A 55,754-nucleotide genomic window follows, 5' to 3' on the forward strand; every position below is an offset into this window, starting at 1 on the left:
CTGGTGGCGCCGCTGGACCGCGCCGGCTTCGAGGAGGCCGTCGGCCCGCTGCTGGAGCGCATCCGCGCCAGCGTCACGGCCATGCTGGCCCAGGCCGGTGTCGCCCTGGAGCAGGTGGACACGCTGTTCTTCACCGGCGGCTCCAGCGGCATCCCCGCCCTGCGCCGCTGCGTCGCCGACCTGCTGCCCAACGCCCGCCATGTCGAAGGCAACGCCTTCGGCAGCATCGGCAGCGGCCTGGCCATCGAAGCGCGCAAACGCTACGGCTGACCGCAGGTCGGCCCCCGCGCCCATTCGCGCCGGCCCCGCTTGCCGGCGCCGGGCGGCGGGAGCACCGTGAGGGCCTCGTCACCGGAGACACCCTCATGCGCACACCGCTTCTCCTCACCCTGGCTGCCCTGCTGCTCAGCGGCTGCGGCCTCGGCGAAACCGCCGCCACCGGCGCGGCCCAGGCCAAGGCACAGGCCGACCAGGCCCGCCAGCTGCAACAGCAGGCCGACCAGCTCAAGCAGCAGATCGACCAGGCCAACGCCCAGAACCAGGCCCGCCTGGACGCCGCCGAAGACGCCACCCGCTGAACCCGCGCCGCCCCTGCCGATCCGCCGGGGCGCCGTGCAAATATTCCTCGAACTCTCCAAGCGAGCCCGTGCTCGAAAGTCCCGTAGGCCCACCGCGCCCCATACGAGGACACCTTCATGTACAAGCACATCCTGCCCGCCGCCCTGGCCCTGGCCGCCGTGACCGGTTGCGCCACCAAGCTGGAAAACCCCACCGACTACGTCACCTACCGCAACGAGCCACTGGTGAAGCAGGTGGAAGACGGCATGGACCGCCAGCAGGTGCTCACCCTCGGCGGCCCGCCCTCCAGCGAAGTGCGTCGCGTGGTGCACCCCGGCACCTGCAACAACTACGTGCTCAACAAGGAAGGCCACCAGCAGCCCTACTACGTCAGCTTCGACGCCAACGGCCGGGTCGATGGCAAGGGCTTCATGACCTGCGAACAGCACGAGCGCAACGAGGCCGAGGCCGCCAAGCGCTGATGCCACGCCTCCCGGGGCCCCGCCCCGGGATGGCCCCGTGCCGTATTTGCCGACTGACGCACACCCGCCGCCCCGATTCGGGCGAACCGCGGGCGCTCCCTGCTGTCCAAGCGCTGTTATCAACAGCCGAACATGACGGGGACTGTGCATGCATTCACGCGCGCTCATGCTTGCAGCCGCTCTGGCCTCGGGGGCCGGCTGTGCGACGAAGATCGAGAACCCCACCGACTACCTCACCTTCCGCAACGAGCCCCTGGTGCGCCAGGTCAAGGAAGGCATGAGCAAGGAGCAGGTGCTGGCCATCGGCGGACGCCCGTCCTCCATCGTCCAGCGCAGCATCCACCCCGGCTCGTGCAACAACTACATCCTCAACCGCCAGGGCCACCAGCAGGCCTACCACGTCAGCTTCGGCGCCAATGGCCGCGTGCAGCACAGCGGCTTCATGACCTGCGGCCAGCGCGAGACGGTGGAACGCGACGGGCTGTTCTGAGGCACAGATTTCCTAAACTTTTCCCGCTTCGCCGCACTCACACACCAGGGAGGCCGCTGCGCCTGCGACCCCAGAGTCGCGCCACGGCCCGAGAACCCGTGAAGGAGAACCGTGATGAGTGACGTGCAACTGACCGATGTGAACACCCTGCGCCAGCGCGCCCGCCAGAACGTGCTGGATGGCGCCGTGACCGAGGGCTACAACGCCGACCGCCCCACCGTGCTGCGCCTGCTGAACGAAGCCCTGGCCACCGAGCTGGTCTGCCACCTGCGCTACAAGCGCCACTACTACATGGCCACCGGCCTCAAGGCGAGCATCGCCGCCGCCGAGTTCCTCGAACATGCCCAGCAGGAGCTGCAGCACGCCGACCAGCTGGCCGAGCGCATCGTGCAGCTGGGCGGCGAGCCCGACTTCAACCCCGCCGGGCTGGAAGCGCGCTCCCACGCCCAGTACGTGGCCGGCCGCAATCTGCGCGAGATGGTCACCGAGGACCTGATCGCCGAACGCATCGCCATCGACAGCTACCGCGAGATCGTGCAGTTCCTCGGCGACAAGGACCCGACCACCCGCCGCCTGTTCGAGGAGATCCTCGCCCAGGAGGAGGAACACGCCGACGACATGGCCGATATCCTCGAAGACCTCAAGGAATGATCGCCCGGGGCCATCATGCCCCTTGATCCCGGCGCGCGCTGGCCGCACAGTCTGCCGAGCAGACTGCCGAAGAGGACACGGCCATGCGCGCGCGCATCATCGAACGCCCCGCCTTTCAGGTCATCGGACTGGAACGTCCGGACGCCCCGCCCGAGGACATCGGCCAGCTGTGGGAGCGCTTCCTGCCCCGCAGCGAGGAGATCAGCGGCCGCGATGGCGTGCCCTGCGGGCTCTGCCTGCACCGCCCCAACGGCGAGCTGGGCTACCTGGCCGGCTACCCGGTCAAGCCCGGCACCCCGGTGCCGGACGGCATGACGCTGATCGAGGTCCCCGCCGGTCGCTACGCCGTGTTCACCCACGTCGGCAGCACGCCGGACATCGCCCTCAGCTTCCAGGTGATCCACGACTTCCTGCTCGCCGAGCGCGGGCTGGAGGCCAGCCCCGGCATCTGCTTCGAGGAATACGGCGACGGCTTCCACGGGCCCCACGACCCGAAGTCGGAAACCCTGCTCTGGGTACCGGTGTTCTGACCCCGCCGCCCTCGCCTAGCGCGAGGGCTTGGCCTGGGGCCTGGCCAACAGGCCCTGGCAGGCGTTGCTGCCGCCCTCACTGGGCGCCACCAGCGCCAGCAGCCCGGCCGCCGGAGCCACCACCGCCCCCAGCACCACCATGCCCGCACCCCGCGCCAGCAGCGGCACCGCCTTGACCCCGGCATCGGGCTTCCTGAAGGTGCCGCGCACGTAGAGCGGCGAGCGCAGGGAGAAGATGCGCAAGCCCTTGGACTCGGGGCTCACCGTCAGGTCCAGCCGTTCGCTGGCCAGGTTGGCGCTGCCGTCCACCTGCACCAGGGCGTTCTCGGTGTCCAGCAGGAACAGCCGGGGCGTCACCAGCCCCCGCGTCACCTGCAGGTCGGCGGCGGCGCAGTTGATCTTCACCTCGTCGTCACCGAACAGCTTGCCCACCAGGTAGTTGCCCAGGTTGAGACCGGCGATCTCCATCAGCCCACGACTGACCGCGCCGTCGTTCATCAACAGCTTGAGGTTGCCGTTGGCGCTGCCCAGCAACGCCGCCACGGAGTTGCCGCTGCCGGCCAGGTCGGCGTCGCCGTTCAGCTCGCCGAAGCTGGTGCGCATCGGCTCGAAGGTGGGGAACAGCTGCTTGAGCTTGAAATGCCGCGCACTGAGGCGGGCGCGGCCTTGCAGGGGCACGCGCCCGCCCTCCAGGCGCACGGTGGACTCCAGGGTGCCGCCGGCCATGCCGAAGCGCAGGGGTTCCAGGCTCAGCGTGCCGTCGTCCAGCACCAGGTGGGCCTCGAGGTCGTTGAAGGGCAGCTTGTCGCTGTGGACGATGCGCTTGCCGGTGAAGCGCACATCGGCGTCCATCACCCGCCAGCGCTCGGTGCGGAATTCCTCCACCGGCAGCACCTTGTCCGCCGGCTGCTGGCGGGTGACGCCACGGGCCTTCTTCTCGGCGTTGGAATCGGCGCCGATCAGCGGCGCCAGATCGGCGAAGCGCAGCTGGTTGGAGGTGAGCGCGCCGGAGAGCTTCGGCCGGGGCTGGCCTGCCAGGTAATGCAGGTCGCCGTGGATGTCGCTGTCGCCGATGGCGCCGTTGAAGCCCTGGTAGTGGAACTGCGCCCCACCGGCGTCGCGCAACTGCGCCACCAGGCGGCCATCGGTGGAATAGGCCGGGGTGTCCGGCAGGGTCACGCCGGTGAGCGGGTAGAGATTGCCCAGGCTGTCGCCGGACAGCGCCAGGCGCAGGTCCAACGCCCCCAGGTGGGTCGGATCGGTGAGGGTGCCGGCCACCGCGATACGGGTCGCACCAATGCGCACATCAGCCTGCAGCGGGAACGGCCGCCGGGCATCCTTCAGCGCCAGCAGGCCGCCGACCTTGCCGGTGCCCGTCAGGGTCTGGCCCTTGTAGCGCCCCTTGGCACTCCAGCCGAAGGCGTAGTCCTGAGGCGTGGCGCCTTGCTCCGCCGCCTTGCCGGCGACCTGCTCGCCGACGATGTCGCTGAACGGGATGGGCTGGCCCAACGGGTCCACCTGCAGGGTGAGACGGGTCTGGGTGGGAGCGTCGTCCACCTTCACCTCGCCCTGGTCGAATCCGATGGCGCCGATGTCCAGCGTCCAGGCCGACGGCGCGTCGTCGTCCTGTTTCGGGGTGTCGAAGGTCCAGTTGTTGCGCCCGTCGGCCTGGCGGCTCAGGTCAGCATGGGGCTCGGTGAGGTCGATGCGGGGGATGCTCACGGTCTTCCACAGCAGGGGCAGCGGGGACAGGCTCAGCTCCACCCGCGCCAGGCTGGCGAAGGGGCCTTCACCGGCCCATTCCGGGTTGCCCAGCACCAGGTCCTCGGCCTTCACGTGGGGCCAGGGCACCCAGGCGCGCAGGCCGGGCTCGGTGGGCTCGCGCCGCCAGCTCACGCTCAGGTCCCCGCGAATGGCGAACGGCCGCCCAAGGGTTGCGGACACCCGCTCATTGAGGGGCGCCTTGATGCGGTTCCAGTCGAAGGTGGCGATGAACACCCCCAACCCGACCAGCACGGCCACCAGGCTGCCAACGGTCCAAGCGAGGATTCTGCGTCCGCGCGTCATGCCTATCTCCCGTGTTCGGTATCAGCGAGCCACTACCGGCCTTTTCCATCCGACTGGCAAACGCGCCGGATGACTCCGCAAACGAGCCGCCCCGTCACTCGGATCACGCTCGCAGCGCGCCGCCCAGGCGGCGCAAGGCACTGATTCGACACGGTATTTCCAACCATCAGCGATGTCGATGGCGACTATCGCGGTTGTTCACTTCCTGACCAGCGTGCCGCTGCGGAACATAGGCCCCGTCGCCACAACGGCCCCCCACATCCAGGAGAACCACCATGAAAAGCCAAGCCCTCGCCGTCCTCTTCCTCGCCGGCCTGTTCGCTGTACCGGTCGTCCAATCCGCCGTGTCCTACACCGTTGCCGAAGATGGCTCGGCCCGTACTCAGGGCTTCCGTGTCGCCGAAGACGGTTCGGACCGCACCCAGGGCTTCCGCGTAGCCGAAGACGGCTCGGCCCGCACCCAGGGCTTCCGCGTCGCCGAAGACGGTTCGGCCCGCACCCAGGGCTTCCGCGTTGCCGAAGACGGCTCGGACCGTACCCAGGGCTTCCGCGTCGCTGAAGACGGTTCGGACCGTACCCAAGGCTTCCGCGTTGCCGAAGACGGTTCGGCTCGCACCCAGGGCTTCCGGGTTGCCGAGGACGGCTCGGACCGCACCCAAGGCTTCCGCGTCGCTGAAGGCGGTGCTGATCGCTCCAACCGCGTGGCCTGATGCGGGCCAGCGGTAACGGCAGTCAAAGCCCGGCACAGGCCGGGCTTTTTGTTGGCTGTGCCCAATCAGGTGTTACGGGGCCAAGCTGGTTATCAGGATCAATGCCATCACCTCCATCAATGACCACCATCGCCCACCTTCACTTCTCCCCCGGCGCCCGATCCGTACCCTAGGCAACGTGTCTTTCACACCTTGCAGAGGAGTCCGATTATGAAAGCCCACGCCCTCGCCGCCCTCTTCCTCAGCGTCCTGTCCAGTGCCGCCTTTGCCCTGCCCGCCGAACACCCGCCCGTGCTCGGTGAAGCCCGCGATGGCGCGGCCGAACGGCCGGTGGTGGAGCCGCTGGCCGGCAACCGGGTTCAGCACGCCCCCGACCAGTGGCTGGCCGAAGGCGGCTCGGACCGCCTGCTGCGCGCCCACGGCGTCGCCTGAGATCAGGCCGCCGGCAGCGCGGTTTCCGGCCGGCGGTAGACCCAGATGCGCCGCAGCACGGTGGCGAACTGCCGGGACAGGCGCCCGGTGTTGTATTCCTGCCCGTAGCGCCGGGCGATCTCCCGTACCTCCACCGCGAGCTGGCCGTAGCGGCGGGCCGGGAGGTCGGGGAACAGGTGGTGCTCGATCTGGTGGCTGAGGTTGCCGGTCATGAAGTGCAGCAGCGGGCCGCCCTCCAGGTTGCTGGAGCCCCGCAGCTGACGCAGGTACCACTGGCCACGGGTCTCCCCTTCCAGCACCTCCGGCGGGAACACCGCCGCCCGCTCGGTGAAATGCCCGCAGAAGATCACCGTGAAGGTCCACAGGTTGCGGATCAGGTTCGCCAGCGCATTGCCCGCCAGCACCGCCCAGGCATTGGCCCCCAGCAACAGCGCCAGCAGCGGGAACACCCCGTAGTCCTTGACCAGCTGGCGCAGCACCTTGGCGTTGAAGGTGCGCAGGCGCGGGCGCAGTTCCTCCAGGGTCATGCGGCCCTTGAGGTACTTGTCCAGGCGCAGGTGCTGCACCGCCACGGCGAACTGGAACAGCAGCGCCTGCAGCGTTACCCACAGCGGCTGCCAGCGGAAGAACGGCTTCCAGCGCTGCTCGGGGAACAGCCGCACCAGCCCGTAGCCGACATCGTCGTCGTGCCCCAGCACGTTGGTGTAGGTGTGGTGGATGTGGTTGTGGGTGTGCCGCCAGAAGTCGGCCGGCCCGACGATGTCCCACTCGTAGGTGCGCCCGGCGAATTCCGGGTCGTTCATCCAGTCGTACTGGCCATGCATGACGTTATGGCCCAGCTCCATGTTCTCGATGATCTTGCCCAGCCCCAGCAGCAGGCTGCCCAGCAGCCAGGTGGGCGGGAACCAGCCCAGCATCAGCAGGGCCCGGCCGCTCCAGCAGCAGGCCCGGGCGATGCTGCGCACGCGGCGGATGTAGCGGGCGTCGGTATCGCCCAGGTCGGCCAGGGTGCGCTGGCGCAGGGCGTCCAGTTCTTCGCCGAAGGCACGGGCGGCCTCGGCATCGAGGGGGCGGTCGTGGCGCATGGCAGTCCTCGTCACAGGTCGAGCGTCACGTCGCCCACCGGGGCGCTGACGCAGAGGCGGATGGGTTGGTCGGGCTCGTGCTGGATGGCGCCGCTGCGCAGGTCACGCACCGCACCGCTGAGCAGCCGGCAGGTGCATTGCGCGCAAACGCCCTGGCGGCAGCCGTGGGCCGGCCGCAGGCCCAGGGCCTCGGCCTGTTCCAGCAGGCTGCCGTGGGTGTCGCCCTCGCCGTCGATGCGGGAGCGGGCGAAGCCCAGGCGCACGGTCTGGCTGGCCGAAGACGGCGCCGTGCGCGGCAGGCTGAAGGCTTCCAGTTGCAGGCAACCGGCGCGGGGCGCGGCCTGCCACCACTGGCGCACCGTGTCGACGAAGCCGTGGGGGCCGCAGACCAGCAGGTCCCGAGGTGCCAGCCCGGCCAGGTGCTCCGGCTGGAAGCGCCCGGCCAGTTCACCGGGCGCCGGCGCATCGCCGCTGAGGCCCCAGCGCACGTTGAAGTTCGGGTAGCGGCGGGTCAGGGCCAGCAGCTCATCGACGAAGGCCCGCTGGCCCCGTTCGCGCACGTAGTGCAGCAGCGTCACCGGTGCGGAGAAGCCCCGCGCCAGCGCCTCCCGCAGCAGGCCGAGCAGCGGCGTGATGCCGCTGCCGGCGGCCAGCAGGAGAACATCGCCCTGCCCCTCGGGCCAGCTCAGCTCGCCCTCGGCCTGGCCCAGCTCCAGCACCTGCCCCACCTCCACCCGCTCCAGCAGATGGCCGGACAGGCGCCCACCCGGCTGGCGACGCACCGCCAGCTCGACACGGCCATCGTCGTGCACGGCAGTCAGGCTGTAGCTGCGCGCCAGGCGCACGCCGTCCAGCGCCAGGTGCAGCTGCACGTGCTGGCCGGCCCGCCAGTGGCGGGCGTTGCCGTTGCAGCGCAGGGTCAGCGCCAGCATGTCCTGGGCCACCCAGCGACGCCCCTCGACGCGGGCGAACACCCGGTTCAGGCGCAGCACCGGGTGCAGCCGGGCGAGAAAGAAATCCACCTCCGACTCGCGCAGCCAGGCGCGGCGCACCAGCGCACGCAACGGGGCCAGCCACGCGCCGAGTCGGCGGGCCAGGGAAAAGGGGATGAGGGCCATGGATCTATCCAGTGAACAGTCGTGCACTAGGCTGCCTGAAGGCGGGAATTCCAGTCAACAGTCGTTCACTGAAAAATCCGACACCCGCCCTCCAGCCCCACCGGGCGCCGCGCAACTTGCACCAATGCGGTGACAGCCCCTAGAGTGCGGCCCATTCTTCGGCCTCGACTTCGCTCCATGTCCACGACGCCCCGCTCGGAACAGAAACAGCAGACCCGCCACGCCCTGATGGACGCGGCGCGCCAGCTGATGGACAGCGGACGCGGCTTCGGCAGCCTGAGCCTGCGGGAAGTCGCCCGCACCGCCGGCATCGTGCCCACCGGCTTCTACCGCCACTTCGCCGACATGGACCAGCTCGGCCTGGCCCTGGTGGAGGAAGTGGGCGAGACCTTCCGCGCCACCATCCGCGTGGTGCGCCACAACGAATTCGAGATGGGCGGGATCATCGACGCCTCGGTGCGCATCTTCCTCGACGCCGTCGCCGCCAACCGTGGCCAGTTCCTGTTCCTCGCCCGCGAGCAGTACGGCGGCTCGCAACCGGTGCGCCAGGCCATCGCCGCCCTGCGCGAGCGCATCACCGACGACCTGGCCGCCGACCTCAAGCTGATCAACCGCATGCCGCACCTGGACGACGACGCCCTCGACGTGGTCTCCGACCTCGTGGTGAAGACCGTCTTCGCCACCCTGCCCGAGCTGATCGACCCTCCCGCCCGCGACCTGCCGGCGCACCTCACCCCGGCGGCGAAGATCACCCAGCAGCTGCGCTTCATCATGATCGGCGGCAAGCACTGGCACGGCCTCGGCCGGGCCTGAAGCTGACCGAAGCGTCAGCGCACCATTTCGATCCACGCCACGCACCAATAGCGCGCACCCGAGCGCCCCGTCCTTGCGCACCCACGCGCCACAGGCCCGCGCCCCGGGCGTTTCGCCGTATTGGCAAGCCCCTTGCTCAGGCACCGGCATTGCACACTGCCGGAACTGCCCATGCTGGTCATCCAGGAACGCCTCCCGCCCCGCGAGCAGTGGGACGAAGAACTGCTGCTCACCTACGAAGCGCGAAGCAAGAGCCGCCTGCGCTGCTTCACCGTCGCCGGTGAAGACGTCGGGCTGTTTCTCGAACGGGGCCAGCCGCCCCTGCGCGATGGCGACTGCCTGCTGGCCGGGGATGGCCGCGTCGTGCGCGTCCGTGCCCGACCCGAGGCCCTGCTCCACGTCACCTGCGCCAACGCCTTCGAACTGACCCGCGCCGCCTACCACCTGGGCAACCGCCACGTCGCCCTGCAGATCGGCGACGGCTGGCTGCGCCTGCTGGACGATTACGTGCTCAAGGCCATGCTCGAACAGCTCGGTGCCACGGTGACCGCCGTGGAAGCCGGCTTCCAGCCCGAGCACGGCGCCTACGGCGGCGGCCACCACCACTCCCACCAGCTGGAAGCCGACTTCAACTACGCCCCGCGCCTGCACCAGTTCGGAGTGCGCCCGTGAGCGAAGCCGCCCCGTCCCTGGGCGCCTGGCAACTGCTGCGCCTGGCCAGCCCCCAGCTGCCCATCGGCGGCTACAGCTATTCCCAGGGGCTGGAGATGGCCGTGGACCAGGGCCAGGTGCACGACACCGAAAGCGCCCGGCGCTGGCTGGACGACCAGCTGCGCCTCAACCTCGCCCGCTTCGAAGCGCCCATGCTGCTCGACCTCTGCCAGGCCGCCGCCGACGAGGACTGGGCACGCCTGCTGCAACTGGGCGCCGAGCAGCGCGCCAGCCGCGAGACCCGCGAACTGCACCTGGAATGCCGGCAGATGGGCTACTCCCTGCAACAGCTGCTGGAGGGCCTGCCCGAGCTGGATGCCCCAGCCCGCGACGCCCTGGCCCGCCAGGGCGAACCCACCCTCGGCGTCGCCTGGGCGCTGGCCGCCCGCGCCTGGCGCATCCGCCCCGACGAGGCCCTTGGCGCCTGGCTCTGGGGCTGGCTGGAGAACCAGCTGGCCGTGCTGATGAAGACCCTGCCCCTGGGCCAGCAGGCCGCACAGCGCCTCACCTCGCACCTGCTGCCGAGCCTCCAGGCCGCGAGCCTGGCCGCCCGCACACCCCCTTCCCACCCACGGGGCAGCGCCGCCTTCGGCCTGGCCCTGGCGAGCATGGCGCACGAGCGCCAGTACAGCCGCCTGTTCCGTTCCTAGGAGAGCACCATGAACAGCCAACCCCTGCGCGTCGGCATCGGCGGCCCCGTCGGCTCCGGCAAGACCGCCCTCACCCTCGCCCTCTGCCGTGCCCTGCGCGAGCGCTACAACATCGCCGTGGTGACCAACGACATCTACACCCAGGAAGACGCCCAGTTCCTGGTGCGCAACGAGGCCCTGGAGCCCGAGCGCATCATCGGCGTGGAGACCGGCGGCTGCCCGCACACCGCCATCCGCGAGGACGCCTCCATCAACCTGGAGGCGGTAGACCAGCTCAACCGCCGCTTCCCGGGCCTGGACCTGATCCTGGTGGAATCCGGCGGCGACAACCTCTCCGCCACCTTCAGCCCCGAGCTGTCGGACCTGACCCTCTACGTGATCGACGTCTCCGCCGGCGACAAGCTGCCGCGCAAGGGCGGCCCCGGCATCTGCAAGTCCGACCTGCTGGTGATCAACAAGATCGACCTGGCGCCCATGGTCGGTGCCTCGCTGGAGGTGATGGAGCGCGACGCCCGCAAGATGCGCGGCGAGCGGCCCTTCGTGTTCAGCAACCAGAAGGTCGGCCAGGGCCTGGACGACATCATCGCCTTCATCGAAAAACAGGGCCTGCTCGGCGCAGCCTGAACCCCACAAGGAGCCCCCATGAACCTGCGCAAATCCCTCTTCGCCCTCGCCCTGTTCTGCACCCCGGCACTGGCCTTCGCCCACGCCGGGCATGACCACTCCGGGCTGATGGCCGGCGTCGCCCACCCGGTGACCGGCCTCGACCACCTGCTGGCCATGCTCGCCGTCGGCCTCTGGGCCGCCCAGCAACAGGGCCGTGCCCGCTGGGCCCTGCCGCTGACCTTCGTCGCCACCCTGCTGCTCGGCGGCCTGCTGGGCTTCCAGGGCCTGCAGCTGCCCTTCATGGAGACCGGCATCGCCGCCTCCGTGCTCGCCCTCGGCCTGCTGGTGGCAGTGGCCGTGCGCCCGCCGATGGCCGTCGCCGTGGCCATGACCGCCCTGTTCGCCCTGGCCCACGGTGTTGCCCACGGCCTGGAGCTGCCGGAGCTGGCCAGCCCCTGGGGCTACGCCGCCGGCTTCGTCGCCGCCACCGCCGCCCTGCATGCCATCGGCTACGCCCTGGTGCGCACCCTGCCCCTGGCCGCAGCGCCGCTGGTGCGCATCGCCGGCGGCGCCTCGGCCGTCGCCGGGGCCTGGTTGCTGGCAGGCTGAAGCCGGTTCGATGGCCTGCGCATGACCCGGGCCTCCCCCGCTGGCGAAAAATCGTCCGGCGGGTGGAAGCCCACAGAACGCAGGGCCTGCAGCAATCTGCCCAGAAGATATCCACAGGCTGGCCCACCGTTTATGTGGGCAGTGCCGGCCCCGCGACCGCGCGCGGGGTCCCTGGGACACCTCGCCACTCGCGGCGCTTTCATGTCTTTGTCATAGTCGCCGGGTCTGATTCGGCACGCCCGTCTTCATCGAAATGGAAGCCCCATGAAACGCTTTGCCCGGTTCTGCCTCGTTCCGCTCTGCCTCCTGGCCATCGCCCTGCTGGGCATGGCACTGACCAGCCGCCCGGTGGAGCGGCCGGCAGTGCTCGCCGGGCTGGGTGACCACCCGCTGGTGATCGCCCATCGCGGCGGCCGAGGGTTGTGGCCGGAGAACACCCTGTTCGCCTTCGAGCGCGCGGCCGCGCTGGGGGTGGACATGCTGGAGATGGACCTGCGCCTGACCGCCGACGGCCAGGTGGTGGTGCTGCATGACGCCACCGTGGACCGCACCACCGAGGGCAGCGGCGCGGTGGCCGCCCTCAGCCTCGCCCAGGTGCAAGCGCTGGACGCCGGCTACCGCTGGACCGCCGACGGCGGTGAAAGCCACCCCTACCGGGGCCAGGGCGTGCGCATCCCCACCCTCGACGCGGTGCTGCAGGGCTTCCCGCAGGTGGCCAAGGTCATCGAGATCAAAGTGCCCGACGTGGGGCTGGAAGAACGCCTGTGCAGCGCCCTGCAGCAGGCCGGGCAGCGCGACCGGGTCATCGTCGGCAGCTTCTACGAGCGCAGCCTCACGCACTTCCGCAGCGTCTGCCCCGGTGTGGCCACCTCGGCTGGGCCGACCTCGGTGAAGCTGCTGGTGGTGCTGCAGAGCCTCGGCCTGGAACGCCTGCTGAGCCCCTCCTACGAGGCCCTGCAGATCCCCGAGGAACACGCCGGGATGCAGCTCGCCACGCCGTCGATGATGCGCAGCGCCCGCGAGCGCGGGCTGAGCGTGCAGATGTGGACCATCAACGAACAACCGGTGATGCAGCGCCTGCTGGACATGGGCGCCCAGGCGCTGATCACCGACTACCCCGACCGCGCCCTGCAGCTGCTGGGGCGGTCGACCCGCCTCACTTCGCTGAACGATCGATAGCGAAGCCGGCCCAGGTCTGGCTCACCGGCATCAGCTCCAGGGTGTTGATGTTGATGTGGGCCGGCTGGTTCATCACCCAGAAGATGGTCTCGGCGATGTCCTGCGGCTGGATCGGCTCGGCCCCGGCATAGGTGGCGTCATAGCGCGCCTGGTCGCCGCCGAAGCGCACCAGGGAGAACTCGCTCTCGCACAGGCCCGGCTCGATGTCGGTGACGCGCACGCCGGTGCCCACCAGGTCGTTGCGCAGGTTCAGCGAGAACTGCCGGACGAAGGCCTTGGTGCCGCCGTACACGTGGCTACCCGGATAGGGGTAGGTGCCGGCGATGGAGCCGAGGTTGACGATGCCGGCGCCCCGGCCGTGGGCGATCAGGCGCGGCAGCAGCAGGCGGGTGCTGTAGAGCAGGCCCTTGATGTTGGTGTCCACCATGGTGTCCCAGTCATCCAGGCTGCACTTGGGCGCCGGGTCGGTGCCCAGGGCCAGGCCGGCGTTGTTGATCAGCCCCTGCAGGCGGTCGAACTGGGCGGGCAGGCCGGCGATGGCGGCTTCCATGGCCTGGCGGTCGCGCACGTCCACGGTCAGCGGCAGCACCTCGGTGTGGGCCGAAAGTTCGGCAGCCAGGGCCTTCAGGCGGTCTTCGCGGCGACCGGTGATGACCAGCTTCCAGCCCGCCTGGGCGAAGCGACGGGCACAGGCTTCGCCGAACCCGGAGGTGGCGCCGGTGATGAACAGGGTGGATGTCATGGAATCTCTCCTCGCTGGGGCGGGCTATGTCACGGGGCGCCCACAGTGCCAGAAAGCGGGCGGGTTCTCCTAGCCCGTGGCGGATTTCCAGACGGCCGCCAACGGGCCCTTGCAGGGCGTGGGATAGCGCCATCCGCCCCCAGGTTTTCCACAGGCAGGCCACAGGCTGTTCCACAGATCGTGGGGACAACTCCAGCGGGCCTGGGCGCGCCGGCCCGGCCGTTCGCCTTCATTCGTGAACGCCAGCAACCACGAGGCCTCCAGGGAATCCTGCCGGCGCTGCTGGTGATTTTTCGAGCAGCCTGCCCGGCGCCCCGACGGCAGGGGCTGCCGGCCAGGGCTCCAGAGCTTGCCCACACAGTTATCCACAGGCCACGGGGATAACTGCCAGGGCACTTCAAGGCCCGCGCGCAAGCAACTGTTCTGCTTAAAAAAAGCCTGGCTGTACGAATCCCGAGCAAGCGCCGCGGACGACCGCCGGTCGGGCCTGGCAGCCAGCTGCCCACATGTTTTCAACAGCCCGGTCCACAGATTTTGTGAGCAGCGCGAGGTGCCCGCCTGCGCCTGTAGGGGCGAATTCATTCGCCCAGACGGTGCCGTAGGGTGGGCTTCAGCCCACGTTGACCACCGCTGGTGGGCTGAAGCGGAACGCCGCCCGGCCCACCCTGCATGGCCGCCACGTACGGGGCATCGATGCGGTTCGCTGAGCTCACCGCATCCTACGGACCGGCTCTGTGCGCCTTGGATGGCGCTTTTTCCATCCACCAATGGCGCTCGCCGTGACCCCGCCTGGTGGGCCGGTGGAGCGCCTGGCTCAGGCGCCGGCCAACAGCACCCGCGCGGCCACCAGGTCTTCCAGGGCGTAGCCCACCGACTTGAACAGGGTGATCTCCGTGGCATCGCGTCGGGCGCCGCGTCCGGCGAGCAGGTCGCGCAGTTCGGTGTCGAGGCGGTCGGCGTCGAAGGCGCCGTCGGCCATGGCGAACAGCAGGTCGCCGGCCTCCTCCAGCGCGCCTTCGCGGGTGTCCACCACTACGCGGGCGCGGCCCACGGCGGCGGAGTCGGTCTCTCGCATGCTCGGCAGGAAGGCGCCGACCAGGTCGAGGTGGGTGCCGGGGCGCAGCCATTCGCCCCGCACCAGCGGCTCGCGGGAGGTGGTGACGCAGCTGATGCAGTCCGCCGTGGCCACGGCGCTGGCCAGGTCGCCGACCGCCTGCACCGGGTAGCCCTCGTCGCGCAGTGCGGTGGCCAACGCCGCCGCCTTGCCCGCGTCACGGCCCCAGAGTTCGATGCGGCGGTAGCCGCGCACGCAGGCATGGGCACGCACCATGTGCCGCGCCAGGGTGCCGGTACCCACCACCAGCAGGCGCTCGGCGTCGGCGCGTACCAGGTGATCCGCCGCCAGGGCCGAGGTGCAGGCGGTGCGCCGGGCGGTGAGTTCGGAGGCTTCGAGCAGCGCCAGGGGCTGCCCGGTGACGTCGTCGAACAGGGCGAACACCGCCGCCACGGCGGGCAGGCCCTGGGCGCCGTTGCCGGGGAACACCGTCACCAGCTTCACGCCGACGCCCTGCCCGGTGCGCCACACCGGCATGCACAGCAGCGAGGCGTCCTGCGGCAGGGCGTGGCAGGCGCGCACCGGCGCCTCGGCGGGCTGCGCCAGGCCCTGGCGCAGGGCTTCGATGAGTGCGGGATAGGCCAGGGTCGCCGCGACCTCGGCATTGGTGAAGAAACGGATGCTGGACATGACGCGCTCCTTTGCCGGCACGGCCACCCTGCCGGTGGCCGCGTTCCAGGGGCAGCCGCCCCCGGTGGCCCGGGTGGCGGCGTGGGTGACGGCGGGCTAGTGGCCGCCGAGGTAGGCGTTGCGCACCTCCTGGTTGCCCAGGAGTTCCTCGCCGGTGCCGCTCATGCGGATCTCCCCGGTGACCATCACGTAGGCGCGGTCGGAGAGCTTCAGCGCGTGGTTGGCGTTCTGCTCCACGAGGAAGATGGTCATGCCGCTCTTCGCCAGCTCCCGCAGGGTCTGGAAGATCTGCTTGACCACGATGGGCGCGAGCCCGAGGGACGGCTCGTCCAGCAGCAGCAGCCTGGGGCGGCTCATCAGCGCACGGGCGATGGCGAGCATCTGCTGCTCGCCGCCGGACATGGTCATGGCCCGCTGGTTGCGCCGCTCCTTGAGCCGGGGGAAGAGGTCGAACATGCGCTGCATGTCCTCGTCGGCGTGGGCGGTGCCGATGGGGATGGTGCCCATCAGCAGGTTCTCCTCCACGCTCATGTCGGGGAACACGCGGCGCCCCTCGGGGGACTGGGCGATGCCGTTGGAGGCCACGTAGTGCGGCGACTTGCGGGTGATGTCGACGCCCTGGTAGAGGATCTGCCCGGCGGCTGCGCGGGGCTGGCCGAAGATCGACATCAGCAGGGTGGACTTGCCGGCCCCGTTGGCGCCGATGAGGCTCACCGTCTCCCCTTCGTTGATGTGCAGGCTGACCTGGCGCAGGGCCTGGATGGGCCCGTAGAAGACGTCGACGTCCTTGAATTCGAGCAGGGGGGCACTCATGCGACCTCCTCCTCGTCGGCGCCCAGGTAGGCGGCGATCACCTTCGGGTCGTTGCGGATCGCGTCGGGGCCGCCCTGGGCGATCACCACGCCGTGGTCCAGCACCACGATGTGGTCGGAAATGCTCATCACCATGCCCATGTCGTGCTCGATCAACAGTACGGTCAGTTGGTGTTCGTCGCGCAGCGTGCGGATGATCCGGCTGAGCGCCTCGGTTTCCGCCGGGTTGAGACCGGCGGCGGGTTCGTCCAGGCAGATCAGCTGCGGCCGGGTGCACATGGCGCGGGCGATCTCCAGGCGGCGCTGCTGGCCGTAGGAGAGTTCGCCGGCCAGGCGGTTGGCGCAGTCGGTGAGGTCCACCACCTCCAGCCAGTAGAAGGCGTGGTCCAGGGCCTCCTGCTCGGCGCGGCGGAAGCCCGGGGTGTTGAGCACGCCGGCCAGCAGGTTGCGGTTGACCCACATGTGCTGGGCCACCAGCAGGTTCTCCACCACCGACATTTCCCGGAACAGGCGGATGTTCTGGAAGGTGCGCGCCAGCCCGGCGCGGTTCACCAGGTGGGTGCCGCCGAACATCTTGTAGTAGAGGCGGCTGCCGAAGCGCGCCGGGTTGACGAAGTCGGTGGGCTGGAAGGGCTCGCCGAGCACCTGGATGACGTCGGTGGAGGTGCCCCGGGCGTCCAGCAGGATGCTGCCGCCGGTGGCCTTGTAGAAGCCGGTGAGGCAGTTGAACACCGTGGTCTTGCCGGCGCCGTTGGGGCCGATCAGGGCCGAGATGGAATGGCGCTGGATGTCCAGGCTGACGTCGTTGAGGGCCTTGATGCCGCCGAAGTGCATCATCAGGTTGCGCACGCTGAGGATGGTGTCCTGGCTCATGGCGCGACTCCTTTGCGCGGGGCGAAACCGGCACGGCTGATGCGGATCAGCCCGCGCGGCCGCCACATCATCATCACCACCATGAGGATGCCGAACATCAGCACCCGGTAGTCGGCGAAACTGCGCAGCATCTCCGGGGCGATGGTCAGCACGAACGCGGCGATCACCACGCCGACGGTGGAGCCCATGCCGCCGAGCACCACGATGGCGAGGATCAGCGCCGACTCGAAGAAGGTGAAGGACGAGGGGTTCACGAAGCCCTGGTAGCTGGCGAAGAACACCCCGGCCAGGCCCGCGGTGGAGGCGCCGAGCATGAAGGCGGAGAGCTTCACCAGCACATGGTTGAGGCCCAGGGAGCGGCAGGCGATCTCATCCTCGCGCAGCGCCTCCCAGGCCCGCCCGACGGGCATGCGGGTGAGGCGGTGCTTGATGTAGAGCACCAGCAGCACCACCAGGAACAGCACCACGTAGATGAACAGGAACTTCAGGTTGGGGTTGTAGGCGATGCCGAGGAACTCGTGGATCGGCGTCCCCCCGTCCTTGGCCCGCCGGCCGAACTCCAGGCCGAAGAAGGTCGGCGACGGCACCGACATGCCGTTGGGGCCGCCGGTGAAGCTCAGCCAGTTGTTCAGCACCAGGCGGATGATCTCGCCGAAGCCGAGGGTGACGATGGCCAGGTAGTCGCCGTGCATGCGCAACACCGGGAAGCCGAGGATGGCCCCGGCCAGGGCGGCGGCCAGGGCGGCCAGCGGTAGCACGCTCCAGAAGCCCAGCCCCAGGTGCTCGTAGCCCAGCGCCAGGCCATAGGCACCGATGGCGTAGAAGGCCACGTAGCCGAGGTCGAGCAGGCCGGCGAGGCCGACCACGATGTTCAGCCCCAGGCCCAGCAGCACGTAGATCAGCCCGAGGATGACCACGGTGAGCAGGTACTTGCTGGCGAAGAAGGGGAAGATCACCGCGGCGACGATCACCAGCGGCAGCACCCAGCGCATCGCGCTGCGGTGGTCCGGCGGCAGCACGTGGACGCCGGAGCCGCCGCGTTCGAAGCGCTCCAGCAGGCCGGAACCGCCGGCGCTCTGCAGGTACAGGCTGAGGAGGAAGCGGCCGACCACCACGGCGCCGACCATCCAGGCGACGCGCTCCGGCTGCAGGTTGAAGCTGTAGCCGTCGAGCACCACCCCGACGATGGGGCCGAACACGATCAGCGCCAGCAGGCCGGCGACGATGGCGTCCACCAGGCTCTTCTTGATATCGATCTTGGAGGCAGAAGACATGCTTACACCTTGGCGACGTGCGGGCGGCCGAGCAGGCCCTGGGGACGGAAGATCAGGATCAGCACCAGCAGGGAGAAGCTGAAGACGTCCTTGTAGTCGGTGTTGACCATCCCGGAGAACTGCGCCTCGGCGACCCCGAGGATGATCCCGCCGAGCATCGCGCCGGGCAGCGAGCCGATGCCGCCGAGCACCGCCGCGGTGAAGGCCTTGATGCCGATGATGAAGCCGGCATAGAAGTCGAAGGTGCCGTAGTTCATGGTGATCAGCACGCCGGCCAGCGCGGCCATGGCAGCGCCGATGACGAACACGTAGGAGATCACCCGGTCGGTGTTGATGCCGAGGATCGAGGCCATCTTGCGGTCCTGCTGGGTGGCGCGGCACATGCGCCCGAGCTTGGTGCGCTGGATCACGTAGGTGAGCACGCCCATGCCGATGAAGGCGGCCACCAGGATGAACACCTTGGTGTAGGTGAGCTGCACGAAGCCCTCGCCGACGTGGAACTTCAACGCGCCGTCCAGCAGCGTGGGCACGCCCTGCTGGCGGGCGCCCTGGGCCAGTTGCACGTAGTTCTGCAGGATCAGCGACATGCCGATGGCGGAGATCAGCGGCGCCAGGCGCGTGGAGTTGCGCAGCGGCTTGTAGGCGATGCGCTCGATCACGAAGCCGTAGATGCCGGTCACCGCGATGGTGAACAGCAAGGTGCCGAGGATCAGCAGCGGGAAGGATTCGAGTCCGAAGAAGGCCAGCAGCGCGAGGCCGATGGCCGAGAGGTAGGCGGAGATCATGTACACCTCGCCGTGGGCGAAGTTGATCATGCCGATGATGCCGTAAACCATGGTGTAGCCGATGGCGATGAGCCCGTAGACCGACCCGAGGGTCAGGCCGTTGATCAGCTGTTGCAGGAAGATGCCGTCCATTGATCAGTCTCGTCTTCTGGAGGACGGGCCTTGGGTTCGACCAGCCCCCGCGAGTGAAATCGGACGGGTGCCACTGAATCGCCGTGTTACGTCGGGCAGTCGCCTGCGCGGCACAAGCAGGTGGGATTCGAGCGGGACCCGGAACACACCGGCCGGCCAGGTGCGGGTGGCGCCTGGCGGGCCGGCCGAGCCATTACGCCGGGGATCGGTCGCTCGAAGGCCGGGCGGCGTCGTGGACACCGCCGGGCCGGCGCGCGGCCGTTCCCGGCCGGCGCTTACTGCTGGTGGTACTTCCCTTGGTCATCCCACTCGTAGATCACGTAGTCGGATACCTTCAGGTCGCCCTTGGCATCCCACTCCTTCTTGCCCATCACGGTCTGCACCGGGTGCGACTTCAGCCAGGCGGACGCCTTGGCCGCATCGTTGGCACCGGCTCCGTTGAAGGCCGCGGCCAGGGCCTGCAGGGAGGCGTAGGAGTAGAGGGTGTAGCCTTCCGGCTCGAAGCCGTTGGCGCGGAACTTCTCGATCACGGCGGCGCCGTCGGCGATCTTGCGCGGGTCGGCGCCGAAGGTCATCAGCACGCCCTTGACGTACTGCGGGCCGCCGGCGGTGGTGACCAGCTCGTCGGTGACGATGCCGTCGCCGGAGAGGAACTTGGCGGTCAGGCCCTGCTCGCGCATCTGCCGGACCAGCGGGCCGGCCTCGGGGTGCAGGCCGCCGAAGTAGACCACTTCCGCCCCGCTGGCGCGGATCTTGGTGACCAGGGCGTTGAAGTCCTTCTCGCCACGGGTCAGGCCCTCGTACAGCACCTCCTTCACGCCGCGCTTGGCCAGCTGCGCCTTGGTGGCGTCGGCCAGGCCCTGGCCGTAGGTGTCCTTGTCGTGGACGATCGCCACCTTGGTGGCCTTGAGCACGTCGACGATGTAGTCGCCGGCGACGATGCCCTGCTGGTCATCACGGCCGCACATGCGGAACATGCCGGACAGGCCGCGCTCGGTGACCTGCGGGTTGGTGGAGCCGGGGGTGATGGCGATGATGCCCGCCTCGTCGTAGACCTCCGACGCCGGGATGGTGGAGGAGGAGCAGAAGTGCCCGACCACGCCGATGGCCTTGTCCTGGTCCACCAGGCGGTTGGCCACGGCCACGGCCTGCTTCGGTTCGCAGGCGTCGTCCGCCTTGACCAGCTTGATCTTCTCGCCGTTGACCCCACCGGCGGCATTGATGTCCTCGGCGGCCTGGCTCGCGCCACGCCAGTACTGCTCGCCGAAGGAGGCGTTGGCGCCGGTGTGCGGACCGGCCACGCCGATCACCACGTCGGCGAACGCCAGGGAAGACAGACTCATAACACTGGAAACCGCAACAGCCAGAACACCTTTCTTGAAAGACTTGTGAGGCATGGGAGTTGTGCTCCTGAGGGGGGGTTATGTGTTGGCAGCGGTTACTTCAGCAAGCGCCGTGCCACTCGTTTTTGCGCGTCCTGAAAAAACGTCGTACAGCCCTCCGAACCGTCTGGAACGGCAATGTGCAACCCGCCTCCGAGCAAAGGTGCAACCCGGCAGCACCCCTCATTCCGAGCACTCGCCAGGCAATAGCAACCCATGGCGCCGCAAGCGCAACCCCTGGTAACTGCCACTGTCACCGAAGTGCACACGCCTGGTGCGCGGGCGGCGGGCTCGCGCACCAATACAGGCTAGTGCATGACCGCCCGGGCGGCGGTCCGGATTGCCGACAGTGTGATGGACACGGCGTCGCAGGCCGGGCGAAGGCCCGGCTCGGCGTGCCGCTGTCGCGAAGGGACCGCACCGCGCCCGGCCGGGCGGTCGGGGCGGTGGCCCATCAGATGACCACCCGCAGGCATTGCCCGGCGTGGTAGAGGGAGAAGCCCAGCTCGTACAGGCCGCTGCGCAGGCCCACGGCGGCCACCGGCGTCATCGGCTGGAAGGGCATCGGCAGGGCATCCGGCGAGGCGCCCAGCAGGTAGTCGGCGAAAGCGCGCCCGACCACGGTGCCGGTGGTGACGCCCCGGCCGTTGTAGCCGGTGACCGCCACCAGCCCGGGGGCTGGCTCGAACAGGCGCATCAGGTGGTCCGGGGTGAAGGCGATGCAGCCGGTCCAGGTGTGGGTCCACTCCACCTTGCCCAGGTAGGGGAAGTAGTGGCCCTGGATGCGGTCGGCCCAGGCCTTGAGGAACCACAGCGGCTTCTGCGCGCCATTGCCCAGGCTGCCCAGCAGCAGGCGGCCCTCGGCGTCGCGGCGGATGCTGCTGAGCACCTGGCGGGTGTCCCAGGAGCCCTGCCCGCCCGGCAGGATGCGCGCGGCAGCCTCGCCGGTCAGCGGCGCCGAGGCCACCTGGTAGTAGAAGCCGGGGAAGAAGTGGCGGCGCAGCTCGGTCCACTCCCCTTCGGTGTAGGCGTTGGAGGCGATGACCACCTGGGGTGCCATCACGGTGCCGCGCTCGGTGGCGACGCACCAGAGCGAGCCCTGGCGCTCCAGCCGGTTCACCGCGCTGTGGTGGAACAACTGGCCGCCCTGCCCCACCACGGCCCGCGCCAGCCCACGGGTGTAGCCCATGGGGTTGAGGGTGCCGGCGCGGCGGTCCAGCAGCGCCGCGGCGATGCGGTCGGTGCCGGTGGCATCGCGGCAGGCCTGGCCGGTGAGCAGTTCCACCGGAGCGCCACGCCGCTGCCACTGGGCACAGCGGCTGGCGAGGTCAGCCTGGCCACGGGCGTTGTGGGCCATGTGCAGGGTGCCTTCGCGGCGCAGCTGGCAGTCGATGCCGTAGCGTTCGATCACCTCGAACACCTGGGCCGGGGCGCCGCCGAGGGTGCGGTTGAGGCGCTCGCCGACCGCCTCGCCGAGCCCAGCGACGATGTCGTCCGGCGGAATCCACAGGCCGGCGTTGACCAGCCCGACGTTGCGCCCGGAGCCGCCATGGCCCGCTTCATGGGCCTCCAGCACGCACACCCGGCGCCCCGCCTCCAGCAGGCGCAGGGCGGCATTCAGGCCGGTGATGCCGCCACCGATGACGCAGACGTCGGCCCGGACCTCGCCGGACAGCGCGGCGGCCTCGGGCAACGCCGGTGTCACGGACTCCCAGAGACAGGACGAACGCAGGGACATGCACGACTCCTCAGGGCCGGTGTAGCGACCCGCTCAATCGAAGGTGATGCCCTGGGCCAGCGGCAGTTCGTGGGAATAGTTCACGGTATTGGTCTGCCGGCGCATGTAGGCCTTCCAGGCGTCGGAGCCGGATTCGCGGCCACCGCCGGTTTCCTTCTCGCCGCCGAAGGCGCCGCCGATCTCCGCCCCGCTGGGGCCGATGTTGACGTTGGCGATGCCGCAGTCGCTGCCCACCGCCGACTGGAAGCGTTCCGCCTCGCGCACGTCGGTGGTGAACAGGCAGGACGACAGGCCCTGGGGCACGGCGTTGTTCAGCGCCACCGCCTCGTCGAAGTCGCGGTAGCCGATGACGTAGAGGATCGGCGCGAAGGTCTCGTGGCACACCACCTCGGTCTGCCCCGGCATCTCGACGATGGCCGGCGACACGTAGTAGCCGCCTGGGTAGCGCTCGGCCAGCTGGCGCTCGCCGCCGAACACCGTGCCGCCTTCGGCGCGGGCCTTGTCCAGCGCGGCCTGCATGGCCTCGAAGCTGCCCCGGTCGATCAGCGGGCCGACCAGGTTGCCCTCCAGCGGGTGGCCGATGCGCACGCGGGCATAGGCGACCTTGAGGCGCTCGACGATCTCGGCCTTCACCGACTCGTGGGCGATCAGCCGGCGCAGGGTGGTGCAGCGCTGGCCGGCGGTGCCGACGGCGCTGAAGAGGATGGCCCGCACCGCCAGGTCGAGGTCGGCGCTGGGGGCGAGGATCATCGCGTTGTTGCCGCCCAGTTCGAGGATGCTGCGGCCGAAGCGCGCGGCCACCCGGGGCGCCACCTCGCGGCCCATGCGGGTGCTGCCGGTGGCGCTGACCAGCGCCACGCGGCGGTCGTCCACCAGCGCCTCGCCGGCCTCGCGGGCACCCAGCAGGACCTGGCAGAGGTGCGCCGGGGCCTCGGTGAACTCAGCGGCCACGCGCTCGAACAGCGCCTGGCAGGCCAGGGCGGTGAGTGGGGTCTTCTCCGAGGGCTTCCACACCACGCTGTTGCCGCACACCAGCGCCAGCGCGGCGTTCCACGACCACACCGCCACCGGGAAGTTGAAGGCGCTGATCACCCCGACCACACCCAGCGGGTGCCAGGTCTCGCGCATGTGGTGGCCCGGCCGCTCGGAGGCGATGGTCAGGCCGTAGAGCTGACGCGACAGGCCGACGGCGAAGTCGCAGATGTCGATCATCTCCTGCACCTCGCCCAGGCCTTCCTGGGCGATCTTGCCGGCTTCCCAGGAGACCAGCTCGCCGAGGTCCGCCTTGTGCGCCCGCAGCGCCTCGCCGAAGCGACGCAGCAGCTCGCCCCGGCGCGGTGCCGGCACCTGGCGCCAGGCCTGGAAGGCGGCATCGGCCCGCTCGATGCAGGCCCGCGCCTCGTCACGGCCCTGCAGCCGCACCTGGCCGATGACACTGCCGTCGATGGGGGTGTGCACGGCGTGATCGCCCTGCTGGTAGAGGCCGGGGGCGACGCCGAGGCGATCGAGCAATGCGGCAACCATGGGAACTCCTGGAAAGCACGGGATGAAAGGTCGGCGCCAGTATTAGCCGCTCCGGGGGCTTGCCAACAAACGACCTTTGCTCCACATATCATTCCGTTTGCTCATGAACCCCAGCCGCCCGGACCCGCCCATGCTCAAGCGCCACATGCCCTCCCTCACCGCCCTGCAATGCTTCGAGGCCGTGGCCCGGCACCTGAGCTTCACCCGCGCCTCGGAAGAGCTGGCGCTGACCCAGAGCGCCGTGAGCAAGCAGGTGGCGCAGCTGGAGGACATGCTCCAGCACCTGCTGTTCCGCCGCGTGCGCCGGCGCCTGCAGCTGACCCCGGCGGGTGCGCTGTACCTGGCCGAGGTGCGCAAGATCCTCACCCAGGTGGAGATGTCGACCCACTACATGCTGTCCTACGGCGGCGAGACCGAGGTGCTGCGGGTGGCGACGCCGCCCACCTTCGGCGCGCGCTGGCTGATCCCGCGCCTGAAGGGCTGGCGCCTGCGCCACCCGAACATCCATCTGGACGTGCGCAACGAGCTGGAGCCGGATGCGCTGGTGCAGGGCCGCGCCGACGTGGCGCTGTTCTTCGGCCAGGGCGCGCTGCCCGGCGCCGAGTGCATCCGCCTGTTCAGCGAGGAAGTGGTGCCGGTGTGCGCCCCCTCCACCCTGCCCGAGGCGCCCTTCACCGACCCCACCCAGCTCACCCGCCTGGTGCTGCTGCAGAACGCCACCCGCCCGGAAGCCTGGCACGAGTGGTTCCAGAGCCAGGGCCGGCACACCGAGCACAGCTACCACGGGCCGCGCTTCGACACCTCCTACATGTGCATCCGCGCCGCCCAGGCCGGCTGCGGCGTGGCCCTGCTGCCGCGCTTCCTGGTGGAAGAGGAGCTGGCCGAGGGCAAGCTGGCGATCCCCTGGGACCACGCCATGCCCAGCCGCAACGCCTACTACCTGGCCTACCCCGAGCACACCGCCGAGGTACCCAAGGTGCGCGATTTCGTGCGCTGGATGCGCGAGCAGCTGGAACCGCCCCATCAGGAAAAAACGGAATGAATGCAGCGGTTTTTTTCGTTTGCCGCGCCCCCGCCCGGCTGCTTGGATAACGCCATCGTCCTCGCCGCTGGAAGCCGCCGATGTCCACCGACCGCCTGTTCGACCTGGTTGCCCATGTGATCGGCCCCGACGCCGCCCATTGGGTGCGCACCCACGTGGAAGTGCCCGAGGGCCTGGCCGCCTTCCCCTTCGATGACCGGCAGGTGCACCGCGCCTGGCTGGCCGAGGCGCTCAACCTGTGCCTGTTCCACAAGCTGGTGGAGGCGGTGCCCATCGGCCGCACCTACGTCGAGGAACAGCGCGCCGCCGGGCGCCAGGTGTGCTTCGATCACGGCGCCATCCGCACCGTCGACTGGCCGGACAACGGCGCGCTGCCGCGCGGTCGCCAGGCCTTCAACCGCCTGCTGGAGCCCCTAGGCTTCACCGACGTGCGCACCTACCCGCTGACCCGCCTGAACATGACCGGGCACGCCTACCGGCACCTCGACCTGCCGGAGGACATCGCCCAGTTCTTCGTCTCCGAACTGCACCCGGGACGCTTCAGCGAAGGCTTCCGCGAGGCCGTGAGCCGCGTGGTGGGCCAGAGCCGCGACCCGCTCTCGCCCACGCACCTGGCGGTGCTCGACCAGCTCTGGCGGCAGCGCCAGTGCAGCCCGGCCCAGGCCCGCGAACTGCTCCCGGCGCTCCACGCCGCCTTCGACCGCCAGCACCCGGCCCCGCACGAAGCGGACTACCTGCGCCTGCGGGAGGAAAGCGTGGAGATGGCCTGGATCGCCACCGAGGGCAACATGTTCAACCACCTGACCGACCGCGTCGCCGACCTGGAGGCCCTGGTGGCCGAGCAGAACGCCAAGGGCCGGCCGATGAAGCCGAGCATCGAGGTCTCCGCCTCCGGCCGCGTCCTGCAGACCGCCTACCGCGCCGTGCAGGTCCGGCGCGAGCTGCTGGACGCCAGCGGCCGACCGGTGCAGCGGGAGGTGCCGGGGTCCTTCGTGGAGTTCATCCAGCGCCGGGTGGACGACAGCACCGGCCGCCTGGACCTGGCCTTCGACAGCAGCAATGCCCAGGGCATCTTCAAGATGACGGCGGGGCAGGTCGGGGCCTGATACGGGCTCCCCAACCCGGGAGTTCGCGAGCAGAGTTCGCCCCAGCACACCGGTACGTCGTCGGTCGGGGCGCAGGGTGGATGGCGCTCTTTCCATCCACCATTGGCGTTCGCCGTGTCCCCGTGTGGTGGACAAAAAACACCCATGAAAAAGGCCGCTTCGATGAGCGGCCTTCTTGCCTTGCCTGAGTGATCAGTCGACCAGGGCCAGGTTGCCCTTCATCATCGCCACGTGGCCGGGGAACGAGCAGAAGAACTCGTAGCTTTCACCCGCAGCCAGCTTGGACACGTCGAAGGAGACGCTGGTGCTCTCGCCGCCACCGATCAGCTTGGTGTGGGCGATGATGCGGGCGTCGTCGGCCTTCAGGTAGTCCTTGTCGACACCGGCGGCCATGCCTTCGGTGGCAACCGGCTGGGCGTCAGCGGTCTTGGTCAGCACCCAGTTGTGACCCATCACGTTCTTGGGCAGCTTGCCCACGTGCTTGAGGTTCACGGTGAAGCTCTTGCAGCTCTTGCTGACCTTGATTTCCTTGGTGTTGAAGGTCATCTGGTCGGTGGCCTCGACATCCACGGAGCATTCAGCAGCGAGCAGCGGAGCACTGGCCAGGGCCAGCACGGATGCAACGACGAGCTTGCGAATCATGGGTTTCTCCTTGGCAGGTTTGGGCAAAGCGCCCGACACGGAAGACTGCCTGACTCGAGCGCCAGTTCCCATAACCTGCGGCAACGGGCCGCACGATTGGCAACCGCCTATGAGGGCGATGCAAAGCCTTGTCGTGCAGGCCACGGCGGGCGCCCCTAGGCTGTGCACGTCATCCCAATGGAGCCTTGCCATGAACTTCCTGCAGAGCCTGCTCGCCGCCTACGCTGCCGGCGCCAGCGGCACCTGCGCCGACTGAACCCGGCGCGTCCCTACCGTTCGGAAGCTGCGCCCATGCGCCGCTTCCGGGACGGGTGCGAAGTCGGTAATCTTGCGCGCTTTTTTTCGCCAGGAACCGATCATGACCTTGCGCTCCGTCTGCGTATTCTGCGGCGCCAGCCCCGGCGCCAACCCCATCTACCAACGCGCGGCCAGCGACCTGGGCCGCACCCTCGCCGAGCGCGGCATCACCCTGGTGTACGGCGGCGGCGCCGTGGGCCTGATGGGCACCGTGGCCGATGCAGCCCTGGCTGCTGGCGGCGAGGTGATCGGCATCATCCCGCGCAGCCTGGAAGAGGCGGAGATTGGCCACAAGGGCCTGAGCCGCTTGGAAGTGGTCGACGGCATGCACGCGCGCAAGGCCCGCATGGCCGAACTGGCCGACGCCTTCATCGCCCTGCCCGGCGGCCTGGGCACCCTGGAGGAACTGTTCGAGGTGTGGACCTGGGGCCAGCTCGGCTACCACAGCAAGCCTCTGGGCCTGCTGGAGGTGAACAGCTTCTACGGCAAGCTCACCGAGTTCCTCGACCACCTGGTGGAAGAGCGCTTCGTGCGTGACCAGCACCGCGGCATGCTGCAGGTCGGCGGCACCCCCGACCAGTTGCTCGGCCGCCTGGAAGCCTGGCAGCCCACCGTCGCGCCCAAATGGGTGGACCGCAAGCCGCACTGACCGCTGGACAGCCCGAGGGGCGCTGCAGCACCCTGGCGCCCGGGCCGATCCGGCCCGCGCAGGGAGTGCCCCCATGGCCGATGACCAGGACCGCATCAAGGTCTACTACAACAGCGCCTGCCCGGTGTGCCGGGCGGGCATCGAAGGGCAGAAGGACAAGACCACCGCCTGCCAGGTGCAATGGGCCGACATCCACCAGGACAACGACGCCGTCGCGGAGATCGGCGAATCGCTGGAATACGTGCGCGAGCGCCTGCACGTGGTGGATGAACAGGGCGTGAAGCGCATGGGCGTGGACGCCTTCATCGTGCTCTGGCGCCACTCGCCGAAGGAGCGCTGGAAGGCCCGCCTGTTGTCACTGCCTCTTGTCCATTCGCTGGCGCAGCTGGGCTACAAGGCCTTTGCCCGCCTGCTCTACCACTGGAACCGACGCAAAGGACACTGGTAACCCATGGACCTGGAAACCCTTTCCACCCTCACCGACGCCGACCGCCAGCGCCTGGCAGCCATCTGGGAAGCCGCCGTGCGCGCCACCCATCACTTCCTTGGCGAGGACGACATCGACTTCTTCCGCCCCCTGGTGCGCGACACCTACCTGGACTGCGTACGGCTCACCGCCGCACGGGACGCGGCCGGCCAGTTGCACGGCTTCGTCGGCACCGCCGAGGGCAAGGTGGAGATGCTCTTCGTCGACCCGGCCTGCCACGGCCAGGGCCTGGGGCGCCGCCTGATGCAACACGCCATCGACGTGGACGGCGCCCGCGCGGTGGATGTGAACGAGCAGAACCCGCAGGCCGTGGGCTTCTACCACCACCTGGGCTTCGAGCTGGAGCAGCGCTCCGAGCTGGACGGCTCCGGCCGCCCCTTCCCCATCCTGCACCTGCGTCTGCCCGCCTGAACCGCCGGGCGGCAGGCCCCTGAAAGAACTGGTTACACATTGTTTTTAGCACTATAGTGCCAACTCAATAAAAACAATGACGGAGCCTGCCATGCGTATCGCCCCTCTCTCCCTTCTTGCGCTGTCACTCGTCCTGGCCGCCTGCGGCGAGCAGGACAAGGCACCCACCACCCACGCGGACTTCCAGAAGGACCTGCAGGCCAGGCTGATCAAGGCCAAGCCGGGCACCGTCATCGAGATTCCCGCCGGCACCTACCAGCTCGACCGCAGCCTCAGCCTCAAGGTCAGCGGCGTGACCCTCAAGGGCGCCGGGATGGACAAGACCATCCTCAACTTCAAGGGCCAGAAGGCCGGCGCCGAAGGGCTGCTGGTGGATGCCTCGGACTTCACCATCGAGGACCTGGCCCTGGAGGACACCAAGGGCGATGCGCTCAAGGTGGTGGGCGGCAAGAACATCGTCATCCGCAACGTGCGCACCGAATGGACCAACGGCCCGGCCACCGAGAATGGCGCCTACGGCATCTACCCGGTGCAGACCGAGAACACCCTGATCGAAGGCGCGGTGGCCATCGGCGCCTCCGACGCCGGCATCTACGTCGGCCAGTCGCGCAACGTGGTAGTGCGCAACAGCCGCGCCGAGCGCAACGTCGCCGGCATCGAGATCGAGAACACCATCGGCGCCGACGTCTACGACAACGTCGCCACCGGCAACACCGGCGGCATCCTCGTGTTCAACATGCCCAACCTGCAGCAGCCGGGGCACGGCACCCGGGTCTACCGCAACCAGGTCAAGGACAACGACCACGACAACTTCGGCCACAAGGGCACCCCGGTGGCCAGCGTGCCGGCGGGCTCCGGCGTGGTGATCAACTCCAACGACGACGTGGAGATCTTCGACAACGACATCGGCGGCCACCGCACCGCCAACGTCATCGTCAGCAGCTACTTCAGCACCGGCTACACCAACCTCTCCACCTCGGAGAGCTTCGACCCCTACCCCGAGCGCATCTACATCCACGGCAACCGCTTCGGACCGGGCGGCGACAGCCCCGACAACCTCGAACTCAAGGCCCTCAAGCTGGCCAAGTTCGGCCTCAACGGCCGCCTGCCGGACATCCTCTGGGACGGCTACGTGAACCCCGCCAAGCGGGTGGACGGCAAGCTGCCGGCAGAGCTGGGCATCTGCGTCGACAACGGCGAGGCCACGCTGATCAACGTCGACGGCCCCAACGGCTACAAGAACATCAGCACCGACATGAGCGCACACCGCTGCACGCTGCCGCGCCTGCCGGAAATCGTCCTCGGCACCCCGGCCAAGGCGCCTGGCGCATGAAGGGGCGCGCGCTCCTGCTGGCGCTGCTGCTCCTCGCCGGTTGCGGCCGGGAGCAGGCGCCGCGCTTCCTGCCCGAAGGCGATGCCTACCCGGAGACGCTCAGCCAGTGGGGCATGCTGCACCTGCGCGACGGGCACCTCACGCCCGCCGCCGAGGTGCTGCCCTACGACCTGAACACCCCGCTGTTCACCGACTACGCGCACAAGCTGCGCACCGTCTGGATGCCGGAGGGCCAGCCCGCGCAGTACGGCGAAGACCACTTCGACTACCCGGTGGGCACGGTGCTGACCAAGACCTTCTACTACCCGAAAGACGCCCAGGGCCGCCTGCTGAAGAACACCCGCGACGAACGCGACCCGGCCAAGGGCCTGCCCCTGGACCAGGTGCGGCTGGTGGAGACGCGCATCCTGCTGCGCCAGAAGGACGGCTGGGTGGCCCTGCCCTACGTGTGGGACGAAGCCCAGCGCGAAGCCACCCTGGAATGGGCCGGCGCCAGCCTGGACCTGACCCTGCAGGACTACGCCGGGCAGCCCCTGGCGGTGGACTACCAGGTGCCCGACGCCAACCAGTGCGCCGGCTGCCACGAAGAGCGCCACGGCGAGGGTGTGCGCCCGCTCGGGCCCAAGGTTCGCCACCTGAACCGCGAGCTGGTGTACGCCGACGGCAACGCCAACCAGCTGGAACGCTGGCAGGCTCGGGGCTTTCTCGCCGGTGTACCGGGGCCGGTCGCCGACCTGCCGCGCAACGCGCTGTTCGGCCACCCGCGCTCCGACGAGCCCCTGGAGCGGCAGGCCCGCAGCTACCTGGACGCCAATTGCGGCCACTGCCACAACCCCAAGGGACCGGCGCGCACCTCCGGGCTGTTCCTCGATGCGGCGGCTGCGATGGGCATCAACTACGGCCTGTGCAAGCAGCCGGTGGCGGCGGGCAAGGGCTCCGGCGACCGCCTGGTGGACATCCACCCCGGCCAGCCCGACGCCTCGGTGCTCACCTACCGCGTCGAAAGCACCGACCCCAGTGTGATGATGCCGGAGCTGGGCCGCTCCACTACCCACCGCGAGGGCCTGGACATCCTCCAACGCTGGATCGCCAGCCTGCCGGGCAACTGCCAGAGCTAGGCCCCAGCCGCACCGTCGGTGGACGTGAAGAGTGACGTCCGCCCTGCCGACTGGCTCGTCTCTCCCGGGCTGAAGCCCGGGCTACCTACGCCGCGCCCTGTGAGAGCGGACTCATCCGCGATGGGGGGCGCAGGGTGGACCACGCTTCACCGGTCCACCAGCGGCGTCACCCGCAGCACCGTCGGTGGACGTAGAGAGCGACGTCCGCCCTACCGACTGGCTCGGGCCTCCCGGGCTGAAGCCCGGGCTACCTATGCCGCGCCCCTGTGGGAGCGGATTCATCCGCGATGGGGCGGGCACGGCTGCCTCCGCCTGCGCGCCGGTCATCTTCCCTGTCTAAGCTCACCCGCGGACCCGACCCGAGGGCGGCACGAACCATTTTCGTGCAGGCCGCTCGAAACGGTGCGGTTGCGGCCCCAATGCGGTGCTGCAAGCGCCGTCGACCACCCCAAAACAGGACCCTGGCCGCTGGCATGAGACTTGCGCAGCAGGCTCATCGCCCAGGCTCGCAGGAGGCACGCCGTGTCGATCCACGTCGCTCTGCATCACGTCACCCACTACCGCTACGACCGGGCCATCGCCCTCGGCCCGCAGGTGATCCGCCTGCGCCCGGCGCCCCACAGCCGCACCCGCATCCTCGGCTACAGCCTGAAGGTGCTGCCCGAGCAGCACTTCATCAACTGGCAGCAGGACCCCCAGGGCAACTACCTGGCGCGCCTGGTGTTCCCGGAGAAGACCGGCGAACTCAAGGTCGAGGTGGACCTGGTGGCCGAGATGGCGGTGTTCAACCCCTTCGACTTCTTCCTCGAGCCCTACGCCGAGCTGGCGCCCTTCGACTACACCGCCGACGAGGCCCGCGAACTGGCGCCCTACCTGATCCGCCTGCCGGCCACACCGCTGTTCGCCGACTACCTGGCCGGCGTGGACCGCACGCCCCGGGGCACGGTGGATTTCCTGGTGGAGCTGAACCAGCGCCTGGCCAACGACATCCGCTACCTGATCCGCCTGGAGCCTGGGGTGCAGAGCCCGGAGGAGAGCCTGGAGAAGGGCTCCGGCTCCTGCCGCGACTCCGCCTGGCTGCTGGTGCAGTTGCTGCGCCACCTGGGCCTGGCGGCACGCTTCGTCTCCGGCTACCTGATCCAGCTCACCGCCGACCAGAAGGCCCTCGACGGCCCCAGCGGCACCGAGGTGGACTTCACCGACCTGCACGCCTGGTGCGAGGTGTACCTGCCCGGCGCCGGCTGGATCGGCCTGGACCCCACCTCCGGGCTGTTCGCCGGTGAAGGCCACATCCCGCTCGCCTGCAGCCCCGAGCCCTCCTCCGCCGCGCCCATCAGCGGGATGCTGGAGGAATGCGAGTGCGAGTTCAGCCACAGCATGCGCGTGGAGCGGGTTTGGGAAGCGCCCCGGGTCACCCGCCCCTACAGCGACGCGCAATGGCAGGCCATCCAGGACCTCGGCCGGCGCATCGACCGCGACCTGAAGGCCCGCGACGTGCGCCTGACCATGGGCGGCGAGCCGACCTTCGTCGCCATCGACTACCCCGACGACCCGGAGTGGAACACCGCCGCCCTCGGCCCCAACAAGCGTCGCCTGGCGGCCGAGCTGTTCCACCGCCTGCGCGACCACTACGCACCCCAGGGCCTGGTGCATTTCGGCCAGAGCAAGTGGTACCCCGGCGAGCAATTGCCGCGCTGGTCGCTGAACTGCTTCTGGCGCAAGGACGGCGAGCCGGTCTGGCAGGACCGCGCCCTGCTGGCCGACGAACGCCGCGACTACGGCGCCGACGCCGAGCTGGCGGCGCGCTTCCTGGCCGGCGTGGCGCAGCAGCTGGGCCTGCCGGACTCGGCGCTGTTCCCGGCCTATGAAGACGCCCTCTACTACCTGTGGCGCGAGCGCCGCCTGCCGATCAACGTCACCCCGGACGACCCGCGCCTGGCCGACCCGCTGGAGCGTGAACGCCTGCGCCGGGTGTTCGAGCGCGGCCTGGGCAGCGTGGTCGGGCAGGTGCTGCCGCTGGCGCGCAGCCCGGCCGGCGACGCCTGGCAGACCGGCCCCTGGTTCCTGCGGGACGAACACTGCCGGCTGATCCCCGGCGACTCGCCGCTGGGCTATCGCCTGCCGCTGGACTCGCAACCCTGGGTCAGCGAGGCGGACTACCCCTATGTACAGGCCGCCGACCCCAGCCAGGCCTTCCCCCCGCTGCGCCAAGCCGCCGAGCTGCGCACCCAGCCGCGCCATGGGGCCGCCACGCCGGCACAGCAGCCACCCGGCCCGCACCAGTCCGCCGGCGGCATCACCCGCACCGCGCTCTGCGCCGAGCCCCGCGAGGGCCGGCTGTACCTGTTCATGCCGCCGCTGGGGGAGCTGGAGGCCTACCTGGAACTGGTGGCGGCGATCGAGGCCACCGCCGGGGCCCTGGCCTGCCCGGTGCTGCTGGAGGGCTACGAGCCGCCCCGCGACCCGCGCCTGGAATGCTTCCGCGTCACCCCGGATCCGGGCGTGATCGAGGTGAACATCCACCCGGCCAGCAGCTGGGACGAGCTGGAGGAGCGCACCGAGTTCCTCTACGAGGCAGCCCGGCAGACGCGGCTGGCCAGCGAGAAGTTCATGGTCGACGGCCGCCACGTCGGCACCGGCGGCGGTAACCATTTCGTCCTTGGCGGCGCCACCCCGGCGGACTCGCCCTTCCTGCGCCGCCCGGACCTGCTGCGCAGCCTGGTGAGCTACTGGCACAACCACCCGTCGCTGTCGTACCTGTTCTCCGGCCTGTTCATCGGCCCCACCTCCCAGGCACCCCGGGTGGACGAGGCGCGCAACGATGCGCTCTACGAGCTGGAAGTGGCCTTCTCGCAGATGCCCGCACCCGGCAGCGACTGCCCGCCCTGGCTGGTGGACCGGCTGCTGCGCAACCTGCTGGTGGACGTGACCGGCAACACCCACCGCGCCGAGTTCTGCATCGACAAGCTCTATTCCCCCGACAGCGCCAGCGGCCGCCTGGGCCTGCTGGAGCTGCGCGCCTTCGAGATGCCGCCCCACGCGCGCATGAGCCTGGCCCAGCAGCTGCTGCTGCGCGGGCTGGTGGCGCGCTTCTGGGAGGCGCCCTACGCGCCGCCGAAGCTGGCCCGCTGGGGCACCGACCTGCATGACCGCTTCATGCTGCCGCACGTCGTCCGCCAGGACTTCGAGGACGTGGTGCAGGAGCTGAACGAGGCCGGCTACCCGGTGCGCAGCGACTGGTTCGACCCGCACTTCGAGTTCCGCTTCCCGCGGTACGGCGACTTCGCCGTGAAGGGCATCGAGCTGGAGCTGCGCCAGGCCCTGGAGCCCTGGCACGTGCTCGGCGAGGAAGGCGCCATCGGCGGCACCGTGCGCTACGTCGACTCCTCCCTGGAGCGGGTGCAGGTGCGCCTCGGCGGCCTGGCCCCGGACCGCTACGTGCTGACCTGCAACGGCGAGCCGGTGCCGCTGCAGAACACCGGCCGGGTCGGCGAGTACATCGGCGCCGTGCGCTACCGCGCCTGGCAGCCGGCCGCGTGCCTGCAGCCCACCATCGGCGTGCACGCGCCCTTGGTGTTCGACCTGGTCGACACCTGGATGCAGCGCTCCCTGGGCGGCTGCCAGTACCATGTGGCCCACCCGGGCGGGCGCAACTACGAGCGCGTGCCGGTCAACGCCTACGAGGCGGAAAGCCGGCGCCTGGCGCGTTTCTTCCGCCACGGGCACACCCCCGGCACGCTGGAGGTCACCGCCCCGGCGAGGAGCGACGAACTGCCCATGACCCTGGACCTGCGCCGCCGCTGATCCGGGCCACCCTGAACCGAGTCCCCGATGCCTGACCTGCTCGCCCACTACCCCTACAGCCCCACCGTCTACCACGAGCTGCTGGAGGCGGAGGGGCGTGTGCGCCCCCACTGGCAGCGCCTGCACCAGCAACTGGCGCGCAGCGGCGCGGCCCAGCTGCGCCAGCGCCAGGAGCTGCTGGTGCGGCAGATCCAGGAGAACGGCGTCACCTACAACGTCTACGCCGACCCCAAGGGCACCGACCGCCCCTGGGAGCTGGACCTGCTGCCGAACCTGCTCAGCGCGACGGAATGGGCGCCCATCGCCGCCGGCGTGGCCCAGCGCGCACGCCTGCTGGACGCGGTGCTGGCCGACCTCTACGGCGAGCAGCGCCTGGTGGGCGAGGGCCTGCTGCCCAGCGAGCTGGTGTTCGGCCACACCAGTTTCCTCTGGCCCTGCCAGGGCATCCGCCCGGCGGGCGGGCGCTTCCTGCACAGCTACGCGGTGGACCTGGCGCGTGATGCCGACGGCCAGTGGCACGTGCTGGCCGACCGCACCCAGGCCCCTTCCGGCGCGGGCTATGCGTTGGAGAACCGGCAGATCGTCTCCCGCGCCCTGCCGGAGCTGTACCGCGACCTGCGGGTGCAGTACCTGGCCGGCTACTTCCGCGCCCTGCAGGACACCCTGCTGCGCCAGGCCCCCAGCGAGGGCGAGACGCCGCTGGTGGTGCTGCTGACCCCCGGACGCTTCAACGAGACCTACTTCGAGCACCTGTACCTGGCCCGCCAGCTGGGCTTCCCCCTGGTGGAAGGCAGCGACCTGACGGTGCGCGACGCCACCCTCTACCTGAAGACCCTGGGCGGCCTGAAGCGCGTGCACGCCGTACTGCGCCGCCTGGACGACGACTTCTGCGACCCGCTGGAACTGCGCACCGACTCGGCCCTGGGCGTGCCCGGCCTGCTGGAGGCGGTGCGCCAGGGCCGGGTGCTGGTGGCCAATGCCCTGGGCAGCGGCGTGCTGGAATCACCGGGGCTGCTGGGCTTCCTGCCGGGGGTGAACCGCCGCCTGTTCGGCGAGGAGCTGCTGCTGCCCACCGTGGGCACCCGCTGGTGCGGCGAGCCGGGCGCGCTGGGGGAGATCCTCACCGGGCTGGAGGGGCTGGTGATCAAACCGGCCTTCCCTTCCCAGAGTTTCGAGCCGGTCTTCGGCCACACCCTCTCGGCCCCCGAGCGCGAGGCCCTGCACCAGCGCCTGCGGGCCCGCCCCCACGCCTACGTGGCGCAGCACCAGGCGCAGCTGTCGCTGGCCCCGGTGTGGCAGCCGGACCACGGCGGCACCCTGCAGGCCCGCGCCATCGGCATGCGGGTGTTCGCGGTGGCCACGGCCGACGGCGGCTACTGGGTGATGCCCGGCGGGCTGACGCGGGTGGCCTCGGAGGCGGATGCCGAGGTGGTGTCCATGCAGCGTGGCGGCGCCAGCAAGGACACCTGGGTGCTGGCCGACCGCCCGGTGACCGGGGAACCGCTGCGCCCGCGCGAACTGGGGGTGCGCGACCTGGTGCGCCAGGACCCGTACCTGCCCTCGCGGCTGGTGGAGAACCTGTTCTGGTTCGGCCGCTACGCCGAGCGCTGCGACGACTCGGCGCGCTTGCTGCGGGTGGTGCTGACCCGCTACGTGGACGCCGACGGCGACGAGCAGGCGCTGCACAGCGCATTGCACCTGGCCGGCCAGCTGGGGCAGTTGCCGGCCGGCGACGCGCCCCTGGAGCGGCGCCTGCTGGACGCTTTGCTGAGCGAGGACTGGCCCTTCAGCCTGCGCGCCAACCTGCGCCGGCTGCACTGGTCCGCCGCACAGGTGCGCGGGCGCCTGTCGCGGGAGAACTGGCACGCGCTGCTGGAGCTGCAACGCGAGGTGAATGCCCTCGACCCGCGCCAGGTGGACCTGGGCGATGCCCTGGACTTCCTCGGCCGGCTGCTGATGTCGATGGCGGCGCTGTCGGGCTTCGCCCTGGACGACATGACCCGCGACGACGGCTGGCGCTTCCTGATGATCGGCCGGCGCATCGAGCGGGTGCAGTTCTTCGCCGAGGCCATCGCCGGCGTCCTGCGCGGTGGCGCGGCCTGGGAGGCCGGCACCCTGGACTGGCTGCTGGAGCTGGGCAACAGCACCATCACCTACCGCTCGCGCTACCTGGCCTCGCCGCAGCTGATCCCGGTGCTGGACCTGCTGCTGCTGCACGAACAGAACCCCCACGCCCTGCGCTTCCAGCTGCAGGCGCTGGAACGCTCGCTGGCGCGCGTGCACGAGACCTTCGGGGCGCCCCAGGAGCTGGTGCTCAGCGGGCTGATCGGGCGCCTGCTGGCCTTCGACCTGGGCAGCCTGGAGAACCCGCTGTTCGGCGCCGACAGCGTCGACGAGGTGCTGGAAGGGCTGGCCGGCCTGCTGCAGGAGATCGCCACCCTCGCCGGCCAGCTCTCCGACCGCCTCGGGCTGCGCTATTTTGCCCATGTCGATGACGTCAGCCAGCAAACGGTGTCCACCTGATGCACGCCCCCGCCCTCTCCCTCGCGCCCCAGGGCGCGCGCTACCAGGTGTTCCACGACACCCTCTACCGCTATGCCTCGCCGGTGTCGCTGTCGCAGCAGCAGGTGCACCTGTGGCCCCGGGAATGCCCCTGGCAGCGCTGCCATGGCCAGTCCCTGGAGATCCACCCCGCGCCCTCGACCCGCAGCGACGGGCTGGACGTGTTCGGCAACCCGCTGACCCGGCTGGCCTTCGAGCGCCCCCACGACGAACTGCAGGTCAACGCGCGGCTGCTGGTGGAGGTGCTGCCCCGCGGCCCCTTCGACCTCGACGCCTCGCCAGCCTGGGAACAGGTGCTGGCCGGCCTGGCCTACACCGGGCGGCCGCTGCCGGCGGACACGCTGGAGGCCTGCCGCTTCCGCAGCGAATCGCCCTACGTGCGCCTGAAGCGCCAGTTCGCCGACTACGCCGAGGACTGCTTCCCCCTCGGCCGACCGCTGTTGCGGGGCGTGGCGGCGCTGATGGAGAAGATCTTCCGCGAGTTCGACTTCGACGCCGACGCGACCCAGGTGGCGACGCCCCTGGTGGAAGTGCTGGAGCGCCGCCGTGGCGTGTGCCAGGACTTCGCCCACCTGATGCTGGCCTGCCTGCGCTCGCGGGGCCTGGCCGCACGCTACGTCAGCGGCTACCTGCTGACCCAGCCACCACCGGGGCAACCCCGGCTGATCGGCGCCGACGCCTCCCACGCCTGGGTCTCGGTGTACTGCCCCCGGCACGGCTGGGTGGACTTCGACCCGACCAACAACATGCTGCCGGACCTGGAGCACATCACCCTCGGCTGGGGCCGGGACTTCTCGGACGTCTCGCCGCTGCGGGGGGTGATCCTCGGGGGCGGCAGCCATGACCCGGAGGTACGGGTGACGGTGATGCCGTTGTGGGAGATGGCGGTCTAGTCTCTACGCCCGGCAGCCGGGAGGCTCATCCGCTGGAGCGCACACACAAAAACGCCAGCCCGAAGGCTGGCGTTTTCATCTAGCGCGGCGCGACGGGGCGCTTTGCGGGCTTCTTGCCACCGCCCTTGCCGGGCCCGGCGGCCTTCTCCTCGGCGCGCTTGCGGGCCTGGGCTGCCGCCTTGGCCTGCTCACGCTTGTCCCAGGGCTTGCTGCCATCGCTGCCACGGGGCGGCAGGCCGGTGTGCTGGGTGAGCACCTTGCCGGTGCTGCCGGCCTTGCGTGTGCCGGCCGTGGTGGAGTTCTTGCGGCGGGCGCTGTGGTACTCGTCGGCCTGCGGCTGGAAGGTGGGGATCAGCTGGTGCTTGGCGTTGCCGATCAGGTCGGCGCGGCCCATGCGCTGCAGGGCCTCGCGCAGCAGCGGCCAGTTCTTCGGGTCGTGGTAGCGCAGGAAGGCCTTGTGCAGGCGGCGCTGCTCCTCGCTCTTGACGATGGTGACGCCGTCGCTCTTGTAGGTGACCTTGCGCAGGGGGTTCTTGCCCGAGTGGTACATGGCCGTGGCGGTGGCCATGGGCGAGGGGTAGAAGGCCTGCACCTGGTCGGCACGGAAGCCGTTGCGCTTGAGCCACAGGGCGAGGTTCATCATGTCTTCGTCGGTGGTGCCGGGGTGGGCGGCGATGAAGTACGGGATGAGGTACTGCTCCTTGCCCGCTTCCTTCGAGTACTTCTCGAACATCTGCTTGAAGCGGTCGTAGCTGCCGATGCCGGGCTTCATCATCTTGTCCAGCGGGCCGCGCTCGGTGTGCTCCGGGGCGATCTTGAGGTAGCCGCCGACGTGGTGGGTCACCAGCTCCTTGACGTACTCGGGGGACTCCACGGCCAGGTCGTAGCGCAGGCCGGAGGCGATGAGGATCTTCTTCACGCCGGGCAGTGCGCGCGCCTTCCGGTACAGCTCGATGAGCGAGCTGTGGTCGGTGTTGAGGTTCTCGCAGATGCCGGGGAAGACGCAGGACGGCTTGCGGCAGTGACGCTCGATCTCCGGGTCCTTGCAGGCGATGCGGTACATGTTGGCGGTCGGGCCGCCGAGGTCGGAGACCACGCCGGTGAAGCCCGGCACCTTGTCACGCATTTCCTCGATCTCGCGGATGATCGAGTCGTGGGAGCGGTTCTGGATGATGCGGCCTTCGTGCTCGGTGATGGAGCAGAAGGTGCAGCCACCGAAGCAGCCACGCATGATGTTCACCGAGAAACGGATCATCTCGTAGGCGGGGATCTTCTCCTTGCCATAGGCCGGGTGCGGCACGCGCGCGTAGGGCATGCCGAACACGTAGTCCATTTCCTCGGTGGTCATGGGGATGGGTGGCGGGTTGAACCACACGTCCACCTCGCCATGCTTCTGCACCAGTGCGCGGGCATTGCCCGGGTTGGTCTCCAGGTGCAGCACGCGGTTGGCGTGGGCGTAGAGGACCGGGTCGTTGCGCACCTTCTCGAAGGACGGCAGGCGGATCACCGTCTTGTCGCGGGTCATGCGCGGGCTGTCGAGGATCTGCACGACCTTGGCTTCGTTCGGGTCCTCGACCTCCCCTTTGGCCTGCTCGATGGCGCAGGCTTCGGTGTCCTGGGTGTTGACGTAGGGGTTGATGATCTTGTCGACGCGGCCCGGGCGGTCGATGCGGGTGGAGTCCACCTCGTACCAGCCTTCGGGGGTGTCGCGGCGGACGAAGGCGGTGCCACGCACGTCGGTGATGCGTTCGATGGCTTCGCCACGGGACAGGCGCTGGGCGATCTCGACCACGGCGCGCTCGGCGTTGCCGTAGAGGAGGATGTCGGCGGTGGCGTCCATGAGGATGGAGCGGCGCACCTTGTCCTGCCAGTAGTCGTAGTGGGCGATGCGGCGCAGGGAGGCTTCGATGCCACCGAGCACCACCGGGACGTGGGTGTAGGCTTCCTTGCAGCGCTGGCTGTAGACCAGGCTGGCGCGGTCGGGGCGCTTGCCGGCGACGCCGCCGGGGGTGTAGGCGTCGTCGGAACGGATCTTACGGTCGGCGGTGTAGCGGTTGATCATGGAGTCCATGTTGCCGGCGGCGACCCCGAAGAACAGGTTCGGCTCGCCGAGCTTCATGAAGTCGTCCTTCGAGCGCCAGTCGGGCTGGGCGATGATCCCCACGCGGAAGCCCTGGGCCTCCAGCAGACGGCCGATGATGGCCATGCCGAACGAAGGATGATCGACGTAGGCATCACCGGTGACGATGATGATGTCGCAGGAATCCCAGCCCAGCTGATCCATCTCTTCCCGGCTCATGGGCAGGAAGGGGGCGGGCCCGAAGCACTCGGCCCAGTACTTGGGGTAGTCGAACAGCGGCTTGGCGGCTTGCATGTTTTTTGATCAGCTGGCTTTCACGGGGGCGCGGAATATAGCACAAAAAATGTACAAGCCCGACTCCCACGCTTGGTTTTTTGAGGGTGCTTCGGACAGATGACGGCACGATTCGTGCTCCTGTCATGAAGCGTTGATGTCCAATGGCTATACTCCCGCCGATAACAAGATCGCCCGCTTCCACCGGTAACGGGCACACAGGAGCGTGCGGTGTTATCTCGACTCATCCCCCTGATGGTTCTGCTGGGTGTTCTTGGTCTGTGCACGCACGCCGGCGCAGCCCCCTTCACCCTGCAACCCGATAGCAGCGGCCGCACCCTCAACGGCTCCATCGAACTCCTCGAAGACCCCAGCGGCCAACTGACCATCGCCGACATGGCCGACCCGGCGGTGCAAGCGCGCTTCGTGCCGGCCGAGGGGCGTGCTTCGGTGGGGCAGAGCCGCAGCCAGTGGTGGGTGAAGGTGCAACTGGCCCGCGCGCCGGATGCTCCGGCGCAGTGGTGGCTGGAGAACTCGGGCATCACCGTGTACCGGGTGAGCCTGTTCCTGCCGGACGGCCAGGGCGGCTGGCAGGAGCGCGTCACCAGCGAGAGCGTGCCCTTCGCCGAGGGCCGCGACCATGACTACCGGCGCATGGTGTTCCGCCTGCCGCCCATCGACGAGCAAGGGCTGACGTTCTACTTCCGCAGCTACGACCCGGCCGGCAACTCCTTCCCGCTGAAGGTCTGGCAGCTGCAGGACCTGCAGGACCTGCGCGCCACCGAGAACATGGGCTTCGGCATCATCTACGGGGTGATCCTGGCGCTGTTCCTCTACAACCTGTTCATCCTCGTGGCGCTGCGGGACAAGGCCTACTTCTGGTACGTGCTGGCCACCGGCTGCGCGCTGGTGTTCATCCTCAGCATGACCGGCCACGGCTTCCAGTACTTCTGGGGGGACTGGCCGGTGCCGTTCTGGCTGGACCGCATCACCCTGCCCTCGCTGTGGGGCATCTTCGTCATGCGCTTCACCCAGGAGCTGCTCTACACCCGGCGCGGGCTGGTGTGGGCGGATCGTGCGTTCAACACCGGCTGCGTGCTCTATGCCATCGCCATCCTGATCAACGCCTTCGGCTACCGCGCCGAGGGCGCCCTGCTGATCGCCCTGACGCCCATCGTCACGGTGCCCACTGCGCTGGTCAGCGCGGGGGTGCGCTGTTACCAGGGCTTCTTCCCGGCGCGCTTCTACCTGGTGGGCTACGGCACGGTGCTGATCAGCACCGCCGTGCTGGTAATGCGTGCGGCGGGAATCGTGCAGCCCACCAACTTCACGGCCTACATGTTCCCTATCGCGGTGGCGGCCGAGTCCATCCTGTTCTCCTTCGCCCTGGCCTACCGCATCCAGATGCTCAAGCAGGAGAAGGCGGCCGCGCTGGAACTGGCCGACCGCGAGAAGACCGCGCGGCTGGCGCAGATGCAGGCCAGCTCGGACGAGCTGCAGGCGGCGGTGACCCGGCGCACGGCGGAACTGGCGGCGGCCAACCAGCGCCTCAGCGAGCGGGAGCGCGAGCTGGAGCATGCGGCCTTCCACGACAGCCTCACGGACCTGCCCAACCGCCGCCACCTGATCGACCGCGCCGAGCAGGCCCTGGCCAATGCGGGACGCCGCGAGGAGACGGTGGCGCTGATGCTGATCGACCTGGACCACTTCAAGCCGATCAACGACCGCCATGGCCACGACGCCGGAGACGCGATGCTGCGGGCCATCGGCCACCGCCTGCGCGAGCACGTGCGCGGCGGCGACAGCGTGGCGCGGCTGGGCGGGGACGAGTTCGCGGTGCTGATCTGCGGGCCGGATGCCGAACCCCACGCGCGCGAGATCGCCGAGCGCCTGCTGGCGGAGCTGTCCAAGCCGGTGAGCTACGGCCAGCACGAGCTGACGGTGACCATCAGCATCGGCGTGGCGCTCTACCCGAACCACGCCCGGCAGTTCGCCGGCCTGTACAAGACGGCGGACCAGGCGCTCTACCAGGTGAAGGACCGGGGGCGTTCGGGCTTCGCCATCTTCGGCGACAACGGCGAGCTGTCCGGCGAGGCCTGCCTGCGCCTGGACGTGCTGAAGGTGCCCACCGGGCTGACCTGAGCCTGTGTGCCCTCCCCGTCAGCTCAGGTAGCGACGGGGAACGCGGGCGGTGACCTTGGTCAGCAGCTCGTAGCCGATGGTGCCGCAGGCGGCGGCCACTTCATCCACCGGCAATTGCGCCCCCCAGAGTTCCACGGCATCCCCTTCGCGGGCCTCCGGCAGGTCGGTGAGGTCCACCGCGAGCATGTCCATCGACACCCGCCCGGCCAGCGGGACGCGCTGGCCGTGGATCACCACGGGGGTGCCGCTGGGGGCGTGGCGCGGGTAGCCGTCGGCGTAGCCGCAGCTGACGGTACCGATCCGCGAGGGGCGCTGGGCGACCCAGGTGGCGCCGTAGCCAACGCTCTCGCCGGCGGCCACGTCGCGCACGGCGATCAGTTCGGCGGTCAGGCTCATGGCCGGTTTGAGCCCCAGTTCGCGGGCGCTGAGGTCGCTGATGGCACTGGCGCCGTAGAGCATGATGCCGGGGCGGACCCAGTCCATGTGGGCGGCCGGGACGCTGAGCACGGCGGCCGAGTTGGCCAAGCTGCGCTGGTGGAAATCCAGGTCGAGGACGTCGAGGAAGCGCTCCAGTTGCACTTCGGTGAGGCTGTGGCCGCGCTCATCGGCACAGGCGAAGTGGCTGATGAGGTTGAGTTCGGCGATGCGCGCATCGCCCTGCAGGCGGGCATGCCAGGCGCGCAGGCTGTCACCGTCGAAGCCCAGGCGGTGCATGCCGGTGTCGAGCTTGAGCCAGACGTTCAGCGGGCGGCCGATGTCCGACGCCAGCAGGGCGCGGGCCTGGCGCTCGCTCTGGATCACCAGGTCGAGGCCGAGCTGGGCGGCGATCATCACTTCACGCGCTTCGAAGCAGCCTTCCAGCAGCAGGATGCGGGCGCGGTCGTCCAGGGCGCGGACTTCGGCAGCCTCCTCCAGGCAGGCGACGGCGAAACCGTCGGCAACGCCACGCAGCACGCTCACCACTTCGCGCACGCCGTGGCCGTAGGCGTTGGCCTTGACCACCGCGAACACCTGGCGTCCGGGCGCGCAGCGCTGGGCGACGGCGAGGTTGTGGCGGATGGCGGAGAGGTCGACGGCGGCGATCAGCGGGCGCATGGGCGTGGCTCATGAACGAAAACGGGCGCCCATGATACCTGCAGGGCGCCCGTGTTCATTGATCCACGACGGATGTTGCGAGCCGGTCTACTCGTCTTCGAAGTTGTAGCTGCCGGGGGCGAGGTTCTCGAAGCGCGAGTACTTGCCGAGGAAGGCCAGGCGCACGGTGCCGATGGGGCCGTTACGCTGCTTGCCGATGATGATCTCGGCGACGCCCTTGTACTCGGTCTCGGGGTGATACACCTCGTCGCGGTACACGAACATGATGATGTCGGCGTCCTGCTCGATGGCCCCGGATTCGCGGAGGTCGGAGTTGACCGGGCGTTTGTTGGGGCGCTGTTCCAGGGAGCGGTTGAGCTGGGACAGGGCGATCACCGGGCAGTTGAATTCCTTGGCCAGGGCCTTGAGCGAGCGGGAGATCTCGGAGATCTCGTTCACCCGGCTGTCGCCGCTGGAGCCGGGGATCTGCATGAGCTGCAGGTAGTCGACCATGATCAGGCCGATCTCGCCGTGCTCGCGGGCCAGGCGGCGGGTACGGGCGCGCATTTCCGAGGGGGAGATGCCGGCGGTGTCGTCGATGAACAGCTTGCGGTCGTTGAGCAGGTTCACCGCGGAGGTGAGCCGCGGCCAGTCGTCGTCGTCCAGCCGGCCGGCACGGACCTTGGTCTGGTCGATGCGGCCGAGGGAGGCGAGCATACGGATCACGATGGATTCCGAGGGCATCTCCAGGGAGTACACCAGGATCGCCTTGTCGCTGCGCATCAGGGCGTTCTCCACCAGGTTCATGGCGAAGGTGGTCTTACCCATGGAGGGACGGCCGGCGACGATGATCAGATCCGCCGGCTGCAGGCCGCTGGTCTGCTGGTCGAGGTCGTCGAAGCCGGTGGTCAGGCCGGTGATGGCATCGCCGTTGTTGAACAGTTCGTCGATGCGGTCGATGGCCCTGACCAGGATGTCGTTGATGCCTACCGGGCCGCCGGTCTTGGGACGGGCTTCGGCGATCTCGAAGATCTTGCGCTCGGCCTCGTCGAGGATCTCCTCGCCGGTACGGCCCTGGGGGGCGTAGGCGCTGTCGGCGATCTCGTTGCTGATGCCGATCAGCTGCCGCAGGGTGGCGCGCTCGCGGATGATCTGCGCGTAGGCCTTGATGTTGGCCACCGAGGGGGTGTTCTTGGCCAGTTCGCCGAGGTACGCCAGGCCACCGACCTGGGACAGCTGCCCTTCCTTGTCCAGTTGCTCGGACAGGGTGACGACGTCGAAGGGCATGTTGCGCTCGGCGAGCTTGAAGATGGAGCGGAAGATCAGTCGGTGGTCGTGGCGGTAGAAGTCGCCATCGGACACCTGGTCCAGCACCCGCTCCCAGGCGTTGTTGTCCAGCATGAGGCCACCCAGAACCGCCTGCTCGGCCTCGATGGAGTGCGGCGGCACCTTGAGGGCTGAGGTTTCCAGGTCGAACTGCTCGGGAATGCTGATCTCGTTCATGGGCTCGGAATGGAAGGGGGTAGAAAGACAACGGGCACGTCACCGCTTGCGCAATGACGTGCCCGATTGTTGAGCCGGCCGCACCGGAGTGCAAGCCTGCTCCGCCTGGATGGCCCTCAAGCGAGGACCCACCGGGCGCGTCGCTTAGGCGGCTACGACGATCAGCTTGACCGCGGCTTCGACGTCGGTGTGCAGGTGCACGGCCACGTCGTATTCGCCGGTCTGGCGGATGGTGCCGTTCGGCAGGCGGACTTCGGCCTTGGCAACCGGAACGCCAGCGGCGGTCAGGGCGTCAGCGATGTCGTGGGTACCGATGGAACCGAACAGCTTGCCTTCGTCACCAGCGGTGGCAGTGATGGTCACTTCCAGCTCGGACAGTTGGGCAGCGCGGGCTTCGGCAGAAGCCTTCTTGTCGGCAGCCAGTTTTTCCAGTTCAGCGCGGCGGGCTTCGAACGCAGCAACGTTCTCGGCGGTAGCAGCGGTGGCCTTGCCCTGCGGCAGCAGGTAGTTACGGCCGTAACCGGACTTTACGTTCACCTTGTCGCCCAGGTTGCCCAGGTTGGCGATTTTTTCCAGCAGGATGACTTCCATTTGGCATTAACCTCTTAACTTTTAACCTTCACCGTTCGCGGGGCCGGCGCCGTTCTTGCGCGCAAGGCGGCCGCGAAAATCAAACAGGCTGTCGATCACAGCCAACAGACAGATCAAGTTCCCGAGCATCAGCACGGCGGCGTACAACACCACCAGCCAACCGCCCGACAGCTGTTTCTGGGCGATCAGGCCATGCCCCAATGCGATACCGGCGACCAGCAGCGGCACGCTGCACAGCGGGCCGAACATCGCCGCCTCGGGCGACAGTTGCGGTGCCAGCATGGCACCCAGCAACAGCAACACCGCGACGACGGGCGACAGGCGCAGACTCCGGAATTCGCGGCCGAAACCGCCCGGGTTGTACAGCGCCGCCTGCCAGTAACGCGCAAGCACCAGGCAGAGCAGGCTGGTCATCTGCAGCGAGGAGGCCATCACTCCGGTAAGGAGCGGCAACATCATCGCCTGCAACGCGTCGGCCTCTTCGCCCGACGCGGGACTGCCACTCTTGAACTGCGCCATGACCTTGGAAATCTCGGTCGAGAGGGCGCTGATCAATTCGCCATGGGTATGGCCCAGCACCAGGGCGAACACCACCCCGATCACCAGGCTGCCCAGCAGTACATGGTTCCAGGAGGTGGTGGCGCGCAGGATCTGCGCCAGCACCAGCGTCCCGAGCAGGACCAGAAGGGTGCTCGGTTCGCCCAGGTACCACCAGCAGAACGCCGGCAGGACCGCCCAGGCCAGGATGCCGAAGGCATCGCTGAAGCCGCGCCGCAGCAGCACGAGGCCACCTGCGGCCGCACTCAGCCAGAACAACAGTGGAACAGCGGCGGAACCGGCTACGGCCAGTGTCGCCTGCATGCGGCCCCGCATGGTGAATTCAGCCAGTGCGCGCATGCGATCTATCTCTCAGCTTGCCGGCAGTCCGGGATCAACGGCCGTGGCTGTCGGTGTAGGGCAGCAGGGCCAGGTAGCGGGCGCGCTTGATAGCGGTGGCCAGCTGACGCTGGTACTTGGCCTTGGTACCGGTGATACGGCTGGGAACGATCTTGCCGGTTTCGGAGATGTAGGCCTTCAGGGTGTTGAGATCCTTGAAGTCGATCTCTTTCACGCCTTCAGCGGTGAAACGGCAGAACTTACGACGACGGAAGAAACGTGCCATGAACTTGGCTCCTCAATAAGGTCCGGGGATTACTCGTCAGCGTTGTCGCTGTCGTTGTCGCTGTCATCGCCTTCAGCGGCGCTTTCAGTCTCAACGCGCTCACGACGCTCACGGCGCTCGTTGCGGTTTTCCTCGGCCTTGAGCATCTCGGACTGGCCGGTAACGGCTTCATCGCGACGGATGACCAGGTTGCGCAGGACGGCGTCGTTGTAGCGGAAGTTGTCTTCCAGCTCGGCCAGGGCCTTGCCGCTGCACTCGACGTTCAGCATCACGTAGTGAGCCTTGTGAACGTTGTTGATGGCGTAGGCCAGTTGACGACGGCCCCAATCTTCCAGACGGTGGATCTTGCCGCCGTCTTCTTCGATCAGCTTGGTGTAGCGCTCGACCATGCCACCAACCTGCTCGCTCTGGTCCGGGTGAACCAGGAAGATGATTTCGTAATGACGCATAAATGCTCCTTACGGGTTGTAGCCTGCCAACATCGTGGTCAGGCAAGGAGTGAATGTTTCGTTTTGGCTTGCTGGACATCGGGCGTACGAACGCCTGCCGTCGCGGCAAGGGGCGCCATTCTAGAGAAGGGCGCAGGGCCACGCAAGAAAAACTGGTGAATATTTGAACAACCGCGAAGGGCGCGCCGGGACGGCCGAAGTGGCACGCCCCGGCGCGGTTTGCTAGCGGCCGCTGGCGGCGGAAGGCTTGCCGGCGGTGCGCTGGCGTACGGCCTCGAACAGGCAGATGCCGGTGGCGACGGAGACGTTGAGGCTGCTGACGCTGCCGCCCATGGGGAGCTTGACGAGGTAGTCGCAATGCTCGCGAGTCAGGCGGCGCATACCCTTGCCTTCGGCCCCCATGATCAGCACGGTGGGGCCGGTGAGGTCCTGCTGGTAGATGACCTGCTCGGCCTCGCCGGCAGTGCCGACCGTCCACAGGCCCTTCTTCTGCAGTTTCTCCAGGGTGCGGGCCAGGTTGGTGACGGCCACCAGGGGCACCACCTCCGCTGCACCGCAGGCGACCTTGCGCACCGTAGCGTTGAGGGTGGCGGACTTGTCCTTCGGAACGATGACCGCCTGCACGCCGGCGGCATCGGCGGTGCGCAGGCAGGCGCCGAGGTTGTGCGGATCGGTGACGCCGTCCAGTACCAGCAGCAAGGGCGGGCCCTCGCTGCGCTCCAGCAGTTCGTCGAGCATGTTCTCGCCCCACACCTGGCTGGGGCTGACTTCGGCGACGACGCCCTGGTGGACACCCTCGGCCCATTCGTCCAGCTCGCGCCGGTCCTTGTTGCCGACCGGTACGCGGGCCTGCCCGGCCAGGCCCAGCAGGACCTGGATGCGCGGGTCCTGCCGGCTCTCGGCCAGCCACAACTGCTTCACGCGCTTGGGGTGGTGACGCAACAACGCTTCCACGGCGTGCACGCCGTAGACCTTTTCCAACTCACTCATGACTTGACCTTGTTCTTGCCGCTACCGGCGGCCTTGGGCTTGGGCGGCCCCTTGCGATGCTTGCCTGGCTTGCTCGCCTTGGCGGCGGGCTTGGCCTTCTTCGACTTGTCACCCCCCGCCTTGGCAGGCCTGGCCTTGCCGGCCGGGTCCTGGCCGTCGGCGCCGAAGGGCGCGGCGCGGGACGAACCCTTGCCGGCCTTGCCCTTGCCTTCGCGCGGTTTCTCGCCGCCCTGCCGGGCCTCGCTGAGCAACGCCTGCTTCAGGGCGCGACTGCGCTTGACGTCGGTGTTACCAAGCATTTCCTCGGCCTGGGCGAGGATTTCGGGCGCCACCGGCGGCAGCGCCTGGACCTTGCCAGCCTTGGCACGACGGGGTGCCACGGCGACGCCGGGAGCCATCTGCTCGGGCTGAGGCGCTCGCGCGGCCTTCTTCGCCTGGGCAGAGGGCTTGCTTCCGCGGCTGCGGGTCTTGGCCCCCTTGGCGGTACGAGGCTCAGCAACCGGCGCGGCCTTGTCGGCCCCGCGTTTCTTGCGGCCGACCGGCGCGGTCAGCACGTTCTCGGACAGCTCGAAGTCGATCTTGCGCTCGTCCAGGTCGACCCGGGCGATGACCACTTCCACCTGATCCCCCAGGCGGAAGCTGCGGCCGCTGCGCTCACCGGCGAGGCGGTGATGGATCGCGTCGAAGTGGTAGTAGTCGCCAGGCAGGGCGGTGACGTGCACCAGGCCTTCCACATAGATGTCGGTGAGTTCGACGAACAGACCGAAGCCGGTGACGGCGGAGATGACGCCGGGGAAGGTCTCGCCCACCCGCTCGCGCATGTACTCGCACTTCAGCCAGTTGGTGACATCGCGGGTGGCTTCGTCGGCACGGCGCTCGGTCATGGAGCACTGCTCGCCAAGGCGCTCGAGAGCCGCTTCGTCGTAAGGGTAGATGCGCGCCTTGGGCATGGCGGCGGCGCCGGCACGACGGACGTGCTCGGTTTCGCGCTTGGAGCGGATCACGCTGCGGATGGCACGATGCACCAGCAGGTCCGGGTAGCGACGGATCGGCGAGGTGAAGTGGGTGTAGGCGTCGTAGTTGAGGCCGAAGTGGCCCTGGTTGTCGGCGCTGTACACCGCTTGGCTGAGGGAGCGCAGCATGACCGTCTGGATCAGGTGGTAGTCCGGACGATCACGGATGGTTTCCAGCAGCGCCTGGTAGTCGCTCGGCGTCGGTTCGCCCTTGCCTTTATTGAGGGTCAGGCCCAGTTCGCCGAGGAACAGGCGCAGCTTCTCCAGGCGCTCGGCCGGCGGGCCGTCGTGCACACGGTAGAGCGAGGGAATGTCATGGTCCTGCATGAAACGCGCGGTGGCGACGTTCGCGCAGAGCATGCATTCCTCGATCAGCTTGTGGGCATCATTGCGCTGGGTCGGGCGGATCTCGGCGATCTTGCGATCAGCGCCGAAGACGATGCGCGTCTCCTGGGTTTCGAAGTCGATGGCGCCACGCTTGTGGCGTGCGGCCAGGAGCACCTTGTAGAGCTTGTAGAGCTGCTGCAGGTGCGGGACCAGGTGCGGCATCTGCTCGGCGAGTTGCTGCCCTTCCGGGGAGTCGGGCGTCTCCAGCAACTGGCTGACCTTGGTGTAGGTGAGCCGTGCATGGGAGTGGATGACGGCTTCGTAGAACTCGTAGCCGGTCATCTTGCCAGCCCGGGACAGGGTGACCTCGCAGACAATGGCCAGCCGGTCGACCTGGGGGTTCAGCGAACAGAGGCCGTTGGAGAGGACCTCCGGCAGCATCGGCACGACCTTCTCGGGGAAGTAGACGGAGTTGCCGCGCTTGGCCGCTTCTTCATCCAGTGCCGAACCGACTTTCACATAGTGGGAAACGTCGGCGATGGCGACGAACAGACGCCAGCCGCCGCCCTTGCGAGCCTCGGCATAGACCGCATCGTCGAAGTCGCGGGCGTCCTCGCCGTCGATGGTGACCAGGGGCAGGTCGCGCAGGTCGACGCGCTTCTGCTTGTCCTTCTCGGCCACTTCGGGCTTGAGCTTGGCGGCCTCCTTCTCGACGGCCTCGGGCCACTCGTGGGGGATGTCGTAGCTGCGCAGGGCGACTTCGATCTCCATGCCGGGCGCCATGTAGTCGCCCAGTACGCCCACCACTTCACCCTGGGCCAGGCGGAAGGCGCTCGGCCATTGCTCGATGCGCACCTGGACGAACTGGCCGTGGCGTGCACCGCCCCGCTTGTCGGGGGCCACCAGCACTTCCTGCTGGATCTTGGGATTGTCAGCGACCACGCGGCCGATGCCGCTCTCTTCGAAGAAGCGGCCCACCAGGGTCTCGTGGGCGCGCTCGATGACTTCCACCAGCGCACCTTCGCGGCGGCCACGGCGGTCGTGGCCGGAAACGCGCGCGAGGGCGCGGTCGCCGTCGAACACGAGGCGCATCTGGGCGGGGCTGAGGAAGAGGTCGTCGCTGCCGTCGTCGGGGATCAGGAAGCCGAAGCCGTCCCGGTGGCCGCTGATGCGGCCGCGTATGAGGTCGAGCTTGTCCACCGGTGCATAGGCGCCACGGCGCGTATAGATAAGCTGGCCATCACGTTCCATGGCACGCAGCCGGCGCCGCAGGGCTTCCAGCTCGTCGTCCGTGGTCAGGCCGAACTCTTCCACCAGCTGCTCGCGGCTGGCGGGCGCGCCACGTTCGTCGAGGCGCTGCAGGATGAGTTCACGGCTGGGAATGGGGTTGTCGTATTTTTCCGCTTCGCGTGCGGCCTCGGGATCGAGGTTTTGCCAATCGGCCATCAGTTGGGAATCACCTTTTCATTCATAGGTCGGCTTGTCATGTAGCTATTGAAGCGCGAAATCCAATCGTCGGTCAGCTTTCGCCAGAGAATAATTTTTTTCGGGGTCAGGGGTTTACAAGCAAAAACCCGAACCGTATAGTTCGCGCCCACAACGTTGCTGACGTTGTAGTGTGAAGACGGTGAGCAATCATCGCACGCAGTGCCCAGGTGGCGGAATTGGTAGACGCACTAGGTTCAGGTCCTAGCGGTGGCAACACCGTGGAAGTTCGAGTCTTCTCCTGGGCACCACTCTTCAGAAACACGGCAATGCGCCGGGTTTCAACATAGGGACGCAGCACTCCCTGTCGACTCGGTCGATCAAGTGCAGCAAAAGTCGATGAGCGATCATCGCAATGTGCCCAGGTGGCGGAATTGGTAGACGCACTAGGTTCAGGTCCTAGCGGTGGCAACACCGTGGAAGTTCGAGTCTTCTCCTGGGCACCACTCTTCAAGACAAAGCCGAGCAATGCTCGGCTTTGTGCTTTCTGGCATTCCCTCATCACGCCTTGAACTGCCCGAGACTGGACTTGAGCTGAGCCGCCAGGCCATCCAGCACGCGCCCGCTGCTGGCCGTGGCCGCGACAGCCTCGGCTGCAAGGCGCGCCTCGGCGTGGATGACATCGACCCGCCCGCGTACCGCCCCCGCTCCCTCGGCCTGATGCTCAGCCGCGCGCGCCGCAGTCCGTACCGCCTCGTGCACACCTTCGACCGCCTGCTGGACGCTCTGCTGCAGGCGCTCGCTGTCCCGCAGGGCGTCGATCCCTTCGGCGGCCCGCGCACGGGCCTGGGAGATGGCAGCCACCGCCTCCTGCGCACCTTTCTGCAGCGCACCGATATGAGCCTGGATGTCACCGGTGGATTGCTGGGTCTTGCTGGCCAGCGCCCGGACCTCATCGGCGACCACGGCGAATCCGCGACCGCTTTCCCCTGCGCGCGCCGCCTCGATTGCAGCGTTGAGCGCGAGCAGGTTGGTCTGCTCGGCAATACCGTGGATCACCGAAAGCACGACTTCGATCTGCTCGCTTTGCCGCGCCAGGCGCTCGATGACTTCGGAACCGTTCTGGACCCGCTCCTCCAGGGTTTCGATCAGTCCACCTACCTTGCGGGCGATCGCTGCACTGTCCTGGGTGGCTTGGCGAATCTCGCCGACCTGCTGGAGCGCGGTCTGCATGGCATGGCTCTCGGCCTGGGCCTCGGCCGCCATCTGGCCCAGAGCCTCCAGGCTGCCGGCGACTTCGTTGCGCTGCCGATCAGCGGCAGCCTCGGCCGCCCGGCTGCGTTCCGCCAGGGAGCGGATCTCCGAACCGGTGCGCACCGCCACCTCGCCCGCTTCACGGACGATCGGCTGGAGCTTGTCGATGAAGCGGTTAACCGCACCCGCCATCTCCCCCACCTCGTCACGGCTGTCGATCTGCACGCGCCGGGTCAGGTCGCCCTCGCCTGCCGCCAGGTCATTCAACGCGGATATGAGCAGGCGCAGGCGATTGACCACGCGATGCCCCAGCACCACCGCCAGGACCAGCAGCACGCCAAGGCCGACCAGCACGAGCGCCAGACCGATGCGCCAGCGCAACTCGTGGGCAGCGCCCTCAACGGTGTTCTGGGCACCGGTGCTCATGCTGCTGGCTGCATCCTGGGCAGACTTCAAGCGCGCCGTGAGTACGGCCGTGCTACCGGTAGCCGCCCCCGCGAGACTCTGCGCCACGAGGTCGCCGCTGCTGGCGATGAGAGCACTGAAGCGGCTGTCCAGGGCTTTCAACTGGGTTTCGACGGAGGCGGTGGAAACGCCGAGGCGCACCTTGCCGATCTCTACTCCGTTGGGACTGATGGAGGCCTCCACCAGGTAGACAGAGGGGTCGTGGGCCGCTGCATCCAGGACCTTGTCCAGCGCGCGCTCACCCTGACCTTTGTCCAGCAGAGCCTTGATGACTTCGTTCTCGCGATTGAGGTAGCGGGTCAGGTGCTGGCCCTGGGCATCGTCGTAGATCACGAACAGCACATTGGGGTTGCGCTGGGCGCGCCGAGCGAATTCGGAAAGGGTGGGGATATCACTGTCCCACATGGCGCGGGGCGCGACGGCCGCCAGCAGTTGGGCCAGGTCGTTGGCAGACGCTTTCAGGCTCTGTTCGAGAGATTCGCGCAGCTGCCCCTGCTCGGCCTTCAACCGCTCGGAAAGGGAGGCGCTCAGACGCTCACGGGTCTGGGTGGAGAGACTGGAAAGACTTCCCGACACCTCCTGCCCCGCCTGGGCCAGCTCTCCGGACAGGCGCTGGGTGTCATCCCCCAGGCGCTTGCCAAGGTCCGTGACCAAGGCATCGACCGTGCCCCGAGTCAGTGCAACAGCCACCACCACCTGCACCAGCAGGGCGATTCCGAGGGCGATGAATACAGGCCGCAACAGGCGGCTCTGCAGGAGGGAAAGGATGGCGGACACGACGATTACTCCTCAACGACCGTTCTGGGTTAACGGCGACTTCCGGGATTTATATAGGTCCTCAGCAAGGGGCATGCCGCAAATATTTGAAGCCCGGCCCATGGAGTGTGGCTGCGACGGGGCGGACGCGCGGAGGGGAAGGAGAAGGGGTCGACGAACGGTCGCTGTCTCGCAAAGAAAAAGGGCCGCATCAGCGGCCCTTCTTCGTTCATCGCACTCAGGCGTAGGGATGGCGCAGGACGATGGTCTCGTTGCGATCCGGGCCAGTGGAGATGATGTCGATGGGCGCCCCCACCAGCTCTTCCACGCGCTTGATGTAGGCACGGGCGTTGGCGGGCAGCTCTTCGAGGGATTTGGCCCCGACGGTGGACTCGGTCCAGCCCGGCATTTCCTCATACAGCGGCTGCAGACCGATGTAGCTGTCGGCGTCGGTCGGCGCGTCGTCCAGCAGGTTGCCGTTCTGATCCTTGTAGCCGGTGCAGATGCGGATGGTTTCGAGGCCATCCAGCACATCCAGCTTGGTCAGGCACAGGCCGGAAATGCTGTTGATCTCGATGGCGCGGCGCAGGATGACGGCGTCGAACCAGCCACAACGACGGGCACGACCGGTGGTGGAACCGAACTCGTGGCCACGCTTGGCCAGGTATGCACCGGTGTCGTCGAACAGCTCGGTGGGGAACGGGCCGGAGCCGACACGGGTGGTGTAGGCCTTGGTGATACCGAGAATGTAGTCCAGGTACAGCGGGCCGAAGCCGGAGCCGGTGGCGGTACCGCCAGCGGTGGTGCTGGAGCTGGTCACGTAGGGGTAGGTGCCGTGGTCGATGTCCAGCAGGGAGCCCTGGGCGCCCTCGAACATGATGTAGGCGCCCTGCTTGCGCAATTCGTGCAGGCGGGCGGCGACGTCGGTGATCATCGGCTTCAGCAGCTCGGCATAGCCCAGGGCTTCGTCGAGGGTCTTCTGGAAGTCGACGGCCGGCTCCTTGTAGTAGTTCTGCAGGACGAAGTTGTGGTAGTCCAGCAGCTCACCCAACTTGGCGGCGAAACGCTCGCGGTGGAACAGGTCGCCGATCCGCAGGCCACGGCGAGCAACCTTGTCTTCGTAAGCAGGGCCGATGCCACGACCGGTGGTGCCGATCTTGGCGTCACCACGCGCCTTCTCGCGCGCCTGGTCGAGGGCCACGTGGTACGGGAGGATCAGGGTGCAGGAGGGGCTGATGCGCAGGCGCTCGCGAACCGGTACGCCTTTCTCCTCAAGCTTGGTGATCTCGCGCATCAGCGCGTCCGGCGCCACAACCACGCCGTTGCCGATCATGCACTGCACGTTCTCGCGCAGGATGCCGGACGGAATCAGGTGCAGGACGGTCTTCTCGCCATCGATCACCAGGGTGTGACCTGCGTTGTGGCCGCCCTGGTAGCGCACGACAGCTGCAGCCTGGTCGGTCAGCAGGTCGACGATCTTGCCTTTGCCCTCATCACCCCACTGGGTGCCCAGGACCACGACATTCTTACCCATAACACTTGTCCTCTTCGGAAGCTCGATGCCGGCGCGCGCCGGCGGGAAAACCTTAAACCAGGGGCGCAACCTGCCAGCGCCCATCCTGCAGGATCAGCTGGCGATCGCATGCCACTTCCTGCGCACTGCCCACATCCTGGCCCGGCAGCGCCTGAACGACACGCTGGCCTTCGCCACGCAGGCGCTTGATTGCCTGCCAGAGGTAGACGTCATGGACATCCGGTGCCCAGATTCCGGCGGGCGCATCATCCAGCTGCATGCGCCCCAGGGTCACCAGGGTCTTCAGATCGGTGGAGAAGCCCGTTGCGGGGCGCGCACGCCCGAAGTCGGCGCCGATGTCGTCGTAGCGGCCACCCTGGGCGATGGACTGCCCTTCACCCGGTACGAATGCCGCGAAGACCACGCCCGTGTGGTAGTGGTAGCCACGCAGCTCACCCAGGTCGAAGTACAGCGGAAGCTCCGGATAACGCAGCTCCAGCTCATCCGCGATAGCGACGAGCTCATCGAGCGCGACATGGACCTCTTCGGGTGCATCCACCAGGACGCCCTGGGCAAGCTCAAGAACCTGGCGATCACCGCAGAGCTCGGCGAGGGAGCGAAGCATCCCGGCCAGGTGCGCAGGGAGGCCTTCGGTCAGCTCGGCCACCTCATCGACCGCCTTGCGTTGCAGGGCGT

The 55,754-nt window shown here is 68.6% G+C and carries 50 protein-coding genes and 2 tRNA genes (2 of these 52 running past the window's edge); 27 read left to right on the top strand and 25 right to left on the bottom strand.

What is annotated here, in order from left to right; translation table 11 throughout:
* The 6 genes from PotMrB4_RS25165 to PotMrB4_RS25190 all read left to right on the top strand — a co-directional run.
* Window positions 1-270, top strand: the final stretch of a protein-coding gene (locus PotMrB4_RS25165) for an Hsp70 family protein (protein ID WP_044401333.1). It extends 996 nt beyond the left edge of the window; 270 of the gene's 1,266 nt are visible here — the last part of the coding sequence; its start codon lies beyond the left edge, outside the window; its stop codon occupies window positions 268-270.
* Window positions 271-365: 95 nt separating this feature from the next.
* Window positions 366-578, top strand: coding sequence for a hypothetical protein (locus PotMrB4_RS25170; RefSeq protein WP_107331835.1), 213 nt, complete (start codon window positions 366-368; stop codon window positions 576-578).
* 117 nt (window positions 579-695) lie between these two features.
* The gene (gene osmE, locus PotMrB4_RS25175; RefSeq protein WP_044401327.1) at window positions 696-1,040 is read left to right on the top strand and encodes an osmotically-inducible lipoprotein OsmE; all 345 of its coding nucleotides are present in this window, start codon (window positions 696-698) and stop codon (window positions 1,038-1,040) included.
* A 148-nt stretch (window positions 1,041-1,188) separates the two neighbouring features.
* Window positions 1,189-1,530 (top strand): osmotically-inducible lipoprotein OsmE, encoded by a 342-nt coding sequence (gene osmE, locus PotMrB4_RS25180; protein WP_172434768.1) that lies wholly within the window; start codon window positions 1,189-1,191, stop codon window positions 1,528-1,530.
* A gap of 114 nt (window positions 1,531-1,644) precedes the next feature.
* Window positions 1,645-2,181, top strand: coding sequence for a ferritin-like domain-containing protein (locus PotMrB4_RS25185; RefSeq protein ID WP_044401322.1), 537 nt, complete (start codon window positions 1,645-1,647; stop codon window positions 2,179-2,181).
* A gap of 83 nt (window positions 2,182-2,264) precedes the next feature.
* Window positions 2,265-2,711, top strand: a complete 447-nt coding sequence (locus PotMrB4_RS25190; protein WP_074970472.1) for a GyrI-like domain-containing protein — start codon at window positions 2,265-2,267, stop codon at window positions 2,709-2,711.
* Window positions 2,712-2,726: 15 nt separating this feature from the next.
* Here PotMrB4_RS25190 and PotMrB4_RS25195 read toward each other — a convergent pair whose 3' ends face one another.
* The gene (locus PotMrB4_RS25195) at window positions 2,727-4,778 is read right to left on the bottom strand and encodes an AsmA family protein (protein ID WP_172434769.1); all 2,052 of its coding nucleotides are present in this window, start codon (window positions 4,776-4,778) and stop codon (window positions 2,727-2,729) included.
* 275 nt (window positions 4,779-5,053) lie between these two features.
* Between PotMrB4_RS25195 and PotMrB4_RS25200 the strand changes: the two genes are divergently transcribed.
* Window positions 5,054-5,488 carry a hypothetical protein gene (locus PotMrB4_RS25200; RefSeq protein WP_172434770.1) on the top strand — a complete coding sequence of 145 codons (435 nt, stop codon included), beginning with the start codon at window positions 5,054-5,056 and terminating at the stop codon, window positions 5,486-5,488.
* 210 nt (window positions 5,489-5,698) lie between these two features.
* Window positions 5,699-5,920: a hypothetical protein gene (locus PotMrB4_RS25205; protein ID WP_142014012.1), complete on the top strand. Its 222-nt coding sequence runs from the start codon at window positions 5,699-5,701 to the stop codon at window positions 5,918-5,920.
* A gap of 2 nt (window positions 5,921-5,922) precedes the next feature.
* On the opposite strand, the gene PotMrB4_RS25210 is transcribed toward PotMrB4_RS25205, so the two are convergent.
* Window positions 5,923-7,005 carry a fatty acid desaturase family protein gene (locus PotMrB4_RS25210; RefSeq protein ID WP_172434771.1) on the bottom strand — a complete coding sequence of 361 codons (1,083 nt, stop codon included), beginning with the start codon at window positions 7,003-7,005 and terminating at the stop codon, window positions 5,923-5,925.
* 11 nt (window positions 7,006-7,016) lie between these two features.
* Complete coding sequence (locus PotMrB4_RS25215) at window positions 7,017-8,123, bottom strand: ferredoxin reductase (protein WP_172434772.1); 1,107 nt, start codon at window positions 8,121-8,123, stop codon at window positions 7,017-7,019.
* A 177-nt stretch (window positions 8,124-8,300) separates the two neighbouring features.
* Here PotMrB4_RS25215 and PotMrB4_RS25220 point away from each other — a divergent pair, with 177 nt between their 5' ends.
* The 6 genes from PotMrB4_RS25220 (at window position 8,301) to PotMrB4_RS25245 (ending at window position 12,691) form a co-directional block, all read left to right on the top strand.
* Window positions 8,301-8,936, top strand: coding sequence for a TetR family transcriptional regulator (locus tag PotMrB4_RS25220; protein ID WP_044401292.1), 636 nt, complete (start codon window positions 8,301-8,303; stop codon window positions 8,934-8,936).
* Window positions 8,937-9,107: 171 nt separating this feature from the next.
* On the top strand, window positions 9,108-9,608 hold the full coding sequence (gene ureE / locus PotMrB4_RS25225) for an urease accessory protein UreE (RefSeq protein ID WP_074970484.1): 501 nt from the start codon (window positions 9,108-9,110) through the stop codon (window positions 9,606-9,608).
* Between the two features lie 17 nt (window positions 9,609-9,625).
* Window positions 9,626-10,297: an urease accessory protein UreF gene (locus PotMrB4_RS25230; protein ID WP_074970679.1), complete on the top strand. Its 672-nt coding sequence runs from the start codon at window positions 9,626-9,628 to the stop codon at window positions 10,295-10,297.
* A gap of 9 nt (window positions 10,298-10,306) precedes the next feature.
* Window positions 10,307-10,921 (top strand): urease accessory protein UreG, encoded by a 615-nt coding sequence (gene ureG / locus PotMrB4_RS25235; protein ID WP_044401282.1) that lies wholly within the window; start codon window positions 10,307-10,309, stop codon window positions 10,919-10,921.
* Window positions 10,922-10,939: 18 nt separating this feature from the next.
* On the top strand, window positions 10,940-11,512 hold the full coding sequence (locus tag PotMrB4_RS25240) for a HupE/UreJ family protein (RefSeq protein ID WP_142014004.1): 573 nt from the start codon (window positions 10,940-10,942) through the stop codon (window positions 11,510-11,512).
* Window positions 11,513-11,776: 264 nt separating this feature from the next.
* Window positions 11,777-12,691: a glycerophosphodiester phosphodiesterase gene (locus PotMrB4_RS25245; protein WP_074970489.1), complete on the top strand. Its 915-nt coding sequence runs from the start codon at window positions 11,777-11,779 to the stop codon at window positions 12,689-12,691.
* On the opposite strand, the gene PotMrB4_RS25250 is transcribed toward PotMrB4_RS25245, so the two are convergent.
* From PotMrB4_RS25250 to amaB, 9 genes are all read right to left on the bottom strand, one after another.
* Window positions 12,669-13,433 carry an SDR family oxidoreductase gene (locus PotMrB4_RS25250; protein WP_044401270.1) on the bottom strand — a complete coding sequence of 255 codons (765 nt, stop codon included), beginning with the start codon at window positions 13,431-13,433 and terminating at the stop codon, window positions 12,669-12,671. The two genes, PotMrB4_RS25245 and PotMrB4_RS25250, sit on opposite strands and share 23 nt — an antisense overlap.
* 814 nt (window positions 13,434-14,247) lie before the next feature.
* The gene (locus PotMrB4_RS25255; RefSeq protein ID WP_172434773.1) at window positions 14,248-15,177 is read right to left on the bottom strand and encodes an ornithine cyclodeaminase family protein; all 930 of its coding nucleotides are present in this window, start codon (window positions 15,175-15,177) and stop codon (window positions 14,248-14,250) included.
* Window positions 15,178-15,273: 96 nt separating this feature from the next.
* On the bottom strand, window positions 15,274-15,990 hold the full coding sequence (locus tag PotMrB4_RS25260; protein WP_074970493.1) for an ABC transporter ATP-binding protein: 717 nt from the start codon (window positions 15,988-15,990) through the stop codon (window positions 15,274-15,276).
* Window positions 15,987-16,862 (bottom strand): ATP-binding cassette domain-containing protein, encoded by an 876-nt coding sequence (locus PotMrB4_RS25265; RefSeq protein WP_074970495.1) that lies wholly within the window; start codon window positions 16,860-16,862, stop codon window positions 15,987-15,989. The genes PotMrB4_RS25260 and PotMrB4_RS25265 overlap by 4 nt, the downstream gene beginning before the upstream one ends.
* Window positions 16,859-18,136 (bottom strand): high-affinity branched-chain amino acid ABC transporter permease LivM, encoded by a 1,278-nt coding sequence (gene livM / locus PotMrB4_RS25270; protein ID WP_044401258.1) that lies wholly within the window; start codon window positions 18,134-18,136, stop codon window positions 16,859-16,861. Before livM ends, PotMrB4_RS25265 begins: the two co-directional genes overlap by 4 nt.
* A gap of 2 nt (window positions 18,137-18,138) precedes the next feature.
* On the bottom strand, window positions 18,139-19,053 hold the full coding sequence (locus PotMrB4_RS25275) for an ABC transporter permease subunit (RefSeq protein ID WP_044401255.1): 915 nt from the start codon (window positions 19,051-19,053) through the stop codon (window positions 18,139-18,141).
* Between the two features lie 275 nt (window positions 19,054-19,328).
* Window positions 19,329-20,450 carry a branched-chain amino acid ABC transporter substrate-binding protein gene (locus PotMrB4_RS25280; RefSeq protein WP_044401252.1) on the bottom strand — a complete coding sequence of 374 codons (1,122 nt, stop codon included), beginning with the start codon at window positions 20,448-20,450 and terminating at the stop codon, window positions 19,329-19,331.
* A 439-nt stretch (window positions 20,451-20,889) separates the two neighbouring features.
* Complete coding sequence (gene amaA / locus PotMrB4_RS25285) at window positions 20,890-22,173, bottom strand: L-pipecolate oxidase (protein WP_044401250.1); 1,284 nt, start codon at window positions 22,171-22,173, stop codon at window positions 20,890-20,892.
* Window positions 22,174-22,206: 33 nt separating this feature from the next.
* On the bottom strand, window positions 22,207-23,697 hold the full coding sequence (gene amaB, locus PotMrB4_RS25290; protein WP_074970500.1) for an L-piperidine-6-carboxylate dehydrogenase: 1,491 nt from the start codon (window positions 23,695-23,697) through the stop codon (window positions 22,207-22,209).
* A gap of 130 nt (window positions 23,698-23,827) precedes the next feature.
* Between amaB and PotMrB4_RS25295 the strand changes: the two genes are divergently transcribed.
* Window positions 23,828-24,739, top strand: coding sequence for a LysR substrate-binding domain-containing protein (locus PotMrB4_RS25295; protein ID WP_044401243.1), 912 nt, complete (start codon window positions 23,828-23,830; stop codon window positions 24,737-24,739).
* A gap of 80 nt (window positions 24,740-24,819) precedes the next feature.
* Complete coding sequence (locus tag PotMrB4_RS25300) at window positions 24,820-25,845, top strand: DUF1338 domain-containing protein (RefSeq protein ID WP_172434774.1); 1,026 nt, start codon at window positions 24,820-24,822, stop codon at window positions 25,843-25,845.
* Between the two features lie 192 nt (window positions 25,846-26,037).
* On the opposite strand, the gene azu is transcribed toward PotMrB4_RS25300, so the two are convergent.
* Window positions 26,038-26,487, bottom strand: coding sequence for an azurin (gene azu / locus PotMrB4_RS25305; protein ID WP_074970504.1), 450 nt, complete (start codon window positions 26,485-26,487; stop codon window positions 26,038-26,040).
* A 358-nt stretch (window positions 26,488-26,845) separates the two neighbouring features.
* On the opposite strand from azu, the gene PotMrB4_RS25310 reads away from it, so the two are divergent.
* The 8 genes from PotMrB4_RS25310 (at window position 26,846) to PotMrB4_RS25345 (ending at window position 38,041) form a co-directional block, all read left to right on the top strand.
* Entirely contained in the window at window positions 26,846-27,433 is a 588-nt protein-coding gene (locus PotMrB4_RS25310) for an LOG family protein (protein ID WP_044401235.1), read from the top strand.
* 73 nt (window positions 27,434-27,506) lie between these two features.
* Window positions 27,507-27,881: a thiol-disulfide oxidoreductase DCC family protein gene (locus PotMrB4_RS25315; protein ID WP_074970506.1), complete on the top strand. Its 375-nt coding sequence runs from the start codon at window positions 27,507-27,509 to the stop codon at window positions 27,879-27,881.
* Between the two features lie 3 nt (window positions 27,882-27,884).
* On the top strand, window positions 27,885-28,331 hold the full coding sequence (locus PotMrB4_RS25320; RefSeq protein WP_172434775.1) for a GNAT family N-acetyltransferase: 447 nt from the start codon (window positions 27,885-27,887) through the stop codon (window positions 28,329-28,331).
* Between the two features lie 91 nt (window positions 28,332-28,422).
* Window positions 28,423-29,664: a parallel beta-helix domain-containing protein gene (locus tag PotMrB4_RS25325; RefSeq protein WP_074970510.1), complete on the top strand. Its 1,242-nt coding sequence runs from the start codon at window positions 28,423-28,425 to the stop codon at window positions 29,662-29,664.
* The gene (locus tag PotMrB4_RS25330) at window positions 29,661-30,782 is read left to right on the top strand and encodes an SO2930 family diheme c-type cytochrome (RefSeq protein WP_172434776.1); all 1,122 of its coding nucleotides are present in this window, start codon (window positions 29,661-29,663) and stop codon (window positions 30,780-30,782) included. Before PotMrB4_RS25325 ends, PotMrB4_RS25330 begins: the two co-directional genes overlap by 4 nt.
* Before the next feature lie 522 nt (window positions 30,783-31,304).
* Complete coding sequence (locus tag PotMrB4_RS25335) at window positions 31,305-34,586, top strand: transglutaminase family protein (protein ID WP_172434777.1); 3,282 nt, start codon at window positions 31,305-31,307, stop codon at window positions 34,584-34,586.
* A 27-nt stretch (window positions 34,587-34,613) separates the two neighbouring features.
* The gene (locus PotMrB4_RS25340) at window positions 34,614-37,109 is read left to right on the top strand and encodes a circularly permuted type 2 ATP-grasp protein (RefSeq protein WP_172434778.1); all 2,496 of its coding nucleotides are present in this window, start codon (window positions 34,614-34,616) and stop codon (window positions 37,107-37,109) included.
* Window positions 37,109-38,041 carry a transglutaminase family protein gene (locus tag PotMrB4_RS25345; protein ID WP_044401207.1) on the top strand — a complete coding sequence of 311 codons (933 nt, stop codon included), beginning with the start codon at window positions 37,109-37,111 and terminating at the stop codon, window positions 38,039-38,041. Before PotMrB4_RS25340 ends, PotMrB4_RS25345 begins: the two co-directional genes overlap by 1 nt.
* Before the next feature lie 79 nt (window positions 38,042-38,120).
* Here PotMrB4_RS25345 and PotMrB4_RS25350 read toward each other — a convergent pair whose 3' ends face one another.
* Window positions 38,121-40,415 (bottom strand): YgiQ family radical SAM protein, encoded by a 2,295-nt coding sequence (locus PotMrB4_RS25350; protein WP_044401200.1) that lies wholly within the window; start codon window positions 40,413-40,415, stop codon window positions 38,121-38,123.
* 234 nt (window positions 40,416-40,649) lie between these two features.
* On the opposite strand from PotMrB4_RS25350, the gene PotMrB4_RS25355 reads away from it, so the two are divergent.
* Entirely contained in the window at window positions 40,650-42,536 is a 1,887-nt protein-coding gene (locus PotMrB4_RS25355) for a diguanylate cyclase domain-containing protein (protein ID WP_172435153.1), read from the top strand.
* Window positions 42,537-42,554: 18 nt separating this feature from the next.
* Here PotMrB4_RS25355 and alr read toward each other — a convergent pair whose 3' ends face one another.
* From alr to rnr, 8 genes are all read right to left on the bottom strand, one after another.
* Window positions 42,555-43,631, bottom strand: a complete 1,077-nt coding sequence (gene alr / locus PotMrB4_RS25360; RefSeq protein ID WP_172434779.1) for an alanine racemase — start codon at window positions 43,629-43,631, stop codon at window positions 42,555-42,557.
* Window positions 43,632-43,718: 87 nt separating this feature from the next.
* Complete coding sequence (gene dnaB / locus PotMrB4_RS25365) at window positions 43,719-45,113, bottom strand: replicative DNA helicase (protein WP_044401194.1); 1,395 nt, start codon at window positions 45,111-45,113, stop codon at window positions 43,719-43,721.
* 144 nt (window positions 45,114-45,257) lie between these two features.
* Window positions 45,258-45,704: a 50S ribosomal protein L9 gene (gene rplI, locus PotMrB4_RS25370; protein ID WP_044401193.1), complete on the bottom strand. Its 447-nt coding sequence runs from the start codon at window positions 45,702-45,704 to the stop codon at window positions 45,258-45,260.
* Between the two features lie 21 nt (window positions 45,705-45,725).
* Window positions 45,726-46,601 (bottom strand): hypothetical protein, encoded by an 876-nt coding sequence (locus tag PotMrB4_RS25375; protein ID WP_044401192.1) that lies wholly within the window; start codon window positions 46,599-46,601, stop codon window positions 45,726-45,728.
* A gap of 34 nt (window positions 46,602-46,635) precedes the next feature.
* Entirely contained in the window at window positions 46,636-46,866 is a 231-nt protein-coding gene (rpsR, locus tag PotMrB4_RS25380) for a 30S ribosomal protein S18 (protein ID WP_003452992.1), read from the bottom strand.
* A gap of 29 nt (window positions 46,867-46,895) precedes the next feature.
* Window positions 46,896-47,315, bottom strand: coding sequence for a 30S ribosomal protein S6 (rpsF, locus tag PotMrB4_RS25385; RefSeq protein ID WP_044401190.1), 420 nt, complete (start codon window positions 47,313-47,315; stop codon window positions 46,896-46,898).
* A 222-nt stretch (window positions 47,316-47,537) separates the two neighbouring features.
* Window positions 47,538-48,305: a 23S rRNA (guanosine(2251)-2'-O)-methyltransferase RlmB gene (gene rlmB / locus PotMrB4_RS25390; RefSeq protein ID WP_160482301.1), complete on the bottom strand. Its 768-nt coding sequence runs from the start codon at window positions 48,303-48,305 to the stop codon at window positions 47,538-47,540.
* On the bottom strand, window positions 48,302-51,091 hold the full coding sequence (rnr, locus tag PotMrB4_RS25395; protein WP_172434780.1) for a ribonuclease R: 2,790 nt from the start codon (window positions 51,089-51,091) through the stop codon (window positions 48,302-48,304). The genes rlmB and rnr overlap by 4 nt, the downstream gene beginning before the upstream one ends.
* A gap of 203 nt (window positions 51,092-51,294) precedes the next feature.
* On the opposite strand from rnr, the gene PotMrB4_RS25400 reads away from it, so the two are divergent.
* A tRNA-Leu gene (locus PotMrB4_RS25400) sits at window positions 51,295-51,381 on the top strand.
* 108 nt (window positions 51,382-51,489) lie between these two features.
* A tRNA-Leu gene (locus PotMrB4_RS25405) sits at window positions 51,490-51,576 on the top strand.
* Window positions 51,577-51,631: 55 nt separating this feature from the next.
* Here PotMrB4_RS25405 and PotMrB4_RS25410 read toward each other — a convergent pair.
* The 3 genes from PotMrB4_RS25410 to PotMrB4_RS25420 form a co-directional block, all read right to left on the bottom strand.
* Window positions 51,632-53,566 carry a methyl-accepting chemotaxis protein gene (locus PotMrB4_RS25410; protein ID WP_172434781.1) on the bottom strand — a complete coding sequence of 645 codons (1,935 nt, stop codon included), beginning with the start codon at window positions 53,564-53,566 and terminating at the stop codon, window positions 51,632-51,634.
* Between the two features lie 217 nt (window positions 53,567-53,783).
* Window positions 53,784-55,079, bottom strand: coding sequence for an adenylosuccinate synthase (locus PotMrB4_RS25415; RefSeq protein ID WP_044401184.1), 1,296 nt, complete (start codon window positions 55,077-55,079; stop codon window positions 53,784-53,786).
* Window positions 55,080-55,131: 52 nt separating this feature from the next.
* Window positions 55,132-55,754: the 3' portion of an ATP phosphoribosyltransferase regulatory subunit gene (locus PotMrB4_RS25420; RefSeq protein WP_044401182.1), read on the bottom strand. It continues 562 nt past the right edge of the window; the window shows 623 of its 1,185 coding nt (coding positions 563-1,185); its start codon lies beyond the right edge, outside the window; its stop codon occupies window positions 55,132-55,134.

Origin of the sequence: Metapseudomonas otitidis, from assembly GCF_011397855.1 — a bacterium.
Lineage (GTDB): Bacteria > Pseudomonadota > Gammaproteobacteria > Pseudomonadales > Pseudomonadaceae > Metapseudomonas > Metapseudomonas otitidis.

What these genes read in the sequence shown, in the direction of transcription:
- PotMrB4_RS25170 (WP_107331835.1), top strand. Translation starts at nt 366, where the DNA reads ATGCGCACACCGCTTCTCCTCACCCTGGCTGCCCTGCTGCTCAGCGGC.
- PotMrB4_RS25325 (WP_074970510.1), top strand. Translation starts at nt 28,423, where the DNA reads ATGCGTATCGCCCCTCTCTCCCTTCTTGCGCTGTCACTCGTCCTGGCC.
- PotMrB4_RS25350 (WP_044401200.1), bottom strand. Translation starts at nt 40,415, where the DNA reads ATGCAAGCCGCCAAGCCGCTGTTCGACTACCCCAAGTACTGGGCCGAG.
- PotMrB4_RS25255 (WP_172434773.1), bottom strand. Translation starts at nt 15,177, where the DNA reads ATGTCCAGCATCCGTTTCTTCACCAATGCCGAGGTCGCGGCGACCCTG.
- PotMrB4_RS25295 (WP_044401243.1), top strand. Translation starts at nt 23,828, where the DNA reads ATGCTCAAGCGCCACATGCCCTCCCTCACCGCCCTGCAATGCTTCGAG.
- amaB (WP_074970500.1), bottom strand. Translation starts at nt 23,697, where the DNA reads ATGGTTGCCGCATTGCTCGATCGCCTCGGCGTCGCCCCCGGCCTCTAC.
- PotMrB4_RS25330 (WP_172434776.1), top strand. Translation starts at nt 29,661, where the DNA reads ATGAAGGGGCGCGCGCTCCTGCTGGCGCTGCTGCTCCTCGCCGGTTGC.
- PotMrB4_RS25265 (WP_074970495.1), bottom strand. Translation starts at nt 16,862, where the DNA reads ATGAGCCAGGACACCATCCTCAGCGTGCGCAACCTGATGATGCACTTC.
- PotMrB4_RS25275 (WP_044401255.1), bottom strand. Translation starts at nt 19,053, where the DNA reads ATGGACGGCATCTTCCTGCAACAGCTGATCAACGGCCTGACCCTCGGG.
- PotMrB4_RS25280 (WP_044401252.1), bottom strand. Translation starts at nt 20,450, where the DNA reads ATGCCTCACAAGTCTTTCAAGAAAGGTGTTCTGGCTGTTGCGGTTTCC.
- PotMrB4_RS25210 (WP_172434771.1), bottom strand. Translation starts at nt 7,005, where the DNA reads ATGCGCCACGACCGCCCCCTCGATGCCGAGGCCGCCCGTGCCTTCGGC.
- PotMrB4_RS25245 (WP_074970489.1), top strand. Translation starts at nt 11,777, where the DNA reads ATGAAACGCTTTGCCCGGTTCTGCCTCGTTCCGCTCTGCCTCCTGGCC.
- rnr (WP_172434780.1), bottom strand. Translation starts at nt 51,091, where the DNA reads ATGGCCGATTGGCAAAACCTCGATCCCGAGGCCGCACGCGAAGCGGAA.
- PotMrB4_RS25415 (WP_044401184.1), bottom strand. Translation starts at nt 55,079, where the DNA reads ATGGGTAAGAATGTCGTGGTCCTGGGCACCCAGTGGGGTGATGAGGGC.
- osmE (WP_172434768.1), top strand. Translation starts at nt 1,189, where the DNA reads ATGCATTCACGCGCGCTCATGCTTGCAGCCGCTCTGGCCTCGGGGGCC.
- amaA (WP_044401250.1), bottom strand. Translation starts at nt 22,173, where the DNA reads ATGTCCCTGCGTTCGTCCTGTCTCTGGGAGTCCGTGACACCGGCGTTG.
- PotMrB4_RS25240 (WP_142014004.1), top strand. Translation starts at nt 10,940, where the DNA reads ATGAACCTGCGCAAATCCCTCTTCGCCCTCGCCCTGTTCTGCACCCCG.
- PotMrB4_RS25340 (WP_172434778.1), top strand. Translation starts at nt 34,614, where the DNA reads ATGCCTGACCTGCTCGCCCACTACCCCTACAGCCCCACCGTCTACCAC.
- ureE (WP_074970484.1), top strand. Translation starts at nt 9,108, where the DNA reads ATGCTGGTCATCCAGGAACGCCTCCCGCCCCGCGAGCAGTGGGACGAA.
- PotMrB4_RS25215 (WP_172434772.1), bottom strand. Translation starts at nt 8,123, where the DNA reads ATGGCCCTCATCCCCTTTTCCCTGGCCCGCCGACTCGGCGCGTGGCTG.
- PotMrB4_RS25250 (WP_044401270.1), bottom strand. Translation starts at nt 13,433, where the DNA reads ATGACATCCACCCTGTTCATCACCGGCGCCACCTCCGGGTTCGGCGAA.
- PotMrB4_RS25320 (WP_172434775.1), top strand. Translation starts at nt 27,885, where the DNA reads ATGGACCTGGAAACCCTTTCCACCCTCACCGACGCCGACCGCCAGCGC.
- PotMrB4_RS25190 (WP_074970472.1), top strand. Translation starts at nt 2,265, where the DNA reads ATGCGCGCGCGCATCATCGAACGCCCCGCCTTTCAGGTCATCGGACTG.
- PotMrB4_RS25205 (WP_142014012.1), top strand. Translation starts at nt 5,699, where the DNA reads ATGAAAGCCCACGCCCTCGCCGCCCTCTTCCTCAGCGTCCTGTCCAGT.
- azu (WP_074970504.1), bottom strand. Translation starts at nt 26,487, where the DNA reads ATGATTCGCAAGCTCGTCGTTGCATCCGTGCTGGCCCTGGCCAGTGCT.
- rlmB (WP_160482301.1), bottom strand. Translation starts at nt 48,305, where the DNA reads ATGAGTGAGTTGGAAAAGGTCTACGGCGTGCACGCCGTGGAAGCGTTG.
- PotMrB4_RS25200 (WP_172434770.1), top strand. Translation starts at nt 5,054, where the DNA reads ATGAAAAGCCAAGCCCTCGCCGTCCTCTTCCTCGCCGGCCTGTTCGCT.
- PotMrB4_RS25185 (WP_044401322.1), top strand. Translation starts at nt 1,645, where the DNA reads ATGAGTGACGTGCAACTGACCGATGTGAACACCCTGCGCCAGCGCGCC.
- PotMrB4_RS25310 (WP_044401235.1), top strand. Translation starts at nt 26,846, where the DNA reads ATGACCTTGCGCTCCGTCTGCGTATTCTGCGGCGCCAGCCCCGGCGCC.
- PotMrB4_RS25220 (WP_044401292.1), top strand. Translation starts at nt 8,301, where the DNA reads ATGTCCACGACGCCCCGCTCGGAACAGAAACAGCAGACCCGCCACGCC.
- PotMrB4_RS25260 (WP_074970493.1), bottom strand. Translation starts at nt 15,990, where the DNA reads ATGAGTGCCCCCCTGCTCGAATTCAAGGACGTCGACGTCTTCTACGGG.
- livM (WP_044401258.1), bottom strand. Translation starts at nt 18,136, where the DNA reads ATGTCTTCTGCCTCCAAGATCGATATCAAGAAGAGCCTGGTGGACGCC.
- rplI (WP_044401193.1), bottom strand. Translation starts at nt 45,704, where the DNA reads ATGGAAGTCATCCTGCTGGAAAAAATCGCCAACCTGGGCAACCTGGGC.
- osmE (WP_044401327.1), top strand. Translation starts at nt 696, where the DNA reads ATGTACAAGCACATCCTGCCCGCCGCCCTGGCCCTGGCCGCCGTGACC.
- PotMrB4_RS25375 (WP_044401192.1), bottom strand. Translation starts at nt 46,601, where the DNA reads ATGCGCGCACTGGCTGAATTCACCATGCGGGGCCGCATGCAGGCGACA.
- PotMrB4_RS25195 (WP_172434769.1), bottom strand. Translation starts at nt 4,778, where the DNA reads ATGACGCGCGGACGCAGAATCCTCGCTTGGACCGTTGGCAGCCTGGTG.
- rpsF (WP_044401190.1), bottom strand. Translation starts at nt 47,315, where the DNA reads ATGCGTCATTACGAAATCATCTTCCTGGTTCACCCGGACCAGAGCGAG.
- PotMrB4_RS25300 (WP_172434774.1), top strand. Translation starts at nt 24,820, where the DNA reads ATGTCCACCGACCGCCTGTTCGACCTGGTTGCCCATGTGATCGGCCCC.
- dnaB (WP_044401194.1), bottom strand. Translation starts at nt 45,113, where the DNA reads ATGAACGAGATCAGCATTCCCGAGCAGTTCGACCTGGAAACCTCAGCC.
- rpsR (WP_003452992.1), bottom strand. Translation starts at nt 46,866, where the DNA reads ATGGCACGTTTCTTCCGTCGTCGTAAGTTCTGCCGTTTCACCGCTGAA.
- PotMrB4_RS25315 (WP_074970506.1), top strand. Translation starts at nt 27,507, where the DNA reads ATGGCCGATGACCAGGACCGCATCAAGGTCTACTACAACAGCGCCTGC.
- PotMrB4_RS25345 (WP_044401207.1), top strand. Translation starts at nt 37,109, where the DNA reads ATGCACGCCCCCGCCCTCTCCCTCGCGCCCCAGGGCGCGCGCTACCAG.
- alr (WP_172434779.1), bottom strand. Translation starts at nt 43,631, where the DNA reads ATGCGCCCGCTGATCGCCGCCGTCGACCTCTCCGCCATCCGCCACAAC.
- ureG (WP_044401282.1), top strand. Translation starts at nt 10,307, where the DNA reads ATGAACAGCCAACCCCTGCGCGTCGGCATCGGCGGCCCCGTCGGCTCC.
- PotMrB4_RS25355 (WP_172435153.1), top strand. Translation starts at nt 40,650, where the DNA reads ATGGTTCTGCTGGGTGTTCTTGGTCTGTGCACGCACGCCGGCGCAGCC.